The 57671-nt window shown below is 57.1% G+C and carries 54 protein-coding genes (2 of these 54 running past the window's edge); 17 read left to right on the top strand and 37 right to left on the bottom strand.

Annotation, left to right across the window (positions count from 1 at the left end; translation table 11 throughout):
* Positions 1-2208, top strand: partial view of a bifunctional serine/threonine-protein kinase/formylglycine-generating enzyme family protein gene (locus ACQCLF_RS11235; protein WP_426987278.1) — the 3' portion only. Its footprint begins 243 nt before the window's first position; only the last 2208 of its 2451 coding nucleotides appear in the window; the start codon falls outside the window, past its left edge; its stop codon occupies positions 2206-2208.
* Here the strand turns inward: ACQCLF_RS11235 and murB are convergent.
* From murB to ACQCLF_RS11200, 7 genes are all read right to left on the bottom strand, one after another.
* A complete protein-coding gene (gene murB / locus ACQCLF_RS11230; protein ID WP_426987276.1) occupies positions 2202-3236 on the bottom strand; it encodes a UDP-N-acetylmuramate dehydrogenase in 1035 nt (344 codons plus the stop codon). The two genes, ACQCLF_RS11235 and murB, sit on opposite strands and share 7 nt — an antisense overlap.
* A gap of 1 nt (position 3237) precedes the next feature.
* On the bottom strand, positions 3238-3711 hold the full coding sequence (locus tag ACQCLF_RS11225) for a low molecular weight protein-tyrosine-phosphatase (protein ID WP_426987274.1): 474 nt from the start codon (positions 3709-3711) through the stop codon (positions 3238-3240).
* 249 nt (positions 3712-3960) lie between these two features.
* On the bottom strand, positions 3961-4716 hold the full coding sequence (gene kdsB / locus ACQCLF_RS11220; protein WP_426987272.1) for a 3-deoxy-manno-octulosonate cytidylyltransferase: 756 nt from the start codon (positions 4714-4716) through the stop codon (positions 3961-3963).
* Positions 4713-5741, bottom strand: coding sequence for a tetraacyldisaccharide 4'-kinase (gene lpxK, locus ACQCLF_RS11215; protein WP_426987270.1), 1029 nt, complete (start codon positions 5739-5741; stop codon positions 4713-4715). Before lpxK ends, kdsB begins: the two co-directional genes overlap by 4 nt.
* 7 nt (positions 5742-5748) lie before the next feature.
* Positions 5749-6171, bottom strand: a complete 423-nt coding sequence (locus ACQCLF_RS11210) for an ExbD/TolR family protein (RefSeq protein WP_426987268.1) — start codon at positions 6169-6171, stop codon at positions 5749-5751.
* Positions 6172-6189: 18 nt separating this feature from the next.
* Positions 6190-6813: a MotA/TolQ/ExbB proton channel family protein gene (locus tag ACQCLF_RS11205; protein WP_426987266.1), complete on the bottom strand. Its 624-nt coding sequence runs from the start codon at positions 6811-6813 to the stop codon at positions 6190-6192.
* A gap of 140 nt (positions 6814-6953) precedes the next feature.
* Positions 6954-9326 carry a DNA internalization-related competence protein ComEC/Rec2 gene (locus ACQCLF_RS11200; RefSeq protein ID WP_426987264.1) on the bottom strand — a complete coding sequence of 791 codons (2373 nt, stop codon included), beginning with the start codon at positions 9324-9326 and terminating at the stop codon, positions 6954-6956.
* A 282-nt stretch (positions 9327-9608) separates the two neighbouring features.
* On the opposite strand from ACQCLF_RS11200, the gene ACQCLF_RS11195 reads away from it, so the two are divergent.
* Positions 9609-10166 (top strand): DUF2062 domain-containing protein, encoded by a 558-nt coding sequence (locus ACQCLF_RS11195; protein WP_426987263.1) that lies wholly within the window; start codon positions 9609-9611, stop codon positions 10164-10166.
* A 12-nt stretch (positions 10167-10178) separates the two neighbouring features.
* Here ACQCLF_RS11195 and ACQCLF_RS11190 read toward each other — a convergent pair whose 3' ends face one another.
* From ACQCLF_RS11190 to ACQCLF_RS11180, 3 genes are read right to left on the bottom strand one after another with little or no spacing between them, the layout of a single operon-like run.
* Complete coding sequence (locus ACQCLF_RS11190) at positions 10179-11414, bottom strand: lipoprotein-releasing ABC transporter permease subunit (RefSeq protein ID WP_426987261.1); 1236 nt, start codon at positions 11412-11414, stop codon at positions 10179-10181.
* On the bottom strand, positions 11401-12090 hold the full coding sequence (gene lolD / locus ACQCLF_RS11185; protein WP_426987259.1) for a lipoprotein-releasing ABC transporter ATP-binding protein LolD: 690 nt from the start codon (positions 12088-12090) through the stop codon (positions 11401-11403). Before lolD ends, ACQCLF_RS11190 begins: the two co-directional genes overlap by 14 nt.
* A complete protein-coding gene (locus ACQCLF_RS11180) occupies positions 12083-13327 on the bottom strand; it encodes a lipoprotein-releasing ABC transporter permease subunit (protein WP_426987629.1) in 1245 nt (414 codons plus the stop codon). Before ACQCLF_RS11180 ends, lolD begins: the two co-directional genes overlap by 8 nt.
* A gap of 116 nt (positions 13328-13443) precedes the next feature.
* Here ACQCLF_RS11180 and ACQCLF_RS11175 point away from each other — a divergent pair, with 116 nt between their 5' ends.
* Both ACQCLF_RS11175 and ACQCLF_RS11170 read left to right on the top strand, forming a co-directional pair.
* A complete protein-coding gene (locus ACQCLF_RS11175; protein ID WP_426987257.1) occupies positions 13444-14058 on the top strand; it encodes a PilZ domain-containing protein in 615 nt (204 codons plus the stop codon).
* Positions 14059-14391 (top strand): hypothetical protein, encoded by a 333-nt coding sequence (locus ACQCLF_RS11170; protein WP_426987255.1) that lies wholly within the window; start codon positions 14059-14061, stop codon positions 14389-14391.
* Here ACQCLF_RS11170 and sthA read toward each other — a convergent pair.
* From sthA to ACQCLF_RS11125, 9 genes are all read right to left on the bottom strand, one after another.
* A complete protein-coding gene (gene sthA / locus ACQCLF_RS11165) occupies positions 14378-15775 on the bottom strand; it encodes a Si-specific NAD(P)(+) transhydrogenase (RefSeq protein ID WP_426987253.1) in 1398 nt (465 codons plus the stop codon). The two genes, ACQCLF_RS11170 and sthA, sit on opposite strands and share 14 nt — an antisense overlap.
* Positions 15775-16056 (bottom strand): (Na+)-NQR maturation NqrM, encoded by a 282-nt coding sequence (gene nqrM, locus ACQCLF_RS11160; protein WP_426987252.1) that lies wholly within the window; start codon positions 16054-16056, stop codon positions 15775-15777. Before nqrM ends, sthA begins: the two co-directional genes overlap by 1 nt.
* A gap of 9 nt (positions 16057-16065) precedes the next feature.
* Positions 16066-16992 (bottom strand): FAD:protein FMN transferase, encoded by a 927-nt coding sequence (locus tag ACQCLF_RS11155; protein ID WP_426987250.1) that lies wholly within the window; start codon positions 16990-16992, stop codon positions 16066-16068.
* A 145-nt stretch (positions 16993-17137) separates the two neighbouring features.
* Positions 17138-18361, bottom strand: a complete 1224-nt coding sequence (gene nqrF / locus ACQCLF_RS11150; protein ID WP_426987249.1) for an NADH:ubiquinone reductase (Na(+)-transporting) subunit F — start codon at positions 18359-18361, stop codon at positions 17138-17140.
* A gap of 18 nt (positions 18362-18379) precedes the next feature.
* Complete coding sequence (nqrE, locus tag ACQCLF_RS11145; RefSeq protein WP_426987248.1) at positions 18380-18988, bottom strand: NADH:ubiquinone reductase (Na(+)-transporting) subunit E; 609 nt, start codon at positions 18986-18988, stop codon at positions 18380-18382.
* Between the two features lie 2 nt (positions 18989-18990).
* Complete coding sequence (locus ACQCLF_RS11140; protein ID WP_426987246.1) at positions 18991-19650, bottom strand: NADH:ubiquinone reductase (Na(+)-transporting) subunit D; 660 nt, start codon at positions 19648-19650, stop codon at positions 18991-18993.
* A 3-nt stretch (positions 19651-19653) separates the two neighbouring features.
* A complete protein-coding gene (locus ACQCLF_RS11135; protein WP_426987244.1) occupies positions 19654-20433 on the bottom strand; it encodes a Na(+)-translocating NADH-quinone reductase subunit C in 780 nt (259 codons plus the stop codon).
* On the bottom strand, positions 20426-21628 hold the full coding sequence (locus ACQCLF_RS11130; RefSeq protein ID WP_426987242.1) for an NADH:ubiquinone reductase (Na(+)-transporting) subunit B: 1203 nt from the start codon (positions 21626-21628) through the stop codon (positions 20426-20428). Before ACQCLF_RS11130 ends, ACQCLF_RS11135 begins: the two co-directional genes overlap by 8 nt.
* 6 nt (positions 21629-21634) lie before the next feature.
* Positions 21635-22978, bottom strand: a complete 1344-nt coding sequence (locus tag ACQCLF_RS11125) for a Na(+)-translocating NADH-quinone reductase subunit A (protein WP_426987240.1) — start codon at positions 22976-22978, stop codon at positions 21635-21637.
* A gap of 467 nt (positions 22979-23445) precedes the next feature.
* Between ACQCLF_RS11125 and mfd the strand changes: the two genes are divergently transcribed.
* Both mfd and ACQCLF_RS11115 read left to right on the top strand, forming a co-directional pair.
* Complete coding sequence (gene mfd, locus ACQCLF_RS11120; RefSeq protein WP_426987238.1) at positions 23446-26907, top strand: transcription-repair coupling factor; 3462 nt, start codon at positions 23446-23448, stop codon at positions 26905-26907.
* Positions 26904-27818, top strand: a complete 915-nt coding sequence (locus ACQCLF_RS11115; RefSeq protein ID WP_426987236.1) for a CsiV family protein — start codon at positions 26904-26906, stop codon at positions 27816-27818. The genes mfd and ACQCLF_RS11115 overlap by 4 nt, the downstream gene beginning before the upstream one ends.
* Before the next feature lie 100 nt (positions 27819-27918).
* Here ACQCLF_RS11115 and ACQCLF_RS11110 read toward each other — a convergent pair whose 3' ends face one another.
* From ACQCLF_RS11110 to ACQCLF_RS11100, 3 genes are all read right to left on the bottom strand, one after another.
* Complete coding sequence (locus ACQCLF_RS11110) at positions 27919-28134, bottom strand: cold-shock protein (RefSeq protein ID WP_426987234.1); 216 nt, start codon at positions 28132-28134, stop codon at positions 27919-27921.
* A 193-nt stretch (positions 28135-28327) separates the two neighbouring features.
* Complete coding sequence (locus ACQCLF_RS11105; protein WP_426987233.1) at positions 28328-28873, bottom strand: hypoxanthine-guanine phosphoribosyltransferase; 546 nt, start codon at positions 28871-28873, stop codon at positions 28328-28330.
* A complete protein-coding gene (locus ACQCLF_RS11100) occupies positions 28860-30110 on the bottom strand; it encodes a mechanosensitive ion channel family protein (protein WP_426987627.1) in 1251 nt (416 codons plus the stop codon). The genes ACQCLF_RS11105 and ACQCLF_RS11100 overlap by 14 nt, the downstream gene beginning before the upstream one ends.
* A 324-nt stretch (positions 30111-30434) precedes the next feature.
* Here ACQCLF_RS11100 and ACQCLF_RS11095 point away from each other — a divergent pair, with 324 nt between their 5' ends.
* The 3 genes from ACQCLF_RS11095 to ACQCLF_RS11085 all read left to right on the top strand — a co-directional run bounded on the left by ACQCLF_RS11095 (position 30435) and on the right by ACQCLF_RS11085 (position 32004).
* The gene (locus ACQCLF_RS11095) at positions 30435-30749 is read left to right on the top strand and encodes a DUF6763 family protein (protein ID WP_426987232.1); all 315 of its coding nucleotides are present in this window, start codon (positions 30435-30437) and stop codon (positions 30747-30749) included.
* A gap of 237 nt (positions 30750-30986) precedes the next feature.
* Positions 30987-31607, top strand: coding sequence for a transcriptional repressor LexA (gene lexA / locus ACQCLF_RS11090; RefSeq protein WP_426987231.1), 621 nt, complete (start codon positions 30987-30989; stop codon positions 31605-31607).
* Positions 31600-32004 carry a cell division inhibitor SulA gene (locus ACQCLF_RS11085; RefSeq protein ID WP_426987229.1) on the top strand — a complete coding sequence of 135 codons (405 nt, stop codon included), beginning with the start codon at positions 31600-31602 and terminating at the stop codon, positions 32002-32004. The genes lexA and ACQCLF_RS11085 overlap by 8 nt, the downstream gene beginning before the upstream one ends.
* A gap of 60 nt (positions 32005-32064) precedes the next feature.
* On the opposite strand, the gene ACQCLF_RS11080 is transcribed toward ACQCLF_RS11085, so the two are convergent.
* The 3 genes from ACQCLF_RS11080 to topA all read right to left on the bottom strand — a co-directional run bounded on the left by ACQCLF_RS11080 (position 32065) and on the right by topA (position 35566).
* On the bottom strand, positions 32065-32328 hold the full coding sequence (locus tag ACQCLF_RS11080) for a hypothetical protein (protein WP_426987227.1): 264 nt from the start codon (positions 32326-32328) through the stop codon (positions 32065-32067).
* 107 nt (positions 32329-32435) lie between these two features.
* Positions 32436-32963: a DUF6586 family protein gene (locus tag ACQCLF_RS11075; protein ID WP_426987225.1), complete on the bottom strand. Its 528-nt coding sequence runs from the start codon at positions 32961-32963 to the stop codon at positions 32436-32438.
* Complete coding sequence (topA, locus tag ACQCLF_RS11070) at positions 32945-35566, bottom strand: type I DNA topoisomerase (protein ID WP_426987223.1); 2622 nt, start codon at positions 35564-35566, stop codon at positions 32945-32947. Before topA ends, ACQCLF_RS11075 begins: the two co-directional genes overlap by 19 nt.
* A gap of 366 nt (positions 35567-35932) precedes the next feature.
* Here topA and ACQCLF_RS11065 point away from each other — a divergent pair, with 366 nt between their 5' ends.
* Entirely contained in the window at positions 35933-36646 is a 714-nt protein-coding gene (locus tag ACQCLF_RS11065) for a hypothetical protein (RefSeq protein WP_426987221.1), read from the top strand.
* Here the strand turns inward: ACQCLF_RS11065 and ACQCLF_RS11060 are convergent.
* Entirely contained in the window at positions 36600-37112 is a 513-nt protein-coding gene (locus tag ACQCLF_RS11060) for a hypothetical protein (RefSeq protein ID WP_426987220.1), read from the bottom strand. The genes ACQCLF_RS11065 and ACQCLF_RS11060 overlap by 47 nt on opposite strands.
* Positions 37113-37269: 157 nt before the next feature.
* On the opposite strand from ACQCLF_RS11060, the gene ACQCLF_RS11055 reads away from it, so the two are divergent.
* Entirely contained in the window at positions 37270-37722 is a 453-nt protein-coding gene (locus ACQCLF_RS11055; RefSeq protein WP_426987218.1) for a universal stress protein, read from the top strand.
* A 29-nt stretch (positions 37723-37751) separates the two neighbouring features.
* On the opposite strand, the gene ACQCLF_RS11050 is transcribed toward ACQCLF_RS11055, so the two are convergent.
* Positions 37752-39659 (bottom strand): ATP-binding cassette domain-containing protein, encoded by a 1908-nt coding sequence (locus tag ACQCLF_RS11050; RefSeq protein WP_426987216.1) that lies wholly within the window; start codon positions 39657-39659, stop codon positions 37752-37754.
* A 314-nt stretch (positions 39660-39973) separates the two neighbouring features.
* Here ACQCLF_RS11050 and ACQCLF_RS11045 point away from each other — a divergent pair, with 314 nt between their 5' ends.
* Complete coding sequence (locus tag ACQCLF_RS11045; protein ID WP_426987214.1) at positions 39974-41908, top strand: transglycosylase SLT domain-containing protein; 1935 nt, start codon at positions 39974-39976, stop codon at positions 41906-41908.
* Positions 41909-41951: 43 nt separating this feature from the next.
* Here ACQCLF_RS11045 and ACQCLF_RS11040 read toward each other — a convergent pair whose 3' ends face one another.
* Positions 41952-42890 (bottom strand): chemotaxis protein, encoded by a 939-nt coding sequence (locus tag ACQCLF_RS11040; RefSeq protein WP_426987212.1) that lies wholly within the window; start codon positions 42888-42890, stop codon positions 41952-41954.
* Positions 42891-43092: 202 nt separating this feature from the next.
* Between ACQCLF_RS11040 and ACQCLF_RS11035 the strand changes: the two genes are divergently transcribed.
* Complete coding sequence (locus ACQCLF_RS11035) at positions 43093-44355, top strand: EAL and HDOD domain-containing protein (protein WP_426987210.1); 1263 nt, start codon at positions 43093-43095, stop codon at positions 44353-44355.
* A 22-nt stretch (positions 44356-44377) separates the two neighbouring features.
* Here ACQCLF_RS11035 and ACQCLF_RS11030 read toward each other — a convergent pair whose 3' ends face one another.
* The 6 genes from ACQCLF_RS11030 to ACQCLF_RS11005 form a co-directional block, all read right to left on the bottom strand.
* Positions 44378-44617, bottom strand: a complete 240-nt coding sequence (locus ACQCLF_RS11030; protein ID WP_426987208.1) for a glutaredoxin family protein — start codon at positions 44615-44617, stop codon at positions 44378-44380.
* Positions 44618-44668: 51 nt separating this feature from the next.
* Complete coding sequence (locus tag ACQCLF_RS11025) at positions 44669-45898, bottom strand: DUF5610 domain-containing protein (protein WP_426987206.1); 1230 nt, start codon at positions 45896-45898, stop codon at positions 44669-44671.
* A gap of 102 nt (positions 45899-46000) precedes the next feature.
* The gene (locus ACQCLF_RS11020; RefSeq protein WP_426987204.1) at positions 46001-46843 is read right to left on the bottom strand and encodes an FHA domain-containing protein; all 843 of its coding nucleotides are present in this window, start codon (positions 46841-46843) and stop codon (positions 46001-46003) included.
* A 25-nt stretch (positions 46844-46868) separates the two neighbouring features.
* On the bottom strand, positions 46869-47576 hold the full coding sequence (locus tag ACQCLF_RS11015) for a sensor histidine kinase (RefSeq protein ID WP_426987202.1): 708 nt from the start codon (positions 47574-47576) through the stop codon (positions 46869-46871).
* A gap of 53 nt (positions 47577-47629) precedes the next feature.
* Positions 47630-49273, bottom strand: coding sequence for a tetratricopeptide repeat protein (locus tag ACQCLF_RS11010; protein ID WP_426987200.1), 1644 nt, complete (start codon positions 49271-49273; stop codon positions 47630-47632).
* A gap of 185 nt (positions 49274-49458) precedes the next feature.
* Positions 49459-51240, bottom strand: a complete 1782-nt coding sequence (locus tag ACQCLF_RS11005) for a bifunctional diguanylate cyclase/phosphodiesterase (RefSeq protein WP_426987198.1) — start codon at positions 51238-51240, stop codon at positions 49459-49461.
* Between the two features lie 117 nt (positions 51241-51357).
* Here ACQCLF_RS11005 and cmoA point away from each other — a divergent pair, with 117 nt between their 5' ends.
* Together cmoA and cmoB are read left to right on the top strand one after the other, a co-directional pair.
* The gene (cmoA, locus tag ACQCLF_RS11000; protein WP_426987196.1) at positions 51358-52092 is read left to right on the top strand and encodes a carboxy-S-adenosyl-L-methionine synthase CmoA; all 735 of its coding nucleotides are present in this window, start codon (positions 51358-51360) and stop codon (positions 52090-52092) included.
* Complete coding sequence (cmoB, locus tag ACQCLF_RS10995) at positions 52092-53069, top strand: tRNA 5-methoxyuridine(34)/uridine 5-oxyacetic acid(34) synthase CmoB (protein ID WP_426987194.1); 978 nt, start codon at positions 52092-52094, stop codon at positions 53067-53069. Before cmoA ends, cmoB begins: the two co-directional genes overlap by 1 nt.
* Positions 53070-53100: 31 nt before the next feature.
* On the opposite strand, the gene ACQCLF_RS10990 is transcribed toward cmoB, so the two are convergent.
* Positions 53101-53643, bottom strand: a complete 543-nt coding sequence (locus tag ACQCLF_RS10990; protein WP_426987625.1) for a flavodoxin — start codon at positions 53641-53643, stop codon at positions 53101-53103.
* Positions 53644-53903: 260 nt separating this feature from the next.
* On the opposite strand from ACQCLF_RS10990, the gene ACQCLF_RS10985 reads away from it, so the two are divergent.
* Positions 53904-54623, top strand: coding sequence for a response regulator (locus ACQCLF_RS10985; protein WP_426987192.1), 720 nt, complete (start codon positions 53904-53906; stop codon positions 54621-54623).
* A complete protein-coding gene (locus tag ACQCLF_RS10980; protein WP_426987190.1) occupies positions 54620-56032 on the top strand; it encodes an ATP-binding protein in 1413 nt (470 codons plus the stop codon). Before ACQCLF_RS10985 ends, ACQCLF_RS10980 begins: the two co-directional genes overlap by 4 nt.
* Positions 56033-56079: 47 nt before the next feature.
* Here ACQCLF_RS10980 and rluB read toward each other — a convergent pair whose 3' ends face one another.
* On the bottom strand, positions 56080-57051 hold the full coding sequence (gene rluB, locus ACQCLF_RS10975; RefSeq protein WP_426987188.1) for a 23S rRNA pseudouridine(2605) synthase RluB: 972 nt from the start codon (positions 57049-57051) through the stop codon (positions 56080-56082).
* A protein-coding gene (scpB, locus tag ACQCLF_RS10970; RefSeq protein WP_426987186.1) for an SMC-Scp complex subunit ScpB crosses the window boundary here: on the bottom strand, positions 57048-57671 show its 3' portion. Its footprint extends 111 nt past the window's final position; 624 of the gene's 735 nt are visible here — the last part of the coding sequence; the start codon falls outside the window, past its right edge; it ends in the stop codon at positions 57048-57050. Before scpB ends, rluB begins: the two co-directional genes overlap by 4 nt.

Raw genomic sequence — 57671 nt, 5'->3', positions numbered from 1 at the left:
GTGGGCCAGCTTTCCCACCCCAATATCGTCTCGATTTACGACATCGGTCGTCATAAAAACCTCAACTACATCGCCATGGACTACCTGCCCGGTGGCTCCGTCCAGGAACGTATGGCAAGCGGGCTCAGCACCACCGCCGTGCTGCGCATCATGCACGAAGTCGCCGGTGCGCTGGATCACGCCCACGACAAAGGGTATATCCACCGGGATATCAAACCGGAAAACATTCTGTTCCGGGAAGACGGCTCCGCCGTGTTGTCCGATTTCGGCGTGGCTAAAATGGTCAGCAACGTGTCGCGCATGACGAATGCGGGCACCGTGGTGGGCACGCCGCATTACATGAGTCCGGAACAAACCCGGGGCAAGCCCGTGGACGGCCGAGCCGATATCTACAGCCTGGGTGTCGTTTTTTACGAAATGCTCACCGGCCAGGTGCCCTATCAGGCCGATGAAGCCGTGGCTATCGCCATCAAGCACCTTACGGCACCCATCCCTCACCTGCCGACGCATTATCAGCACTATCAGCCCCTACTGGATCGACTGCTGGCCAAAGATCCCGACAAACGCTTTCAGCGCGGCCGGGACCTGAGGGCAGCGCTGGATGAGCTGGAGGGACCCGAAGCCCTGTCGCAAGCCTATCTTTCCAGTGCGGGAGGATCGACTCGTGTACAGTTGCTTTCACTGTTCCGCGCCTTGCTCGCCACCGCTGTGCACGCTCTGCGGGAACAGGGCCGACACTTCTGGCGCTCAACGGTTTCCCTGCGCTGGACACCGCGCCGCGGCCTGTACCGACACCCTCCCACGCAGGTGACGCACATCGAAGGGCCGATCCCGCCGCGCACTGACCAGTACACCACCGTGGTTTCCACCAACGTTCAGGTTGCCACCCACTATTACCCTGTGGCCCGCCGCTGGCGGCGAAGCTTGTCGCTCATTATTGTCCTGCTGGGTATCTGGAGTCTGTTCAGTGTCGCCATGGAACGTCAGTGGCTGCCTGGTCAAGACCGCTTGCCCGCGAGTATTGCTGGCGCTACCCGAGAAACCACCCGCTGGCTCGGAGCCAGCCCGCCGGACGAAGAAGCCACCGGCGCTTCGGACCCTGTCGCTATCCAACCCTCCAGCCAACCGCTGGTGCTGCGACCGGAAAGCACATCGGCACCCGGGACTGATCGCAACGCCTTGCCCATTCTCTGGCCGGAGTTGGCCACGGATGTGGCCGAGACCGAGAACGCTTCTGATCCGTCTGTGCCACCGCGTTTTGAGCTTCGCGTGCAACCCGAGCCGGAAAACGCGCAGGTGCGTATTATGAATATCGCTGAGCCTTACTACCCGGGCATTCCATTATTGCCAGGGCGCTACCGCATAGAGACCCGGCACGCCGGTTACGATACCGACAGCCGTTGGGTGGAAATTATCGACGAGCCCACGACGCTGTCAGTCAGCCTCAAGAAAACCCCAGTGGCAGGCGCCACCTTCCACAATGCGCTGGAGGACGGTGGTCGAGGCCCGGACATGGTCATCGTGCCAGCAGGCCGCTTCACCATGGGCAGCAAAAAAGACAGCCGCAGCATGCCCGAGCGCCGTGTGCGTATCCCACGCGCCTTTGCGATCAGCCGTTACGAAATCACCTTTGCGGACTACAGCAAATTCGCACAGGCTACCGACCGCCCGCTCCCCAACGATCACCGGTGGGGGCGGGACAGCCGCCCGGTGATGAATGTCAGTTGGAATGACGCAAACGCTTACGTGCAATGGCTCAGTGAACAAACCGGAAAACCCTACCGGTTGCCGAGCGAAGCCGAGTGGGAGTACGCGGCCCGTGCAGGTGCCGAAAGCCTGTACTGGTGGGGAAATGACGAAGACAGCGCGACCGGCATGGCCAATTGCCGCCGCGGATGTGATAGCGATTTCACCGGCCTGTTTTCGGCAAAAAGCGCCCCCGTGGGCACCTACCCGGCCAATGAGTTCGGCCTGCACGACACGGCGGGCAATGTCTCTGAATGGACCGAGGACTGTTACCGAAATCATTTGCTGGAAATGCCCGAAACGGGCGCGCCATTAATCGCAGAGGATTGCCCTGAGCGCACCGTTCGTGGCGGTTCGTTCGCCGACTCAGCTACCAATATTGCTGCCCACATACGCTCCGGGCAAGCCCCCGGTTATCAGGACAGCACGATCGGTTTCCGAGTGGTGGTAGAGCTTTATTGAATCTCCTCGCCCTGGCCATAAACCCGGGGCTCTATTTCCAGTTCCACCCCGTACTCATCGGCAACGGATCGATGAATCTCCTTCGCCAGCGCCAGAACCTCCTGCCCCGACGCATGCCCTGCATTGGTTAATACCAAAGCCTGCTGGTGATGCACGGCCACCGGGCCGCGCCGCACGCCCTTCCAGCCAGCACGCTCAATCAGCCAACCGGCCGCCAGCTTGACACTTCTCGCATCGGCGGGGAACGACACCATCCCCGGGTGCTGAACCTGCAGGCTGAGAAACTGGTCCAGTGCCACCAGGGGATTCTTGAAGAAGCTTCCCACGTTCGGCACTTCGGCCGGGTCGGGCAGCTTGCTACGCCGTACCCGGCACACCGCGTCACTGACCAGGCGCGGGGTTAACTGATCCACCGGCACCGTTGCCAGCGCTTCTCGCAGCGCTGGGTAGGTTACTTTTACGTGAGGCTGGCGCGCCAGCCGTAACGTCACGGACAGAATCAAATAACGATCCCGTCCCTCGCGCTTGAAAAAACTGTCCCGATAGCCGAAACGACAGGCGCCGTGATCAAACACCCGGCACTCACCCGTCCTGACATCCACGGCTTCCAGTTCGGCAAACACATCTTTAAGTTCTACACCGTAGGCGCCAATATTCTGAATCGGCGCGGCCCCTACGGAACCCGGGATCAGCGACAGGTTTTCCAGCCCCCAGTAACGAGCGTCAAGGCAATATTGCACCAGTTCATGCCAGTTTTCCCCCGCCGCCACTTGCAACCAGTAATGAGAGCGGTCTTCACGCACCAGCGTTTTACCTTGCAACTGCATATGCAATACGAGGCCGGGAAAATCGTTGGCCAACACCACGTTGCTGCCCCCGCCCAAAGGTAACAGCGGCAGGTTATTTTCCCGCGCAAACGCCAGCAGCAAGGGCAATTGCTCCCGATCCGTCACGGCGGCGTAAAAGCGGGCTTTCGCCGGCACGGCCAGGGTGTTGAATGGCTGTAAATTAACGTCGTTTTGAATCATGTCAGAGCCGTTGACGAACATCGTTCAATAAACCTTCACAGGCGTCTTCGACCAGGTCCAGAACGTGCTCGAAGCCCTGATTACCGCCATAATACGGATCGGGCACTTCGCGTTCATTAAACGTTCTGGCGAATTCCAGAAACAGGCCGAGGTGACCGCGATAGTTTGCGGGGGACAAGGCACGAAGATCCATTAAGTTACTCTCGTCCATGGCCAGGATATAGTCGTAGTGTTCAAAGTCGGCTTCATCGGACTGTCGTGCACGCAAGTGACTCAGGTCGTAGCCTCGCTGAAGCGCGGCGGCTGCCGAACGCGCATCCGGCGATTTTCCAATATGCCAGGCTGCCGTTCCAGCGGAGTCAATCTCTACTTGTTCACTCAATCCGGCTTCACGAATTTTGTGTTCAAAAATACCGTGCGCCGTGGGAGATCGGCAGATGTTTCCCAGGCACACAAATAACACGCTGATAGTCATTCAATTTACCTCTGTTTTTCACGTTCTATTCGCTGCTCGTGATGGAGGTTCCTATTAGGCTCCGCGCCGGGATCCACATTTAACTCTTCGATTTGGCACTGAGGTGTAAGAAGGGCTAGGCCTGTGTAGACACGCCGTGAACCCATCCATGGGGGCTTCATGTCGGCATCCTGCCTCCAAGAGTCTACACAGGCCTAGCCCTTCTTACACCGGAGCCTGCCGATAAACTTCCCCCAAACGTAGAGAGACTTATTGCTTCAACAAAAGAGATCGCACCCGCTCCAGATCACCCGGCGTGTCCACCCCGCCGGGCACCGGCTCACAAGCCTCCGCCACGTGGATCGACTCACCCCGCCACAGCACCCGCAATTGTTCCAACGATTCAAACTGCTCCAGAGGCGCTCGCTCCCAAGTGATAAAACGGTGTAAAAGCCCCACGCGGTACGCATAGATACCAATATGACGACGCGCCGGCAACGAGGTCGGCCACTCTCCGGCCGAGAACGCATCGCGCGGATAGGGAATCGGCGCTCGACTGAAATACAGTGCCATGCCGGAATGATTCATGACCACTTTTACAATATTCGGGTTGCGGAAATCGGCCTCTGATTCAATCGGCTCGCACAACGTCGCCACACTGGCGCTCGGGTGCTTTGCCAGGTTGTCCGCGACCTGATTGATCACCGCCTCTGGAATCAAAGGCTCGTCACCCTGTACGTTCACAACGATGGCGTCATCCGGCAGTGCCAGCGCAGTCACGACTTCCTGCAAGCGATCCGTACCGGATTCGTGCTGATCGGATGTCATGCACACCTGGGCACCGAACGACTGGCCTGCCCGCTCAACCCGGGCATCGTCTGTCGCAATAACCACTTGTTGCGCCCGGCTTTCCTGCGCACGCTGGTACACATGCTGAATCATTGGCTGGCCGTTAATCGTCGCCAACGGTTTGCCTGGCAGGCGCGTGGACGCGTAACGGGCGGGAATCACCACGTAAAAACTCATTGCGAAACGGTCCTGTCGGAAGATTTTTTCAGTCGGCGTACCCGCTCCAGAAAATCAGACCAAAAGCGGGCGTCCAGTTCGGCTTCAACGTTTAACGACCACCAATGCGGCTCCGCAAAGACGGCGCACTTTACAGCGTCTTTGTCGGTCATCACTACCGGCTCGTCGTCACCAAACGACAGCTCCTCTGGCCGGTAATCATGATGATCGGGAAAGGGGTGCGCTTCCGCTCTCAAATGCAACGCTTCAAGTGTTTTGAAAAAGCGCTCCGGGTGGCCAATGCCAGCCACCGCGTGGACCCGGCTCTGGGGCTCGAAATGATTCAGTGCTCGGTGTGAGCCATCGGCAACCGACTGCCAGCGCACAGGAATAACGCGCATGCTGGAGAGCTTCACATCATCGCCCAAACGCTCCGCTACACGTTCCGGAGCGCCGTTCACCATCACCCAGTCCACCTCAGCAAGCCGAGACACCGGTTCTCGCAACGGACCGGCCGGCAGGCATTGTTCGTTGCCAAAAACGCGCTCGCCATCCACCACGGCAATTTCCAGTTGCCGGGCCAGACGGTAGTGCTGCAATCCATCATCACTGAGAATCAGATCGCATCCTTCTTCGCACAGCCGCTGCGCTGCGGCGACTCTGTCCGGGCTGACACACACCGCACAACCGGTCGCCCGGGCTATGGTCAATGGCTCATCACCACTGTGCAAGACCGGTGTTTCCGGTGTCACCCGCAAGGGGTACGCGGGGGCATTACCACCGTAGCCACGACTGACCACACCGGGGCGATACCCTTCTCGCTGGAGGCGGCGAACCAGTGCAATAATCAGAGGCGTTTTACCGGTGCCTCCCACGGATATATTGCCCACCACGATCACGGGTGATGACACCTGCACCGAAGACCGTTGCAAACGCTGGCGACGACGGCGGGCAACGGCAGAAAACACAGCACTGACTGGCCGCAACGGCCATTGCCACTGACCGCCCCGATACCAGACATTTTCCCAAAAGCGTGACTCGCTCATGCGCGATTCAATCCGCTGACTCAGGCCGTCGAGTGGTAATACTCAAATGCACAAAACCTAACTGCCCCGCCGCATCCATCGCTCGCACGACACTCTCGTGCGGCGCCCGGGCATCGGCGGTAATAATGAGTGGTCTTTGATTATCACCGTCTGAGGCTTTTTCAAGCGCTGATTTGAGAGTGACTATTTGCCGGTTGACCAGGCTTCGCCCATTCACTGAGTACTCGCCTTCCGCGGTAATCAGAATATCCAACGGTGCATCGACCTCTACCGCTGGTTCCCCTTCGGCTTCGGGCAAATCAATACTGAGGTGCGTCTCTTTGGTAAAGGTGGTGGACACCATAAAGAAAATCAGCAACAGGAACACCACATCAATCAGTGGTGTCAGGTTAATGCTGTCGTTTTCCCGGGGCTGACGTCGAAAATGCACGGCTCGTTCTCCGTTCGCTCAGTTCTTGACGTCGACACGGCGGTCGCTGTGCAGCGCATCCACCAGTTTTACGGCATCCTCTTCCATCGTCACCACGATGTCATCGACTCGACGCTGGAAAAAACGATGCAGAATCATTGCCGGGATAGCCACGGTTAAGCCCGCCGCAGTCGTAATCAGCGCCTCGGAAATGCCGCCTGCCAGTACACTGGCATTCCCTGTTCCTTGCAGCATGATAGCGGTGAACACTTTGATCATGCCAATGACGGTGCCTAACAGGCCGAGCAGGGGGGCGATATTGGCAACGGTGCTCAACACGGAGAGATAGCGTTCCAGTTCATGTACCACCTGATTGGCCGCTTCCTGAATACTGTCTTTCATCACATCGCGCCCCTGGTGCGAATTACTCAATCCGGCGGCAAGCACTCGCCCCAGCGGGGAGGACTGTTTGAGTTCACGCAATTTTCCGGCATCGAGCTGATTGTTTTTAATCCAGCTCCATACCTGTGCCAGCAAATGGCGTGGAGCAATTTTCTTGGGATTCAGCGTCCAATAACGCTCGCCGCCAATGGCGATCACCAGGACGGAGCAAATGATGATTGGCAACATCAGCCAACCACCCGCAGTTATTATGTCAAACACAACAGCGTTCCTCTTGCAAACTGTGCGGTGCCACGATTAAGGGGCGCAAGGATAAGCGCGCAAGATAGCACAGACAAAAACCTTCGGGGAAACACCCCGTCACATTTTTCCTCGGTTCATACTCCCTCAGTTCACACGACTCAATACCACCAGCGATGAGAGTCGATGCGATGGCGCGTTATCGTTAAGCGTCCGCGTTCATCCCATTCAAATTGCACGGCGCCATCAAATGCCGTGTTGTGCACTCTGGCGCGAACGCGCCGGTACCGTTTCAGAACCTCGGCTTTCGGGTGGCCATGCCGCCCTTTATAAGCAGCGCTGACCAGCGCATGTTCTGGTCGAAGGCGCGTGACAAATGCATCGCTGGAAGAGGTATTGGCACCGTGGTGCGGCACCTGCAGAACGGTAATCCGCTCCGGCAGCAACCCATCTCCCAGCAATCGCCACTCCACCTCCCGCTCGATATCACCCGTCAACAGCAGCGTCTGGCCCGAATAGTCGATCAGCAGGACACAGGAGCGGTTGTTGCGATTGGGGCTGGCGGGAAAACCGTTGTGCAAAAAACGGAAGCGCACTTGATTCCACTGCCAGGGGGCGGTGTGATGGCAATCAGACATCCCAGTTTCCGAGTCGCCTCGCACGAGGCTTCGTGCCGGTATTTCATCCAGCAACCCATGCAGACCGCCCGCGTGGTCGTCGTGAGCATGGCTGATGACCACCCGGTCCAGTTCGCTGACACCCACCTGTCGCCAGTAGGGAGCCAGAATCGCCCCGCCCGCCTCCAGACTCTCGCTGTAGCGCGGCCCCGTATCATACACCAGCGTGTGATCGGGCGTCTGCACGGCCACGGCTAAGCCCTGCCCGACTTCCAGGAATACGACCCGTAACGGCGGTACTGCCGGCGGAGGCAGGCTCAGCGCCACCGGCACACACAGATAGCCCAGATACCGGCCCGGCAGCCCGCGAGGCAATAAGACCAGCAGCGTCCCTGCCAGGGCCATAAGTGTGGCCGTCGGCGTCAGGTAAGGACGCAACATGACGAGGTCCCGCCAGCGATCCAGCCAAAGCAGCCAGGTATCCAGCCAGCCGAGCGCCCAAATGGCCACGGCCAGCGTCGCGTCACTGAGTACCGGAGCCACACCGGCCAGTGAAGCCGCCAGCAACAGCCAGGGGACAACGAGAAAGGTGACCCATGGGACGGCAAGAAGGTTCGCCACCGGTGACAGCAGGGTCGCGCTACCCACCAGCAGCCATAAGGGAATCAATAACCCCAGAAACACCACCCACTGCGAGCGCCACAACACCCACCCCGGCCATCTTCCCGTAGGCTCGACTCCCGTGGACACCCGCCCCGACAACGTGAAAAGCAGAACGGCGACCGCCAGAAAGCTGAGCCAAAAACCGCTATCCAGCACCGCTAACGGGTCCAGCATCAATACCAGCACCAATGCAACCCACCAGGCGTTCCAGGGGAAGAGCGTGCGCCGTCGATACCAGGCCCATTGGACCACAAGCACCATGATCAACGCCCGTTGAGTGGGGATACTGAAGCCCGCCAGGGCGCTGTATCCCAGCGCGAAGACAAGCGCCAGAGGATGAGCCAGGCAGGAGGCGGGCCAACGGACTCCCAGTAGAAGAGCCAAACGCCCGATCCCGGTCCCCCACAAAAAGCCGACCCAGGCCACAAAGCCGATATGGAGACCCGAAATGGCCATCAGGTGATGGGTGCCAGTACTTTGTAATAGCGACCAGTCTTCCGCCGCCAGCGCCGAGCGATCGCCGATTAACAGGGCCTGCATCCAGCCCAGTAAATCGGGTGGTGCCCGCTCTCGCAACCAGTGCCGTGCCCGCTCTCGCCAATGACTGATCGACCCATATGACGGCTCGGAAAGGCGGCGATTTTCCGGCCCTTCACGCACGTAACCCGTCGCGTCCACCTTCTGTCGCATCAGCCACAGGGCGTAGTCGAATCCGGCCGGGTTTACGAAACCGCGGGGTGCTTTAACGCGCACTTTTAGGCGCCACTCTTCCCCGGCGTGCCACCCGGAACCACCATACCAACTCAGCCGTACACGCCTCAGGGGCAATGCCAACGGCTGTCCGGATGTGTCCGTCACAGCGCTGACTGCCAGCAGACTGCGTATCCGACGTTCGTTTTGGTCGGGCAACCCAATCAGCCGCCCCTCAATCACGATATCGTGCCCACTGAGGTCTTCCGGCAGACGATGCAACAGATGCTCATGCGACGCCAGTAGCGCCCACCCAAACCCCAGTGAAAACGCAAGCAGCATTCTGCGGAGAAACGCGTGGCGAGCCAGGAGTGCGGCAATAAAGAGCAGTGGAAGGAAAGACCAGGCCGGCGGGAGTGACGGCAAAAACGCCACCGAAGCCATCCCCGTGGCCATAGCCATTGCGGTGGTTCTAAGCCTGATATTGGCGCCGGACGCCGCGTTGCGTTCGAACCATCGATAACGTGGCAGCAGCCTTGCTTTTTCAATGCCTTTTGCTTTCATTCCGTGCTTTTACATTCCTTGTTTTACATTCCTTTGCACACCACCGTGGAAACCGGCAGAGGTCAAGCGTTGTTAAGGGGGGCTATTATGGAGCGTCGAAAGGACTCGACCAAGCTTGTGAGCCGCCCTGCGAGCGGTAATCACCGGAATTGTGATGCAGCACACCTCAACAACCGGTTACCCGCGTTGCGTCTTGGGCGAACATCGCCCGGCTTGATCATCGTTTTTTCACAATAAGACAGGCATAATGGCCCTTTTACCCAGCCGTTATTGTGATCGAGTATGGCACGTAAGTTGCTCCGGCGCTTTATTCCCAGTCATTCCGCCATCAAGAAGCTGCCCGCCCTGCATTTTCTCGGCGACATGCTTCATGATCCCAATTTGTTTCATTTAAACCGGCATTCGGTCTCTGCTGCGTTCTTTGTGGGCATTTTTGTCGCGTTTATCCCGTTACCAGGACAAATGCCCATTGCGGCGGTCTTTGCGTTATTGCTGCGCTGCAACCTTCCAATTTCCGTCGCCCTGGTATGGATCAGCAATCCATTGACCATGCCCGTGCTGTTTTTCGCCACCTATCAGTTGGGACGCTGGTTACTCAATGTCCCGCCCGTAAGCGTGTCACTGGAGCTCAGTTGGCATTGGTTGATGCATGAGTTCAGTCTTATTTGGAAGCCGTTGCTGGTCGGCTCATTGTTATCCGGCCTGGTATTTGGCCTCCTCGGCTACGTCGTCATGCAGCTGTTCTGGCGTTGGACAGTGATCAAGAGTTGGCGGCGGCGCAAACAGCGCCGCCAGGCGAGAAAAGCGGAGCGAAATAGAGAGCAGGACGCCCCGCGCTGAGTCGGCGGCGGCCTATTCGAAGCGCAGTGCCTCGGCGGGTTGAACCCGTGTGGCTCGCCAGGCGGGATACAGACTGGCCACCAGACTCAGACTTAGAGCCACGGCGGCCACCAGGAAGACGTCCGGCCAGTGCAAATCCGAAGGGAGGTAGCTGAGCGGGTACACATCGGAGTGCAAAAACTGAATACCCAGCACCCCCTCCAGCCACTGCACCCAGTCCGTCACCCAGAACGAAAGCCCAACGCCCAGCACTGAGCCAATCAGGGTTCCCACCACACCGATAATGCCGCCCTGGATCAGGAAAATACCCAGTATTTCCATGCTGGAGGCACCGAGCGTGCGCAAAATAGCAATATCACCCTGTTTGTCTACCACCACCATAATCAGGGTCGAAACGAGGTTGAACGCGGCAATCCCAATAATCAGGAACAACAACAGCCCCACCAGTTGCTTGGACATATGGATGGCCTGATACAGGTTGCCGTGGGTACGGGTCCAATCCGATGAATAGAACCCATTGGGGAGTTCATACACGATGGAGCGAGCCAGTGTCGGTGCCTGAAACAAGTCCGAGACTTGGAAGCGCACGCCGCTGGCCCGGTTTGGATACGCCGTCAATGCCGCGGCGGTTGCCATGGTGGTCAGGGCAAGCTGGTTATCGAGTTCAGTGCCCGTATCGAATACCGCCAATACGGTCAGCGCCTGAATATTCGGTGCGCCCTCCCCCGAACTGGAAGGCACGACAAGGGTGAGTTTGTCGTCGGCAGAGACCGAAAGTTTTTGAGCCAGCCCACCACCCAGCAAAACCCCATGGGGGGTGTCCTGAAGCCTGTCCCAAATATCCTGCGGTAAATACTTCGACAGCTCTCTTTGCGACGCCCATGCTTCATCCGGCAAACCGTACAACCCGACCGGGGCCACCTCGCGTTTGTGGGAGAGTAGCGCCTCCAACTGCACGAACGGCGTTACCGCGGTCACTTCAGGACGAGCGCGAATGTCATCCGCCACACCCTGGTAATTCTCGATTCCACCGTCGCGATAAATCGCCCCGTGCGGCATGATACCGAGAATGCGGTCGCGCAGCTCGCGATCAAAACCATTCATTATCGCCAGTACGGTAATCAGCAACGCGACACCGATAACCAGTCCCAGGATCGACACCGAGGAAATAAAAGACACCAGTTGGCTGTGGCGACGAGAGATCGCATAACGGCGACCCATCAGCCAAGTGTAGTTAGTCCACGGCATGCAGCGCCCCGCTTTCCAGCGTCAACACCCGATCCATGCGCCGGGCCAGAGCCAAATCGTGGGTAACCACCACGAACGCCGTACCACTGCTTTGATTCAGTTCAGCCATTAAGGCCTGTATCGACTCCGCTGTCTGCGTATCAAGATTACCGGTGGGTTCATCCATCAGGACACAGGCTGGGCGCGTCACCAGTGCGCGCGCGATGGCGACCCGCTGCCGTTCACCTCCGGACAATTCCGAGGGCTTGTGCGTAAGCCGTTCACCCAGCCCGACACGCTCAAGCAGTGCACTGGCGCGCTCGCGCGCTTCCCGTCGCTCCATACGGCCAATCAACAGCGGCATGGCAACATTTTCCAGCGCACTGAACTCCGGCAGTAAATGGTGAAACTGATACACAAAGCCCAGTTGTTTATTGCGCAGCCGCCCCCGCTGATCAGCGCTCAGCGCCGGGAGTGATTGACCGGACACTTCCACATCCCCGGAGCATGGCACATCGAGCCCACCGAGAATATTGAGCAGCGTGGATTTCCCTGAGCCCGAGGCGCCGACAATTGCCAATCGCTCACCGGCGGATACCGTCAAGTTCACCCCGTGCAAGACCTGCACGGTCTGAGGCCCCTGACGGTAGGTTTTTCCGACCTCCCGGCAGCGCAGAACGGCCGTCGAATCACTCATAACGCAACGCCTCGGCTGGTTCGATTTTTGCGGCCCGGTAGGCCGGATATAAAGTGGCTAGAAAGCTGAGCAGCAACGCCACACCGCACGTAAGTGCCACATCCTGCCACATCAGTTCGGACGGCAGGTGGCTGATAAAGTAAACAGAGGGATCGAACACCTGCATATTCAGCAGCGACTCCATAAACGCGACAATCGGGCCGACAAACCAGGCGAGCACACAACCCACCACCGCACCAATCAGCGTTCCGGCCACCCCGACTGCCGACCCCTGCACCACAAATACCGCCATGATTTGCCGGGCGCTCAACCCCAACGTACGCAGCACAGCAATATCACTGCGTTTGTCCGCCACCATCAATACCAGGCTGGACACAATGTTGAATGCCGCCACGGCAATAATGATGCCCAACAGCACGGCGATCACGACTTTTTCCATTTTGACGGCCTGGAAGAGACTGCCCTGCGTCTGGCTCCAGTCCCGCACGCGATAGCGCTCCGGCAGCTGTGTCGCCAATTCGTTCAGGACCGGTGCCGCTCGATAGATATCCTCTACTTGCAGTTGAATCCCTTGCACGCTGTCGTCCCGGTAACGAAACAGTCGGCGGGCATCGTCCAGATGAATCAGTGCCAGACGCTGGTCAAGCTGGGCGCGCACTTCAAACACACCCACCAGTGTAAAGCGTCGAACGCGGGGGTACACGCCTGCGGGTGTGATGCGAATATCCGGCAAGGTAATCGTGACAGAATCGCCCAGCGCCAGACCAAGCTGACGAGCCAGAATTCGACCCAGTACAATCCCGAACTTTCCCGGCTGCAAATAGTCCGTCGTGCCCAAAAACATGTGGGCCTCCACCTGTGCGACGGATTCCTGAGCTTCCGGCAATATGCCTTGAATCTGGATACCCTGAATGCCTGACCCGTAGTTGAGCAGACCAAACCCCTCGATATAAGGCGCTGCTCCGAGTACTTCGGGGTGTTGCATGACCTGATCCGCCAGTGGACGCCAATCATCCAGGGCAGGATCTGCATCGATAAACCCGTGAGGAATCACCGAAAGAATGCGCTCTTTCATTTCGCGGTCAAAGCCATTCATCACCGACAAAACCACGATCAACGCCATCACCCCAAGCGCCATGCCCACCAGGGAAAATGCACTGACAAAAGAAATAAACTGATTGCGGCGTTTTGCGCGGGTGTAGCGCAGGCCGATATGTAGAGGCACATTGACTGGCATGAAGCGCATTTAACCCTATTGACCGATGAGCCACAAGCCCGCAAGACGCTTTTTACCCGGCACGCAACGCGGTATGCTATAACTCATTATTAAACGTTCCACGCACTGGACCCATTATGTCTGAACGTCGCCTCTATTTTCGCATCGACGACTATGTGGATATTGAATACCTGGCCGTCGACGAGCAAACCCGACAGCGAGCGCCGGCGGAACACCTTTTTCCCGGAAGCGGCGCCCTGAAAACCTATGCAGAACTGAAAAGAATCGACAGCGAAGCCACGCAGTTGTTCTACCAGATCAAAGATAAAGATCGTCAAATCGCCGACTACCTGTACTTGCTCAACCGCAAGATCGACCTGCTCGGGCAGGAGCTGATCAGCGAACCGCGTCGTCATCGCTCGGCCAGCAGCCAAAATGACCAGCGCGTCAGTATCAGCGAGGGCGGCGTGGCCTTCACCCATACTCGTCCGATAGAAACCGGCCAGTTGCTGGCGTTAAATCTGACCTTCCTGCCCACTTATGTCGGTCTTGCCCTGTACGCGCACGTCACGCGGTGCGAACCGGTTCACACCGGCCTTTATGAAATTGCGGCAGAATTCGAGTCATTGAGCGAAACCCAACAACAGCTGCTCAGCCAACAGATCATGCGTGTCCAACTCGCGGAAAAGCGTCGCCATCAGGACCTGGAGTCCGGGGGAAACAGCGACACGTACCACCAAGGAGCTTCCTAGATGCCTAATTCCCGTTTTCTTATCGCCCTGTTCGGGTCGATCACTACCGCCGCCACCCTTTCGCTGCCGACGCTTGCCCAGGCCGATCAGGTTACTGTCCCGGTCGGGCAGCAGGCCAGTCGGGGGGCGATGTCGCTGCCGACACACGGCATGACGCAAATGCAGGTTGAAGAGCGTTTTGGTGCTCCCGAGCAGCGCCGGGCCGCCGTCGGCGACCCGCCCATTTCACGCTGGGAATACGCCGATTACGTCGTGTATTTCGAGCGCGACCGGGTGCTTCGGGCCGTGGTGAAATCAGACCCGGGCACCACACGTGCGGCTAGCGGCGGTTGATGCGATTCAACCCGTCCAGCGCCGCCAGCCGATAAGCTTCTGCCATGGTGGGGTAGTTAAAGGTGGTATCGACAAAAAACTGTATCGTATTGCCCGCCCCACCCTGACTCATGATCGCCTGGCCAATGTGGACAATCTCGGAGGCCTCTGCACCGAAACAGTGAACGCCGAGAATCTCCAGACTGTCGACGTGAAATAAAATCTTCAGCATGCCGACGTCTTCACCACTAATCTGGCCCCGAGCTGTATTCTTGAACAACGCCCGCCCGACCTCATAGGGCACTTTTGCCGCTGTCAGTTCGGTTTCTGTCTTACCGATGGAACTGATCTCCGGGATGGTATAAATCCCGGTGGGAACGTTGGTCACCGGCTTGCAGGGCTGACCGGTGATAACCGCCGCCACAGCCCGCCCCTGGTCAAAAGAAGCGCTGGCCAGGCTAGGCCAGCCGATCACGTCTCCCACGGCAAAGATATTGTCCACCGCGGTGCGATAATCCTGCGACACCTTGAGGTTACCGCGGTGATCCGCTTCCAGGCCCGCCGCTTCCAGATTGAGCTTGTCGGTATTACCGCTGCGCCCGTTACACCACAGAATCGCGTCCGCTTTCAGGCGCTTACCGGACTTGAGGTGCAAGGTCACGCTGCACTCACTGGCCTCGATGGACTCATACTCCTCGCTGTGACGCACGGTCACGCCATTGCCGCGTAGCTGGTAGCTGAGTGCGTCGGAAATTTCATCGTCCAGAAACGACAACAGCCGATCCCGGTTGTTGATCAAATCAACATTAACCCCCAGTCCGCAAAAAATGGAAGCGTATTCACAACCAATAACGCCAGCACCGTAGATAATCATATTACGGGGCGTGTGCTGCATTTCCAGAATCGTATCGCTGTCGTACACCCGAGGGTGATTAAAGTCTACATCCGCTGGACGATAGGGGCGCGAACCGGTAGCGATGATAATCGAGTGCGCGCTGATGGTTTCATGCGCACCGTCACCCTGGTCGACGCTGACTGTATTGGCATCCACAAAAGACGCCATGCCAGTATGCAGCATCACCCGGTTACGAATATAGAACTCCGTATGCAGCTCAACCTGCTTGGGAATGACGGTTGAAGCGGCTTCCAGCACGCGCGGGTACGACAACCAGCGGGTATCGCCCATTTCACGAAACAGACTGACGCTGTTATAACGAATCAATTGCTTAACGGCATGGCGCAACGCCTTGGAGGGAATTGTGCCTTTGTGAGCGCAGTTGCCACCCACATGCGAGCGCCCTTCTACCACCGCCACTTTAAGACCGGATTTCGCCGCTGACATTGCGGCACTTTCACCCGCTGGTCCGGAACCAATTACCAGCACATCATAGGTGTGATCAGCCACTAGCTGCGCTCTCCTGTCTTGGTTGTCGAAGTTGTCGATGACGGCCGACTGGCATCGTACGCCAAATCATCCACAGGTAATCCCGCCTCCTGGCGCTCGTTGATCTCCTTGCATTTGTTCTCGTCGTTGCCGCACAGGTCACAGACGTAATCCCGTTCACCCAGAGCGGCCCCAACACCACCGCAGGAACCTTTCAGAGGCTGTCGACCAAACAGAACCCCAATTGACATGCCGGCCACTACCAGCAGCATGACAAGAAGAGAGACCAATACCATACCCATACTTTCACCTCATTTCCGGGCCGGAAGCCAGGGCTCAAATGCCGCAGAGTACCGATCACTAAAACCCTCATCGGTTTTGACAATCATATACACGGCAAGTTTTTCCCGCTCAGCTACCGCCATTCCGGCTTCAGGACCCAGCACATTCAGGGTCGTTGCCCAGGCGTCTGCCTCCGCGCTGGTTTTAGCGAGCACGGTAACCGACGCCAGGTTGTGTTGAATCGGTTTTCCGGTGCGCGAGTCAATGGTGTGCGAATAGCGCTGATCATCGCGCTCGTAATAGTTGCGGTAATCACCCGAGGTGGCCATCGCGATATCACTTAACGCAAGCGCCAAACGACCTGAGTGTCGCAGCATGGCGGGTTGTTCCACGCCGATGCGCCACGCATCGCCGCGAGGGCTTTGACCGGCCAGACGCACCTCACCACCAATTTCCACCAAGTAGTGTTTCACGCCTTGCGACTCCAGCCAGTTAGCCACATAGTCCACACCATAGCCTTTAGCCACCGCTGACAGGTCAAGCTCAATATCGGTCAACCGGCGAGCCCTGTTCCCATTCAACTCCAGGTGGTGATAACCCACCTGAGACTGCAGCGTAGCAATTTCCGCTTCGGTAGGCACCTGTTCCGGTTGTGCTTCGGGGCCAAAGCCCCAGAGATTTACCAGGGGTCCCACCGTAATATCGAAAGCGCCATCGCTGCGCTCACTGATCCGCTGGCTGATGCTCAACACCTCTGCCAATGGCTCGGGCAGCGTTTGCCACTCTTGCAGAGGCGACCGGTTGAAGCGCATCAGATCCGAGTCATCAATGTAAGTGGACATCTGCTGATTGATCAAGACCAGGGCTTTTTCTACACCCGTTTCAATCCCAGCCGTATCCACTGTCAATGACTCGCCAGCGTCGGCCACCAGCGTAATGTGATAGGTGGTACCCATGGTGTCGCCGGAGAACTGATAGTGTTCCCGCTCCGTCCTGGACTCACACGCTGAAAGCAAACAACCTATAAATAAAAACGAGGCCAGCAGTACCGGCCTCGTTTTTATTGTTGTGAGAGCGTTGTTCAATCTGTGTCCTCTCAAATCAACCGCCGAAATCATCCAACATAATGTTGTCGTCTTCCACACCCAGATCCTTGAGCAACTTAATGACCGCGGCGTTCATCATTGGCGGTCCACACATGTAGAACTCGCAATCTTCCGGAGCCGGATGGTCTTTGAGGTACATATCGTACAGCACATTATGGATAAAACCGGTGGGGCCTTCCCAGTTATCCTCGGGCTGTGGATCAGACAGCGCTACGTGCCACTCGAAGTTTTCGTTCTCTTCCTGCAGTTGGTCATACTCTTCGTGGTAGAACATTTCACGCAAAGAACGGGCACCGTACCAGAAGGTGATCTTGCGGTCAGTCTTGATACGACGCAGCTGGTCGAAAATGTGCGAGCGCATCGGCGCCATACCGGCACCACCACCAATGAAGACCATTTCCGCATTGGTATCTTTAGCGAAGAACTCACCGAAGGGCCCATAAACAGTAATCGTGTCACCCTGCTTCAAGCTGAATACATAGGAGGACATGATACCGGGCGGGATGTCCTTTGAGCCCGGGGGCGGCGTGGCGATCCGGATATTGAATTTCACAATACCCTTTTCTTCCGGATAGTTCGCCATAGAGTAAGCGCGCATCACCGGCTCAGTCACTTTGGATTCCAGATCAAAGAAGCCAAAACGCTCCCAGTCTCCGCGGAATTTCTCTTCAATATCAAAGTCCTTGAACTTCACATGGTGGGGTGGGCATTCAAGCTGCACATAGCCACCCGCACGGAAATCCACGTTTTCGCCTTCCGGCAATTTCAGTGTGAGCTCTTTAATGAAAGTGGCGACGTTCGGATTTTTCTCGACTGTGCACTCCCACTGTTTTACACCGAACACATCTTCGGGAACTTCAATGACCATGTTTTCTTTAACCGGAGTCTGGCAGGACAACCGCCAGCCCTCACGGGCTTCACGCTTAGTGAAATGGCCTTCTTCTGTCGGCAGCATGGCACCACCGCCCTCTTCCACCAGGCACTTACATTGCGCACAGGTACCGCCACCGCCACAGGCCGACGGCAGGAAAAGACCCGCATTAGCCAGGCTTTGTAGCAACTTGCCACCGGCCGGTACGGTAATGGTTTTTTCACCATTGATTTCGATATTCACGTCGCCACTGCTTACCAGCTTCGCGCGAGCACTCAAGATGATTGCCACCAGCGCCGCAACGATGACGGTGAACATCACTACGCCCAGGATAATTTCCAAATTCATTTAGCCTACCTCGCTGGTTTACAGATCGATGCCGCCGAAGGACATGAAGCCCAGGGACATGAGACCAACAGTAATGAAGGTAATGCCCAGACCCCGCAGGCCCGCCGGCACGTCGCTGTACTTCATTTTCTCGCGAATACCCGCCAGTGCAGTAATAGCAAGAGCCCAACCCACACCAGAGCCGGCGCCAAAAGCGACACTCTCTGAGAAGTTGTAGTTCCGCTCCACCATAAACAGTGAGGAACCGAGAATGGCACAGTTCACTGTAATCAGCGGCAGAAATACGCCCAGGGCGTTGTACAGCGCAGGCACAAACTTATCCAGCACCATTTCCAGAATCTGCACCAGAGCCGCGATAACACCAATATAGGTGATCAAACCGAGGAAGCTCAGGTTGACGTTCGGTAAACCCGCCCAGGCCAACGCACCGTCTGCCAACACATAGGTGTAGAGCAGGTTGTTGACCGGAACGGTAATCACCTGCACCACAATAACCGCAATGCCCAGACCAAAAGCCGCGCTGATTTTCTTGGAGATGGCCAAAAAGGTACACATCCCCAGGAAGAAGGCCAGCGCCATGTTTTCAATGAAAACAGTCCTTACAAAAATACTCAGTAACTCTTCCACGATCAGGCCTCCTGAGGCTGGGTATTAGGCGCCATTTTGTACTCATCTTCCTCTACCTGCTCCGGTTTCCAGGCGCGAATAGCCCAGATGAAGAAGCCGATCAGGAAAAAGGCACTCGGCGGTAACAACATCATGCCATTAGGCACGTACCAGCCACCTTCATTGACAGGTGTCAGTAAGCTCACGCCAAACAGGCTGCCAGAACCAAACAGTTCGCGAATGAAGGCCAGGCCCAGCAAAATGACACTGTAGCCCAGACCATTACCCACACCGTCCAAAAAGCTCGGAACCGGCGGGTTTTTCATGGCGAACGCTTCGGCACGACCCATCACAATACAGTTTGTGATGATCAGGCCGACAAACACCGACAGTTGCTTACTGATATCGTAAGCCACCGCCTTGAGCACCTGGTCCACCAAAATTACCAGAGAGGCAATAATCGTCATCTGCACAATGATTCGAATACTGCCCGGAATGTGGTTGCGCACCATGGAAACGAACAGGTTGGAGAATGCAGTGACCACGGTCAGAGCGATACACATCACCAAAGTAACGCTCAGGCTGTTGGTAACCGCCAGTGCAGAACAGATCCCCAGAATCTGAAGCGCAATCGGGTTGTTGTCAAAAATGGGTTCAATCAGAAGCTTTTTCATCATCTTCATGGCTTAGGCCTCCCCTTCACGCAGATTCTTCAGAAATGGTTTGAAGCCCATATCACCCAGCCAGAAATGAACCAGGCCATCCACGCCTTTACTGGTCAGAGTAGCGCCGGACAGACCATCGACCTTGTGCTCGGCGTCGGGATCGGAAGAGCTTACGGAACCTTTAATGACGGACAACTGAACGTCACCATTATCGCCGTAGATTTTCTTGCCTTCCCATTGAGCTTTCCAGCTGGGATTATCTACTTCCCCGCCCAGACCCGGTGTTTCTGCATGCTCATAGAAAGTCAGACCGGCAACGGTATTGCCATCGGCCTCCACCGCCATAAAGCCATACAGTGTCGACCACAAGCCGTAACCCCTGACCGGCAGAACCACCGTTTCCAGATCGCCGTTCTCGTCCTCGACCAGGAAAACTTCGGCATAACGCTCCCGACGGGAAATGCTGGCGATGTCTTCACCGGAAGACAGTGCCATGGAGCGGCTCGGATCGCGAGCCGCCTTCCACTGGTCATAGTTCGCCGGATCCACATCCTCAGAGAAGGTACCGGTTTCCAGGTCAACAATGCGGTTTTGAACTCGACTTTCAAAGATCTCATCAACGGAGTGTTCACCATCGAGTAAGCCCGCTGCGGCCAGGATATTGCTTTTGAAGTCCAGCTCCTGGTTCATTTGCTGCATGGGGCGCAACAGCACGGCTGCTGTAGACACCACCACGGAGCAGACGATACACAGCAGCAAGGTAACTGTGATCGTCTTCTTGATCGTATCGTTATTAGCCACGCGCCAACCTCCGCTTGATATTCGCTTCTACCACAAAATGGTCGATCAGGGGTGCAAACAGGTTGGCGAACAGAATGGCCAACATCATCCCCTCCGGGAAAGCCGGGTTGACGACACGAATCAACACTACCATCAAGCCGATCAATACGCCGAACCAGAACTTGCCGGTATTGGTCATGGCGGCGGACACCGGGTCGGTCGCCATGAACATCATGCCGAACGCAAAACCGCCGACGACCATGTGCCAGTACCAGGGCATGGCAAACATCGGGTTGGCATCGGAGCCAATGACATTGAACAGCAGCGACAGCGCCACCATCCCGGCCATGACACCGGCAACAATCCGCCAGGAAGCGATGCCCATGATCAGCAGGATGCCACCACCGATGAAGATGGCAAGCGTAGAGACTTCACCAATCGAGCCATGAATGCGGCCAATGAAAGCGTCCATCCAGCTCATGGTTTGCATCAAACCGTCCATACCCTGCTGGTAAGCAACGGACAAGGCCGTCGCACCAGTGTAGCCATCCACCGCCGTCCACACGGCGTCGCCAGACATTTCTGCCGGGTAGGCGAAGAACATGAACGCACGGCCGGTGAGTGCAGGGTTGAGGAAATTCTTGCCGGTACCACCGAACACTTCCTTACCCACGACCACGCCGAAACTGATACCCAGCGCGGCCTGCCAAAGCGGTACATCCGGCGGGCAAATCAGCGCAAACAATACGGAAGTCACAAAGAAACCTTCGTTCACTTCGTGGCCACGCACCGTGGCAAACAACACTTCCCAGAAGCCCCCTACCACAAACACAACCAGGTAAATTGGCAGGAAGTAGGCAGCGCCATGCCAGAAGGAATCCCAGATGCTGCTGGCATCGTAACCGCCCATCATCTCGATAAAGGCGCCGCGCCAGCCTTCTACCGCGGAAATACCCATATCAGCCATGATGGTGTTCGCCTGGAAACCCAGGTTGTACATGCCATAAAACATGGCGGGGAAAGTACACAGCCACACTGTGATCATAATACGCTTCAGGTCAATGCCGTCACGTACATGAGCCGTGGTCTTGGTAACACTCCCGGGACGATAGAAAATCGTGTCTACCGCTTCGTACAGGGAATACCATTTTTCCAGTTTCCCACCCTTGTGGAAGTTCGGCTCGATCTTGTCGAGGTAATTTCGCAGAGCTTTCATAGTGCCTTAGCCCTCCTTCTCAATACGGGTGAGGTTATCGCGCAAAATCGGCCCGTACTCGTACTTGCCGGGGCACACGAAAGTACAAAGCGCCAGATCTTCCTCGTCCAGCTCCAGACAACCGAGTTTTTGGGCGGTGTCTGTATCGCCAACGATCAACGCACGTAGCAATTGGGTGGGGAGAATATCGAGCGGCATTACGCGCTCGTAACTGCCTACGGGCACCATTGCACGCTCACTGCCACTGGTCGTGGTGGTAAACGAATATTGTTTGCCTCGGAACAGCTTAGAGACGTAGATGCCCATTACGGAGAATGCATTGAAACCGGCGCGCAAGTAATGAAGCATCGGTCGATCATTGCCTTCAAGCAACACGGAGACCTGCTGATGGTAACGGCCGAGATAAGCCAATGGCCCGCGGGCCACACGACCGCCGAACACAGAGCCTGATACCAGCCGATTCTCACCGGGCTTTAGCTCCTCTGCGGTCAACTCTTCCAGGCTGGCACCAACACGGGTGCGCACCAAACGCGGTTTTTCCACTTGCGGGCCGCTCAGTGCCACGACGCGCGAGGTATCCAGCTTGCCGGTGGTGAAGAGGTGACCAATGGCGGCTACCTCTTGATAATTGACAGCCCAAACGCTTTTGCGCTCGTTAACCGGGTCCAGGTGATGAATATGGGTGCCGGCATTGCCTGCCGGATGCACGCCGCCGAACTCTTCGACGGCAATACGGTCGCTGGAGGTGACCGGGATATCAGCCCCCGCCGCCTTGCAGACATAGACCTTGCCTGCGGTCAATTGGCTGAGCACCGTCAGACCTGCCTTAAAATCCTCCGCCTTTTCAGCCACAATCACCGCCGGGTCAGCGGCCAGAGGATTGGTATCCATGGCAGTGACGAAGATGGAGTTGGGCTTGCTGTCGAGGGCGGGAACTTTGCTGTAAGGGCGGGTGCGCAACGCGGTCCAGAGACCAGACTCAACGAGCAATGCCCGGGCCTCTTCGTCGGAGACCTGCGCTGGATCGGTACCTTTATAGGCCTCGAAGGCCTCATGTTCATCGCCCTCTACATCGATCACAACGGATTGCAGCGCCCGGCGCTCACCGCGGTTAATCGCCGCGACGGTGCCAGACGCAGGCGATGTATAGCGCACGCCTTCCGTCTTTTTATCGGTAAACAGTAACTGACCGAGCTTGACCTTGTCCCCCACCTGAACTGCCATGGTCGGTTTCATACCGTGGTAATCAAAACCGATGACAGCCACAGAGCGGATAGCGGGACCCTCGCTGATGGCCTGCTCGGGCGCACCGGATATAGGTAAATCCAATCCCCGACGGATCTTTATCATACGTCTCTGCCTAATCACTCGTTGGATAAACTGACCGCTCGGGAACTGGCCCCGAATGGCCGGTGTCTTATACCGGGCTACCCGAACAACGCTCCACGCACTCCACCCCGACTGCCCGGCTTATGACGGGGTGCGATTCACTTGTGCGGATAGTCATTATTAGAATTAGAAGCGTGTGTAACGGGATGCTCCACCTGGGCGGTGCACTCTCCGTGGAAAAGCGCATGTGCTGAGAGATTCCTCCGCCCCAACACCCATCGCGGAGTGGGTACAGCGGCTGTTGCCGCTCATACCCCCAAGAAAACCGCGGCAATTATAAAGACCACAGCGCCGAATGACCAGTGTAAAGGCTCTATTTTTCCCAGAAATCCGTTGTATTTGACGCCGCAAAGGGTGCTCAGCAAAGACCGAAAACACAAACCGCCCCGGTCGGGTACAATAGCGCCTTTTTCCCTCAGACCCGATTTATGAGCGAACAGAACCCCCTGAACCCACCGGTACCGGCGCCGCCTGGCCAGCGCCAGCAGTGGGGCCAACTACACGGTGCCGCGCAGGCCCTGACACTGGTCAATGCAGCGCAGCGCAACGACAGCCTCAGCCTGGTGATTACCGCTGATACGGCGGGCGCCCAGCGCCTGGAAAGCGAGTTGCGCTACTTCGCCGGTGACACCCTGCCCGTGCTGCACCTGGCCGACTGGGAAACCCTGCCCTACGACAGCATTTCTCCCCATCAGGATATTGTCTCGGAGCGACTGAGAACCCTGTATCGCCTGCCGTCCACCCGGCAGGGGCTGCTGGTGGTGCCAGTGACCAGCCTGCTGCAACGCCTGATGCCACAACATTACCTCTTGGCCAACAGCCTGATATTGGAGCCCGGCGAAACGCTCGACCTCGAAGCGCTGCGGCAGCGCCTGGAAAAAGCCGGCTACCACTGTGTTGACACCGTCTATGAGCACGGTGAGTTCGCGGTGCGCGGCGCCCTGATCGATCTGTTTCCGATGGGGAGTAATCAACCGTTCCGAATCGATTTGTTCGACGACGAAGTGGAGACGTTACGCAGCTTCGATCCCGAAACCCAGATGACCGTGGAACAAGTGGAACGCATCCAGCTGCTGCCCGCTCGCGAGTTTCCACTCGACAAAACCGGTATCGCCCGCTTTCGAGACCACTGGCACGCCCGCTTTGATGTCGACCACCGCGCCTGCCCCGTTTATCAGGACGTGTGCAGCGGCATTGCCCCGCCCGGCATAGAATACTACCTCCCCCTGTTTTTCGAGCAAAGCAGCCACCTGTTCGACTACCTCCCGGGCGCCACCCATATCTACGTGATCGGCGAACTGGAGCAGGCGGCCACCCGCTTCTGGAGCGAACTGGAAAACCGTTACGAAAGCCGCAAAGTGGACCCGCAACGCCCCATTTTGCCACCCCGGGATATCTACCTGGGTGTGGACGAGCTGTTTGGGCTGCTCAAACCACTCAGCCGAACCTTTATCCAAAGCGCCCCGGCGAGCGATGGTGCCGGCCACTATAATTTCGCCAGCCAACCGCCACCCCGGCTACCGGTGAATCATCAAGCCGAGAACCCGCTCACGGCGGTTGAAGCCTTTCTCATGGAGTTCGACGGACGCGTACTGTTCTGCGCAGACTCCGCAGGTCGACGCGAAACGCTGCTGGAGCTGCTGGGCCGCATTCGGGTCAATCCAACGGTATTGGACTCCTGGTCTGAAGCCACAACGTCATCCGCCCCTCTCGCGCTGACGGTAGCGCCTCTGGACCAGGGCTTATTGCTCACGGACCCCTCTCTGGCCGTTATCGCCGAGTCCCAGCTGTTTGGCGACCGGGTGCAACAGCAGCGGAGACGTCGCCAGGTTCAAGACAACAGCGACCTGGTCATCAAAAACCTGACCGAATTGAAACCCGGCGCTCCGGTCGTGCATATCGATCACGGCGTGGGGCGCTATCGCGGACTGGAGACGCTGGAAGTCGATAGCCAGGCCACGGAATTCCTGACCCTGGAGTACGCCGACGGCGCCAAACTCTATGTGCCGGTTACCAACCTTCATTTGATCAGCCGCTTCAGCGGAGCCGATGAAGAAATGGCGCCTCTGCATAAGCTGGGCAGCGATCAATGGCAGAAGGCGAAGCGTAAAGCCGCCGAACAGGTTCGCGACGCGGCCGCGGAGTTACTGGATATTTACGCACGCCGGGCCGCGCGCAAAGGTTTTGCGTTCGACGATCCGCAAACCGCCTACCAAAGCTTCGCCGCCGCGTTTCCATTTGAAGAAACGCCGGACCAACAACGGGCCATCGAATCGGTGGTCGCGGACATGCTGTCTCCTCAGCCCATGGACCGCCTGGTGTGTGGCGATGTCGGCTTCGGAAAAACCGAAGTGGCCATGCGCGCGGCGTTTATCGCCAGCTACAGCGGAAAGCAGGTGGCCCTGCTGGCTCCCACCACCCTGCTCGCCCAACAGCACTTTGAATCTCTTAAGGACCGCTTTGCCGACTGGCCCATTACCATTGAAGTCCTGTCACGCTTCCGCACCACCAAGGAGGTGAACGAGGTCCTCAAACGTGTGGAATCCGGCAAGGTGGACATCGTCGTGGGCACCCATAAATTGTTACAGGGCGATATTCAGTACAAAGACCTGGGGCTGCTGATTATTGATGAAGAGCACCGCTTCGGGGTGCGCCAGAAAGAAAAGCTCAAAGCACTGCGCTCTGAAATCGACATCCTGACCCTGACTGCAACCCCCATCCCGCGCACCCTGAATCTCTCCATGTCCGGGATTCGGGACCTGTCGATCATCGCTACACCACCGGCGCGCCGCCTGTCTGTTAAAACCTTTGTTCGCCCCCACGACGAGGCCACCATTAACGAAGCCATCCTGCGGGAAATCCTGCGGGGCGGCCAGGTCTATTACCTGTTTAATGAAGTCAAGAATATTGAGCGAGTGGCACGCGAACTCGGCGCAATGATCCCGGAAGCACGCATCGGCATCGGTCACGGGCAAATGCGCGAACGCGAACTGGAACGGGTGATGTCCGACTTCTATCACAAACGTTTCAATGTGATGGTATGCACCACCATTATCGAAACCGGTATCGACGTACCCAGCGCCAACACCATCATTATTCACCGCGCCGACAAGTTTGGGCTGGCTCAGCTACACCAGCTGCGCGGACGGGTGGGACGCTCCCACCACCAGGCATACGCTTACCTGCTGACGCCCGAGCGCCGGGCGATGACCGGCGATGCGCTCAAGCGGTTGGACGCCATTGCGGCGGCCCATGATCTGGGGGCAGGCTTCACCCTGGCCACCCACGATATGGAAATTCGCGGCGCTGGCGAATTGCTCGGTGAAGACCAGAGCGGACAGATACAAACCGTCGGCTTTTCACTGTATATGGACATGCTTGACCGCGCCATCAAAGCCATCCGCTCAGGCAAAACCCCCGATATTGAGCAGCCTCTGGACAGCGGCATTGATGTTAACCTGCGCATACCCGCCCTGATACCGGCCGACTATTTGCCCGACGTACACAGCCGCTTGGTGCTCTATAAACGCCTGGCCAACGCCGAGTCGGATGACGCTCTGCGGGAGCTGCAAGTGGAAATGATTGACCGGTTCGGATTGCTGCCCGAGCCCACCAAAAACCTCTTTCGAGTAACCGCCCTGAAGTTGCGCGCTGATGCGCTGGGTATTGCCAAGCTCGAGGCGGGCGAGCGCAGCGGACGGGTGGAATTTTCCGAACAGACCGAGGTCGATCCGTTAACGATTGTGCAATTGGTGCAAAGCGATCCACAAAGCTATCAACTCGCGGGCGCCAATCATTTAAAATTCATTCAAAATATGGAAAATGGCGAAACGCGCCTGAATGCGGTTTCGGAACTGCTGGACAAATTGACGCCCGGGAAACGCTCATGACCTACGCTTCACGCCTGACCCAATGCCTGGTCGGCCTCACCACCGCCCTGTTGATATCACTGCCGAGCACGGTGGTGGCCGCCGACGATGATCAGGACAACTGGTATCAGGTGGAAGTGATCATTTTTGCGCGCGAGGGCAGCGATAATGGCATTGAACAGTGGCCACGCAATATCGCTTTGCGTTACCCCCTGAACTGGGTAGCCCTGCAAGATACAGAAGCTCAGAGCACCGAGGTTGAAGAAGACCTGCCCTCCTGGGAGCGCGGGCTGGCCGCCCGCCGCCAAACCGAAGCGCCAAGCCATGCGCACGGCGCCTTTTCACCTCTACCATCGGCGGAACGTAATATGAACCGTTACGCCGGCGCGATGGAGCGTTCCGGGGAATACCGGGTGCTGTTCCACGAAGCCTGGCGCCAGCCGGTAAAGCCTCTGGAGTCGGCGCCGGCGCTTTTGATTGAGGGCGGCAATACGTTTGGCAACCACACCGAACTTGAGGGCAGCATCACCTTGAGCTTATCGCGCTATCTCCACCTGCACACCCGGCTGTGGCTAACCGACTTTGAGCCTAACTACGGCCAGCCCCCGGGCGCCTGGCCAGAGCTGCCGCGTCGCCCGGACCAGCGCACAAGCATGAACCCCTCCCGCGCGTCCAGAGACTCAGCGGACGACTGGACGGTGCCCTCCACGTCCTGGGAGGACGACTGGCGCAGCGGCGAGAATACCGCCTGGGATAGAAGTCTAAACACCACCTCCAGCCTGCCGGATTTTATGGAGGAGGACTACCTGCCGCGCCGAATTGCCACCCTGACACAACAGCGCCGTATGCGCAGCGACGAGCTGCATTACATCGATCACCCGCTATTCGGGCTGTTGATAAAAGTCACCAGCTACGAACCGTCCATAGACTAGAGAAGGAAGGGATTTGCGAAACGCAGAAAGGACATCTCTGAAAAGCCGACTGGAAACCACCCGCCCATAACCAGCGGCGGGTGACCGCTGAAAAGCGAAGTCAGGCGTAAGCGACCACGTCGTCCGCCTGCAAACCCTTCTCACCTTCGAGCAGCTGGAACTCGACACTCTGCCCCTCGGACAGAGAGCGGTAACCTTCTCCTCGGATATTGCGGTAGTGAACGAACACGTCGTCACTGTTTTCACCTCGGGTGATAAAACCATACCCCCGGGCATTATTGAACCATTTGACGGTTCCTGATGCGCGCTCAGACATACTGATACCCCATTATTCTTATCAAAGTCCTGAATTACGTCTTACTAAACAAACATCACAAAACTTTGCAAAGATGGGCTTGCAAAACTTGCGACAACTCCTGTTGAAACAGGAGGCCACTGTTTTAAGCCAAATACGCCCAATTGTCCAGAGGTCGATGGTAATTTTGCGACTCTTTTAGCCGTTTTTCCGGTTAATCCGGCACTGCGAAAATTCCCGGCGCGTTTCGCCAGAGACCTTTCCAATCCATTCCAAAACCGAACACAAAACGATCCGGCACGGTCAGCCCCACAAAATCCGCCTCAATGGCCGGAGGCTCGGGCAGGCGTTTTTGTACCATCGCCACCGTGTGAACGGAGCGAGCCCCTTGTGCCAGAGCATCCTCGACCAACGCTTTTAACGTCAGCCCCTGATCGAGGATATCGTCAATAATCAGCAGGTGGCGATCATGGAGCAAGGTTTCCGGCCGATGCAGCCAGCGCAAACGCGTCTGGCCCTCCATCGCTTTCCCGTACCGGGTAGCATGCACATAATCCGTTTCCACGGCGCCCTGCAAGCGAGGCAACAAGTGCCCCGCCGTGATCAAGCCGCCATTCATTACCGGCAAGGCCAGCAAGACATCATCAGAAGGCATAATTTGATTAATGTCGTTTGCAAGGCGATCCAGCGCTACGTTTAGATCCGATAAATCGTATAAACACTCAGTGCCACTGGGTAACCACGCATCAATCGCCGTCACTGCCCTCTCCTTCATCAGATTGCTGATCTCTGATTTCCCCTTTTCGGGAGTCTTTCGTCTGCTGACGGCTCACTTTCTCTGGGCGACGCGTTTTGTCGGAAGACGACTCGTCGTCATTTTGCTCGTCACGCGTAGCGGATTTCTCGTTCAAACGCAGACCTTCAGGCACATGCACGGTCGAAGTGGGGAAGGCAATTTCCGCCCCGTGGCCAATAATAATTTCCGCGACTTTTAACAGGATGCTCTGTTTAATAGAGTGGAATTCCACCCAGTTAACCGTTTTCGTGAACGTATAAATAAAGAAGTCGAGAGAGCTCGGCCCAAAGGAGTTAAAATTCACGATTAAAGTCTGATTGTCGGTTTCCATCCGGTCATCATCAATCAGCATTTGCCGCACATCCGCAATAATATCGTCCATTTTTTCAACGTCATCGTAACGAATGCCAATGGTCTCGTTGATTCGACGGTGCTCCATCCGGGATGGGTTCTCTACGGAAATCTGTGTAAAGGTCGCATTAGGCACATACAGCGGGCGCCGATCAAAGGTGCGAATACGGGTCTGCCGCCAACCGATATTCTCCACGGTGCCCTCAATTTCCTGATCCGGCGACCGAACCCAGTCACCGACCGCAAACGGCCGATCAAGATAAATGGTCAATCCGCCAAAAAAGTTGGCCAACATATCCTTAGCGGCAAAGCCTACAGCGATACCACCTACCCCGCCAAAAGCCAACACACCGGAAATGCTGTACCCCAGCGTTTGCAAAAGCACCAGGCCGGCCGTCACCACAACGGCGATTTTTAACAGCTTGCTGATCGCTGTTACAGTCGTCGGATCACCTGGATCCCCTTTATGGGGCTGCAAAAACTCCAGTTCACCATAACGAATGAAACGGATCATAAACCAGGTTATCAGCAGTACCACACCCACATCGCGGACCGTCTGCACGACGCTCATCAACTCCAGATCGGCCCCTCGGTGAGTCAGATAACTGGCCCAACTGATGCCCAGCAACCATATGATGGCCTTGACTGGCGCGCGCATTGCCCGGAATAAAAGTGCCAGCCAAATGGCAGAGGACTTCTCGGCCTTGCGCTCCAGGCGACCAATAATAAAACTCACCACCATCGCCAACACCAGCGTGGCCAACACCACGCCAAAGGCGTGCAGAATCCAAAGCTGATCGCGGTCAGCCAGCTCCATTAGCCAGGTTTTTGCCGTTTCGTACATTTCCAACAAGGTGTGAGCCTCCCACTGTGTTCATTACGCCACCACGGCGGACATTCGTCGAGTTCGCTGCGCTTGTATCGCGGTGTCACTGCATCTGGACCAGAAACTAGACGATTTTTTTATGTAAACCGTACTTCATAGACGCATTTCGACTGAGCAAGTATACCGACGGTGACCCTAAAACCAAAACTGCAAGCCAAATTAGTGGGTTAGGCGATGCGGCACAGAATAGCACCGCTGCCGGTTGGCAACCCTCCCGAAAACGGGAGGTGAGTCGACGACAAAGGCATGCTAAGGTAACTCAGCCAACCCCTTTCAGGAGGCGTAAACATGAGCGTTCAGTTTCCGGTTGTCGGAGCCTGGTACTTTGATCGCGAACAACAGCAACTGTTTGAGGTGGTCGCGCTGGACGACGCTCAGGGCACCGTCGAAGTTCAATACCTGGATGGCGCCATCGGTGAGTTTGACCTGGAAGCCTGGCCCCAATTGCCGGTAGCAATCGCGGCAGCGCCGGAGAATTCCGACGCCGGCTATGAGCTCAGTCAGGAAGACCGGTGCCCCGAAGACGACATCATCATGCCAGAACCCTGGAACAACCCCCTGCTGACCATCGAACCGGACCTCTTTCAAGGGTATGAGGACTAATCACTACGCCCCTCACCGGCCCCTACCAAAACTGCCCCCCCAAATAACGGCAAAGCAGCACCCGGTCTTCTCATGCCAGCCCCAGGCAGTGCCGGTTTTCAGAAGTTTTAAAACCTGTTCTTGCATACAGTAGATAACTGTATATAATCACAATAGCTGTATAAAAAATCATGGCACCAACATGGCACCAAAAGAGTTCCCGACCTGCCCCCAGGCAGAATGACAACGGAGTACGTTATGTACAACCTGACCCCGAGACAAGACCTGACCCCGCGACAAGAAAAGGTCCTGCAACTTATCAGGTCCTACACAGAGGAGACGGGCTATCCTCCCACCCGGGCGGAAATCGCACGAATCCTGGGCTATAAGTCAGCCAACGCAGCAGAGGAACACATCAAAGCGCTGGCGCGCAAAGGTGCCATTGAGGTCATCCCCGGTGCCTCCCGCGGCATACGCCTGGTGGAACCCCAGCAAGGGTTACCCTTGATAGGCCGGGTGGCCGCCGGCAGCCCTATTCTCGCTCAGGAGCATATCGAGGATCACTGCCAGCTGCCTCACAACTTCTTCACTCCCCACGCCGACTATCTACTGCGCGTCCACGGTATGAGCATGAAAGATGCCGGCATTCTGGATGGGGATTTGCTCGCCGTACACCGCACACAACAAGTGCGCAACGGGCAAATCGTCGTCGCGCGAATTGGCGAGGAAGTGACCGTCAAGCGGTTTAAGCGCATTGGCAACCGAGCCCAGGTGGAGCTGTGGCCCGAGAATCCCGAGTTCAATGTCATTGAGGTGGACCTGCGTGATCAGGAATTCACCATTGAAGGTCTCAGTGTAGGAGTGATTCGCCGTGATTGATTACGCGATACAGGACTCCGGCCAGGCTTCAACGACTAGCGGTGGCATCACCGAACTGGTACTGACCCACAATGCCCCCGAACAAACCCAACTGCTGCTGCCAATGATCGCCCATTTGAGCCGCACTCAAAACAACCGCTGGGTGACCTGGATAAGCCCTGGCCCCGTTGACCGGCAATTGCTGGAACGATACGGTGTGGACAGCAGGGCCATCCGGTTAATTCACGCTCCTGAAAGCGCGGACAGCCGGTGGATTCTTTGGGAAGCACTGGCCAAGGGAAACAGCCACACCGTCATTGCGAGCCCTGGCGCACTAAACGAGCGGGAAATGAAACAGCTGGAAGCGGCAGCGATGCAGGGGCAGTGCCAGGCACTGTTGTTGCGTATACGCCGTTGATAGTAGGAGTCTGCCACCACAAGATGGCCACATACCAAAGGATGGTCACATAAGATTTGGTCAGTGATACACGGGCTCTTCGTCCCCAACGCCGAACTCACCCAGAAAGTCTTCCACACCCTCGTCCGCAATCTCACTGGCGGCTTCCATACCGGCTTCAATCATTGCGCGAGCCACGTCCAGTTTGCCCTCACGCATGTAGGAGAGTGAATCGGCGGAAAAACGAATACTGACCAGCGGTTCCGGCTCCGCTTCGTCATCGGCGCGCTGCAAGACCACATCGCCATTGGCCAGCTCGACAATTTCGTACAGGGATGATGACATAAAGACTCCTCAATGCCCGCCGATACGGTCATTTATCATGGCTTTCCTGCACAGTTTAACACAGAGCACTTTCCAGTGCGTCGATCCGGAACACCGCAACGCCGGGCTCAGTATTCTGCACCGATCTCCCGCTGATGGTCTATCAGAGACTCCATGGATTGCAGCCATGACCCAAGCGATTCTCGTGTAACGCGCCGTTTACCACCTTGAGGAGAGTCCAGATCCACCACCTGGATACGCCGCTGTATGGAGGGCTTGGGCGCGGGTTGCCAGCAGACGTCGTACGCCGCCTGTAACGAGGACAGCCAGGAGCCCGTCTCGTGCCGCAGCCTTTCAAGCTCACGAGCCTCGACCGGTTCCTTGTCGAGGTTCTGCAAACGCTTCAGCAAATCCTGCTCGGTGACAATAGTCTCACTGCTGGGGACGCCGTAATGCTCGGCCAGTTCCTGCAAATAATGCCGGTAGGCGCACATGAGATGAAATGCCCCGGCATCCAGTAAAGCTTGCTGCTCAAGCCGCTGATTGGCGTTGGCAGGCACCGCTGACTCTCCAGCGGTCAGGCGCAATATGGCACGGCAGTACGCCAGTTTTTGGTTCACTCGTGCCAGGCTGGGGTTCACTTGTTGGGGACCCATTTGCCTTTTTCGTAGAACGCTTTCCAGCCCGTGGCTTTGCCGTCCACTTCAGACTGCACATATTGCTCCTTGGTTTTGCGGCTGTAGCGAATGACGGTCGCATTCCCATCGGAATCCTCTGTCGGCGCCGAAAACAGGAATTTATACTTGGGGTCGATTTCCGACTTGTGCGGCAATAACTCTGCAACCAAAGGCGCCCGAGTCTCCCGGTTTTTGGGGAATTGACTCGCCGCGAGAAACAGCCCGGAAGCACCATCTCGCAGTACGTACGTGTCATCCACCTTTTCACAAGCCAACTCCGGCATGGGCACTGGGTCCATTTTCGGTGGAGCCGGCTCGCCGCTCTTCAAGAGCTTACGGGTATTTTTACACTCGCTGTTGGTACACCCGAAATATTTGCCAAAACGCCCGGTTTTGAGCTGCATTTCGCTGCCACATTTATCACATTCCAGTGTTGGACCTTCGTACCCCTTGATCTTGAAACTGCCCTCTTCCACTTCATAGCCGGGGCAGTCCGGGTTATTACCGCAAATATGCAGCTTGCGCTTGCTGTCCAGCAAATAGCTGTCCATGGCAGTGTTGCACAGTTTACAGCGACGTTTGGTGCGCAACAGCCGGGATTCGGCCTCTTCGTCGGCATCAACATCCAGAGCCTCTTCCCCCGGAAGAAGGTTCATGGTGTTCTTGCAGCGCTCCTTGGGCGGCAGGCTGTAACCCGAGCACCCCAAAAATACACCCGTGCTGCCGGTACGAATCTGCATGGGTCGCCCGCACTGATCGCACTTGATGTCGGTATCCGTGGGCGCATTGGTGCGCATACCCTCTTCTGCACGTTGTGCTCGTTCGAGCTTGCGGGTGAACTCTGCGTAGAATTCATCGAGCAACTGCTGCCAGTTTTTATCGCCCTGAGCGACATCGTCGAGAGAGTCTTCCATGCTCGCGGTAAACCCGTAATCCATCAGGTCGTCAAAGCTTTCCACAAGGCGTTCGGTAACGATATCCCCCATTTTTTCCGCATAGAAACGACGATTCTCCAACCGAACGTAACCGCGATCCTGAATGGTGGAAATAATGGATGCGTAGGTCGAGGGTCGACCGATGGCGCGCTTCTCCAACTCCTTCACCAGACTGGCTTCTGTAAAGCGGGCCGGAGGTTTGGTGAAGTGCTGGGAAGGTTCCAGTTTAATCAGTGGCAGCACCTGTCCTACCTTGATATCCGGCAGCACGACATCTTCGTCTTTCTTGGCCACGGGCGGCAGCACTTTCATAAAGCCATCAAAACGAATAACACGCCCACGGGTGCGCAACTCAAACTCGTCGGCTTTTACTACCACAGACGTGCTGGTAAATTCGGCCGGGCTCATCTGGCACGCTACGAATTGCTGCCAAATCAAGGTATAAAGGCGCTCCGCATCCCGCTCCATCCCGCTCAACTGATTGGGCTTGACACTCACGCTGGAGGGGCGAATCGCCTCGTGCGCCTCTTGAGCACCTGCCTTGCTACTGTAGACGGCGGGGCTTTCGGGCAAATAGCGCTTGCCATATTGCTCGCCAATATACTCGCGACAGTTGGTCACGGCTTCCTGACTCAAATTGGTAGAGTCAGTTCGCATATAGGTGATGTAGCCCGCTTCATAAAGGCGCTGGGCCATCATCATGGTTTTCTTTACCCCGAAGCCCAGGCGTGTGCTGGCCGCCTGCTGCAACGTCGAAGTAATAAAGGGGGCCGGCGGCTTGGACTTGGTGGGCTTGTCTTCACGGTCCACCACTTCGTAGCGGGCCGACTCCAATACTTGCACCGCGGCCATCGTCTGGCTTTCATTCAGAGGCTTGAACGCGGTCTCGCCCTGTTTTTTGACTTCAAAGCGCACCGCGTCGCCACTGCTGGCCTTGAGTTGCGCGCCCAACGTCCAGTATTCCTCTGGCACGAAAGCGCGAATTTCGCGCTCGCGCTCCACCACCAGGCGCACGGCAACAGACTGCACCCTTCCCGCGGACAAACCGCGCGCAATTTTCTCCCACAGCAACGGGGACAGCATGTAACCGACGACGCGGTCCAGGAAGCGGCGGGCCTGCTGGGCGTTCACCCGATCGCGATCGAGGCGACCCGGCTGCTTGAAGGCGTTCTGGATGGCACTTTTGGTGATCTCGTTGAAAACCACTCGCCGATACTGGTCGGGGTTGCCACCAATGGACTCCTGGAGGTGCCAGGCAATCGCCTCCCCCTCGCGGTCAAGGTCCGTTGCGAGATAAATGGTATCGGCCTTGGCCGCCAATTTGCGCAGCTCGTCGACCACCTTCTCTTTGCCAGGCAGAATCTCGTAGTGCGCTTGCCAGCCGTGCTCAGGATCGATACCCATGCGCTTGATCAACTGATCTTTCTGCTTTTTGGCTTTGTATTTCTCTTTCTCCTTGGGAGAGAGCTTGCGAGTCTTCGCCGCCTGGCGGGCTCGCTCTTTGGGGTCCACGGGCTTACTGTTGCCACTGGTTGGCAAGTCGCGAATATGACCCACGCTGGATTTCACGATGTAATCGTTACCCAGATACTTGTTGATGGTCTTGGCTTTGGCCGGGGATTCCACAATAACTAAAGATTTACCCATGCGACTCTTCTTTGTCAGCCCGTATCAGTTGCAAGAATCAGCGGGTAGCCCCAAAAAGGCCAGAGCGCCGCGAAATGCCGGTTGAGGTGCGCATATATAAGTCCTGAATCGGCGCGGGTCAAGTCGCCATTGCGGGGCAGTGATCGTTTTCCCCGCTTCAAAGCCGTCTTTTAACCCCCCAGGCAATGCTATCTCAGTGGAGGCTATCTGCTTGATTTGCAAGGGTTTGGCACAAATCAGGCATAAAGCTTTTCGCTGCCTGGCCGACATCACCAAAGAGAGAGGAGAAAATGCCAATGACACTTTCCCTCCTCGCCCGCCAAGGGCTGAACGGCTTTCTCTTCCGACACATTCAGATTCTAGGCTATGGCGCAACTGCTGTTATTAATCATCGTGTTGTTATCGGCACTCTTCGCGGTCCATCTGATCAATCAGCGCGAGGAAAAGGTACGGCAACAGCGTCTGCACCAGCGAAGCTACCGCTGGCGTGCCGACCAGCTCGAAGAGGTGCTGGTGGGTCTGGAGGCCGTTATGAGTGACCGGTCGGTCGCCCTTTGCGTCAACCGAGAAATCTTGCACCTGCTTGAGCAAATGCTGGCGTTGGAGCAGGGAGACAAAACACCCCTGGAAACCCGCCTGCGCTATGTTCGGGAACGGGAAGAGGGCTTGCGCGAACACCCCGACCAACCCAGAGCCAGCCGACTTCGCGAGAGCGACGCGGAGATGGCCAGGGCGAAGGGCCATATGGAACACGCGGCCAAAGTGCTTCGTCGCCAGCACCAGGAAGGCCGACTGGATGAAACCTTGTCGTTAAGTGACCTACTTCAATCTTTAAGCTGGCAGGCCCTGATGGTGGAGGTAATCACCTATATCGTTGAGGGGCACAAGGCGCTGCGGCGCGGGGACATTACCACCTCGCAAGCGTATTACAAGAAAGCCCAGGGGCTGCTGATCAGCTCGGACCACCCGGACCCGCGCCGTATGGCGATGATTCGCGAGCTCGGTGAGGTCATTCTGGGCAAACGCGCCGCCCTCAGTGAAGAGCTGATGCCGGAGGACGCTTACAATCCCGGAGTTTGACCAGGCCGTCCAGCACGGTTTGCAGTGCATCGTCGCCACCGAGTTCCATCCAGTAAATCGACCACCCGGCCGCATCGCCGGCCACTGCTCGAACGGATTTGGGCAGCCCCGGTAACAGGGCGGTCAGGCAATCCTGTTCCTCAGCGCTCGCCCGCTCGCGCCCCTGCCACACCCAGTCGCCCAAAAAGTGGGCTTCGTGCTGATAAACCCCACGAACGAGCATCCAGGATCGACTCGGACCGCCCCCCTTCGCGGCCGGAAGACGATAAACGGGTACAAGATCCGGATCGCCGAGATCGGTAGCCTGAGACGGCAGCGTCTGCATCGTAACCTTAACACCGCGCTCCTGCGCACCTCCACGCAGTTCGTTTAAGCGGCGATCTCTAGTGCTGGGCTGTAACAGCATTACTGGCCCCAGCACCATCACCAAAACCCCCAGGAGCGTTAACCATACGCCAATCGTCACACGCTTTACCTCTGCTCTGCTGCGCAATCCCGGCCGCTTCCACAGGCACCGAAACTGCTGCTATTATGAATGGGCAGGCAGCGGTTAGCCGCTGCCTACAGGATTGAAACACATCAGCGAATCATCGTTAGAGAACCATCATTTGCGAGGGAGCCCTATGGCCGCTTACCATCACATTATCGCCGGTCTGGACCTGTCCGAGGAATCTCCCCAAGTGCTCGAGCGAGCCACTGAGCTGGCCCGTGCCTGTAACGCCACCCTGAGCGTTGCCCACGTCATCGAGCCACTCACGTTCGCCTATGGCGGCGATATGCCGGTGGACCTCTCTGAAGTGCAGGAACAGTTACAGCTGAAAGCGGAGCAGGAATTACATCGTCTGACCCGGCAAACCGACCTTACCATCCAACAGGAACACGTCCTGGTGGGTCAGCCTGCCACGGAGCTGCATTATCTGGCCAACCAGGAAGGTGCCGACTTGATTGTCGTCGGCAGCCACGGCCGCAAAGGTTTTGCACTTCTTCTTGGCTCCACCTCCAACAGCGTGATGCACGGTGCCAGTTGCGACGTGCTCGCCGTGCGGGTGTCGCACCCTGACTCCAGCGAAACCTAATCCTCTCTCACTCCGGGCGCCTTATCCCCTCAGGCGCCCTGCATCTCCTCCAGTTCCATCCAGCGTTCAAAACACGTTTCCAGCGTTTGTTCCACTTCGGCCAGCGCTTTCAGGTGCGCGTCCACCACGTCCTGGGGCTCCTTATAAAAAGCCGGGTCGGCGGCTCGCTGTTGAAGGTCGGCCAATTCCGATTCCAATGCCTCTATGCGCTTTGGCAACTCATCAAACTCGCGCTGCAACTTGTAACTGAGTTTCTTGGGACGAGCCGCTGTGGCCGACTTTTGCACGCCCGGAGATTCCGTCGTCTTCGTCGTCGCACTCCCCTCGACTGGCGTCGCTTCCTCACTGGTCCAGCGCCCGCCCTGACGCACCCAGTCTTCGTAACCACCGACGTATTCCCGGACCTGCCCACGCCCCTCAAAAGCAATCACGCTGGTCACAATGTTATCCAGAAACGCTCGGTCGTGACTGACCAGTAATACCGTGCCATCGTATTCGGCCAGAAGGTCTTCCAGCAGTTCCAGCGTTTCCACATCCAGATCATTGGTCGGCTCGTCCATGACCAACAGGTTGGCAGGTTTGCTGAACAGCTTGGCCAACAGGACACGGTTTCGCTCGCCGCCGGAGAGCGCACGCAATGGTGTGCGGGCACGCTCACCCGTAAACAGAAAGTCACTCAAGTACGAAATAATGTGGCGGGATTTGCCGTTGAGTTCAATGAACTCGCGCCCTTCAGCGATATTGTCCACCGCGTTCTGATCCAGATTTAACTGCTCGCGCAGCTGATCAAAGTAAGCCACCTGTAACTGCGTACCCAGCCGAACCCGGCCAGCCTGAGGTTCCAGTTCACCGAGAATCAACCTCAATAATGTGCTTTTCCCGGCGCCGTTGGCACCAATCAGACCAATACGGTCACGGCGCATAATCGTGCTGGAGAATTCATTCACGATCGGTTTGCTCTGATAGCGGTAGGACACTTTCTCCAGCTCTGCCACCAGTTTCCCCGAGCGTTCCCCGCTGCTGACCGAGAAGCTGGCCTTTCCCTGGACCTCTCGACGCTCGCCGCGCGTCTCCCGCATGGCCTTCAAGGCACGCACACGGCCTTCGTTGCGGGTACGTCGGGCCTTGATGCCCTGGCGAATCCAGCTTTCCTCCTGGGCGAGTTTCTTATCGAACAAGGCGTTGTGGCGGGCTTCTTCGGCCAGAGCCTGCTCGCGGTACTCAAGGTAACGGTCGTACGTACCAGACCAAGTGCGCAAGTGCCCCCGGTCCAGTTCAGCAATTGCCGTGGCCAACTTGCGTAACAAAGATCGGTCATGCGTAATGAACACCAGGGCACCATTAAATTGCAAAAGCTGCTGCTCCAACCATTCAATGGCGGCAATATCCAGATGGTTGGTGGGTTCATCCAGCAGCAGCACATCGGGCTCGCAAACCAGCGCCTGGGCCAGGGCGACTCGCCGCCGCCAGCCGCCCGAAAGACTGCCCATCATCCACTGTCCCTCCAGGCCCAGACGGGTTAAGGTGGTTTCTACTTTTTGCTGGAACTGCCAGCCGTCCATCGCTTCGATTTCCTGCTGCAAACGCGCCAGTTCGGTCATGTCCACATCCGCCCCGGCCTGCGACAGCCGCTGAAAGGCAGCAAGCCGCTCTCCCAGTCCATCCAGACCCGCCGCGACCACCTCAAAAACACTCTGCTCATCAGCGTCCGGAAGATCCTGGGCCAACCGGGCCACACGGGTCTGTGGCGATACGGTAATGGCACCACCGTCCAGTTCCACTTCCCCGGCGAGAATTTTCATCAAACTGGATTTGCCGGCGCCATTACGGCCAATCAGGCACAGGCGTTGCCCCCGTTCGATAGAGAGGTCCACTCCATCGAGCAAAACCTGTAAACCATAGCTGAGATGCGCATTTTCGAGTCGAATCAATGACATGAGATCACTTTTTGCTAAACTGCCTTAACAAGGAATAAAAAACCGGTTTTTATCACAACACGCTGGTAGCGTCGCACTGGCGGGCTTGATATGCTGAATACAGGGCTTGCTGACAGGCCCCGACACGCTTCGGCGGAGCCGCATCATACCGCCTTACCGCGTGGTGAAGAAGAATAATCCGGTCCCGACCCCGAACGAACAGTGAGGTAGCGGCAGTTATGAGGCATTGTGTAGAACATCGACAGCCCCGGTGGTCATTTTCCCGGCTGGCGCTTTGCCTTGGTTTTACCGCCACTTGTGTGTTAGGTGCTCCGATGGCGTTGTCGAACCCATCGGATAAAGCGACCCTCGACACCGTTACCCCGGACAGTGTGACTCCCGAGGCGGTTCAACGTGAGGCCCAGCGACAACGCTTTCTCGATGCCAGAGACGCACTCTCTCGCCGTCAAATGAGCCGTTACCGCGAGTTGCGCGCCACTCTGGACGACTACCCCCTGACGCCCTATCTCGATTACCGCGAACTGACGCGAAATCTGGCCAAAAAAACCGCCTCCGATGAAATCGCCGCTTTTCTTCAGCGTGAACAGGGCTCTTATCTCGCCCGACAACTACGCCGCCAGTGGCTGGATCGACTGGCTCGACAAGAACGCTGGGACGACTACCTTCAATTCTACGATGAGAGCGTTCGGCGAACCGAACTGCACTGTTATGCCCTGAAGGCCCGTTTGCAAAACGGTGACGACAGCGTGCTGGACGAAGTGGCATCGCTCTGGAATGTTCCCACCTCTCAGCCGAACGCCTGTGACGACGTTTTCGACGCCTGGATGGCCGCAGGACGGTTGACGTCTGACATTGCCTGGGAGCGCTACACCAAAGCACTGCGCGCGCGGCACTACCACCTTGCCGACTACATCGCCCGGCAAATGCCGGAACCCTGGCAAAAAAGGGCAAAGCTGTTGCGGGAGGTAGACCGCCACCCGGAAACTCTGACGCAGACACGGCGCTTCGCCGAACAGTCCGAGGCCATGCAAACCATTATTACGCATGGCCTGCAACGACTGGCCCGAACCGATGCGCCCCAGGCCCTCAGCCTTTGGCGCGGCTACGACGCCCAGCAGCTGTTTTCCAACCATGCGCGCCTCGCCACCCAGGAAACCATTGCCCGACGATTGATTTATCAGGACCACCGGGAGCTGGCCGATAATCTGCTGGCGACTGTCCCTGCGCTGAACAGCAGCGATTTGATTGAATCCCTTATCCGGGACGCGCTGCGCCACCTGGACTGGGAACGGGCCTATACCTGGCTGAATCAACTCCCGGCCGACGCACGCGACACGGAGCGCTGGCGCTACTGGCGGGCGCGAATGATCGAGGAACTGGATCTCGACAATACCGGCCCGGAACCACGGGATCTTTATACCGCGGTAGCCGCTACCCGCAGTTTCTACGGTTTTCTGTCCGCCGATAAGCTGGGCATTGATTATCGTCTGCTGGACCAGCCCGCACCGGTGTCCGAAACGACACTGGCTGCCGTGGAGCAACACCCCGCCTTGCAACGCGCCCGCGAGTTGCTGCTGATTGACGATGTTAACAACGCCAGCCGCGAGTGGTTTTTCACCGTTCCCACCCTCCCACATGAGCAGATACTCGCCGCCGGCAAGCTCGCTCAACAATGGGGCTGGCACCGTAAAGGCATTCAGGCCATGATCAATGCACGCTTCTGGGACGACCTTCAGGTTCGGTTCCCTCTGGCCTACGCGGAGTACGTGCAATCGGCCGCCCAGGAGACCTCAGTCCACCCTCACCTGCTGTTTGCCATTGCCCGCCAGGAAAGCGCCTTTATGCCACACGCTCGTTCGCCAGCCGGTGCCATGGGGCTTATGCAATTGATGCCGGCCACCGCCCGACAGACTGCCCAGCGCGCGGGTGTGTCCTATCGGCAGGCCGACTTACTCAGCCCGGAAAAAAATATCGCCCTCGGCAGTCGCTACCTGAACGAACTGCTGGATGAATTTGATGGCAATCGTATCCTGGCCGCGGCCGCCTATAACGCCGGCCCCTACCGGGTGAAACAATGGCTGAAAGACACGGGAGAGCGCATCCCCTACGATGTGTGGATAGAGACGATCCCCTTCAGCGAAACCCGGGGTTATGTGCAGAATGTGCTCTCATACTCGGTAATTTACGGATACCGGATGGGCGAGAAAAACCGCTTTATTACCCCGGAGGAAGCCAGACGTCCTTTGTGACAGTGCAGGAGTGGCAGTGAAGGCGTAACCGTAGGAAGAACGCCTAACCTGTCAGAAACTGCCGCAGACGCCGCTGGACCACACCAGCCAGTTCATCGGGTGAGAATTTGGACAGAAAGGCATCGCAACCAACCTTGTCAACCAGGGCGCGATTGAAGTTGCCACTCAATGAGGTATGCATTACCACGTACATATCACGGAGACTGGGGTGGTTACGAATTTCCGTCGTCAACCGGTAACCGTCCATCTCGGGCATTTCTGCATCGGTGATCATCATCAGAACCTGTTCACTCACCGGCTTGCCCTCGGCTACCCAGCGTTCCAGCAACTGCAACGCTTTGAGGCCATCCTGGACGGCGATCAAACCCAGCCCGAGCTCCGACAGGGTTTCCCTGACTTGGCCGACCGCCGTCGCCGAGTCCTCAGCCAATAATACCTTCAGGCCACGCTCACGAGCCTGTTCCACCAGGGCGGTTTCAACGGTCGCCTCAGAAACCGCGATATTGAGAGGCATGGTTTCCGCCAGTACGCGCTCCACATCCAGAATCTCCACCAGGCGGTCATCCACACGAGTGATGGCGGTCAGAAAGTGTCTACGACCGGCGCCTTTCGGCGGAGGCAGCACCGACTCCCAGTTAAGATTGACAATGCGCTCCACCGGGCCGGTCATAAAGGCCTGCACCGACCGGTTGTACTCCGTCACGATCAGATTGCGCTCTGCGTTGGGGTCAATCGGTTTCGCGCCAATGGCTGAGGCCAAATCGATCACCGGGATGGTTTGGCCACGCCACTGAGTGACACCGACCACCTGGCCATGACTGTGCGGCACCGGACGCAAACGCGTCATCTTGATCACTTCCTGAACCTTGAACACATTAATGGCAAATAACTGGAACCCTCCCAGCCGAAACAGCAATAGTTCCAGTCGGTTCTCGCCCACCAACCGGGTGCGCTGATCCACGTTGGTCAGAAAATGTGACATAGAGAAACCACCCTAAATGGCAATCGTCAACAGGCGTTGGAAACGCCCGCCATGCACCGTTAACCATGCACCTTAACCACAGCTGCATCCATGTCACCAGTGTAGCACCACTGGCACAATTTTCATCATAAAAGTGGCAAGGCCTCGGAATCAAACGCGAAAGGTTTACATTGTGCTGCACGATGGGGAGGGATACACTGCTATGACCGATGTTCAGAAGCCTGGTCACTTCTACATGTCTGAGCTGCTTCCTCTGCTGGCGCGGCAACCCATCTTTGACCGCTCAATGAGCGTCGTCGCCTATGAATTGCTCTGCCGTACCAGCGACCTGAACCATATTGAAGTCAGCGACGGTGATTCCGCCAGCTCCCAGGTACTCCTTCATGCCTTCACCGACCTTTCACTCGACAGCGTGGTCGGCAAACATAAAGCGTATATCAACTTCACTCGAAATCTGCTGATCACCCCTCCACCCTTTGACCGAAGGCAACTGGTCGTGGAAGTACTGGAAGGACAGCGAGTGGACAGCTCCCTGCTCAACGGGCTGGCTCAACTTAAAGCCGAGGGGTACACCATTGCCCTGGACGATTTCATTCTTTCAGACGATACCCGTCCCCTGCTCGACTATGCCGATATTGTTAAGCTCGACGTTCTGCAACTCAGTGAGATCGAGCTGACGACACATATTGATCGGCTCCGCCCGGGTGGCTATACCTTATTGGCCGAAAAAGTCGAAACCCCCGACATGCTGGAACACTGTCTGGCGCTGGGCTTTGAGCTGTTCCAGGGGTATTTCCTCGAGCGCCCCAAAATATTGAAAGGGCGCAAAATCAGCGAGAGCAAACAGGCGGTCCTGCAATTACTGGCCGCATTGCACGACCCGGACGTCTCTATCGACCACGTGGAGCAGTTGTTATCGCAGGACCCCGTGCTGAGTTACAAACTGTTGCGTCTGGTCAATTCGGCCGCGTTCGCCCTGCCCCGCACCATCGACTCCTTACGTCAGGCCATTACCCTGCTCGGGCTCGATATCATCCGCAACTGGGTCAACCTGCTGGCAATGGCGAACCTGGGCGACAAACCAAGCGAACTGGGCGTGGCCGCGTTAACCCGGGCGCGAATGTGTGAAGACCTCGCCCACAGCATGCAACAGGGGCAGCGCCGGGAGTCGTTTTTCACGGTCGGATTGCTGTCCACGCTGGATGCTTTCATGGATATACCCCTGGAGCAATTGCTGACCAATCTGTCACTCAGCCCGCCTCTGGTGCGCGCGCTACTGCACCACGAGGGTGATGAGGGACGCGTGCTGAAGATTGTGGAGTGTTATGAGCGGGGGCGTTGGGACGCTATCGACTGGGCCTATCTGGACACTTTCGGAATTGCCCCGTCGCAATTATCGGAAATTTACCTCGCAGCGCTCGGCTGGGTGACACAAACCATGGAACAGGTGGGCTGGAGTCGTTGAACCGGGGTGGAGTTATGTGGAGTTACGACGCATTCAACCAGCGTCGGATATCGTCCGCGCTAAAGGGCCAGTCCAGCTCTGACCCTCCGTCGTCATCGCCGAGGACTGGAATTCGGGTACCGTAACGCGCCATCAACGCATCCGACTCCGCAATGTCCACTTCCCGCAACCGCCCTCCCATTTCGGACAACACGGCCCACACGGGTTCTTTGGCGTTATCACACAAATGGCACCCCAGGGTGCCATACAGTGTCAGTGTCAAATCAGACAATCCTACCTCTCATACACCCGTCTTAATGTCATACACCAGTCTTCATGAAGTGGAAGGCCCGGTGGTCAGTTGATCAAGCATACGCGCCATAAAGTCTTGCAGCGTTTCTGCTTTAGTCGGGTAAGCCGCCTCGTCACCAGCCGCCATGTGAGCGCCGAGCTGGGTCAGCAGCGCTTCGGGCCGGGCACTGACCTCCCGGGCCTTCTCGAGCGCATTTTCCATACCTTTAAGGAACTGCCCCAGAGGCTCAAGCTGCGTCAGCAAATCCGGGCCCGCTGTACTTTCAGGGGCTCTCCCAAGAGCCCTCCCAGGGGCCATCTGGCCATAGACTTCAGTGGCCCGGCGGATTTCCGAACGGCTCAGGTTCAGCGAGAACCCGGCGACCTGCTCATCGTCGTACCCCAGTGCCCGAGCCGATGCCATGGCTCCCTCAAGGTTACCGGAGAAAAACTGCTGTGCAAGCTTGTCGACGTCGCCCAACAACGACTCAATCGCCGCACGTTCATCTTTATTGAGATCGCCAGACACGCTCCAACGCAGAGACTCACTGACAGCGGCAGAGAGCGATTCACTCCGTCCTGTACCACTGACCGAGGCTGCCGAACTGCGATTGGCTTCAATACGCACCACGTCGCCCTCGGCGGTGGTCAGCTCAAAATCGAAACGACTGGCTCGAGCCTGCTCGTAGACATACACCAGTGGCGCGGCCTCCCCGGTCGGTTTACCGCGCTCATCAACCGGGGCACTCAGCTGCCCGTCGATTATCTGTTGACGCAGATCCTCAACGCCTGACAACACGAGATCCCGGGTCTCGGCGATGTCGGCACGAATCTCTGGAGTAAACGCCGCCAGCGCCTCAAGTTGTTTCTGGGCCTCGGCGAAGCCCTTGCGAAATCCCCGCAGCCCCTCCTCCAGACGCGCTTCAAGCTGCTCAGCGGTAGCGCCCTCAGCGGCGTCCATCTGTAAGCGACGCTCGATAAAGCCGAGAATGGTTCCCGCCACCTTTTCAGACGTCAATGGCTCGGCCTGAGCAAAGGCCCCCGCACCCGGGCGCTGTTCGGCCAGCTTGCGGTACCCCATAGCCAGCGTGTCTTCAACGGTTTGGAGGGCCTTTTGGCGGCGCTCAGCGACGCTTGATTCGCCCGCCTGAGGGGCTGTGCCGACGCCCTGCTGGACACGGCCAGAAGAACGCGCCTCGGACTGCGAGTCGGCGCGATTACCCGTCTGCTGACCGGGTATCTGTCCAGAGCTATGAATGGTCGTAATGGGCATAGCGGCCTCCGGCGATCAGAAATAAAGAATTCACACGGGCTATCGGCCGCTTTTGAATAAACTTTAACCGTTTTCTGCCTCAATCCCTAACGCTGGAAATCCTTAGGCCATTAGCCACCAGCCAAGCACCGCAAGGACGATCAGTGCACCGGCCACACCGAGTCCGGTGCTCCAGTGGCGCGAGCGCGGGACCAGGGCCTCCGTCACAGGCGTTACGGGCTCAGCGACGGGTGGCACACGCCGCGACACGCCTTCGCGATGCGGCGCGGCTTTTGTCGGAGGGCTTGCCTCGGCCAGCGGCATCACTCGAACGGTCGTTTTATTGAGATCATCGACGGGACCCAATACCCCGAACGCGAGCGTATCGAAGCGCAACTCGTCTCCACGACGCACGCGCGCTTCGCTCACCCGTCGGCCGTTGAGGTAAGTTCCGTTGGAGGAATCCAGATCTTTAACGTACAAAAGGCCATTCAACACCTGCAACTGCGCATGCCGACGGGACAGATGCGCCTCCGCCAGCTGGATGTCACACTCTGCTGAGCGTCCCACTACCGTAGTTTGCCCTAACGGGAAGACTCGGTCCCCGAGCGCAGAGGTGTTAGCTTTCAGCTGCCATTGCGTCACGGTCGAGGGCGACGGCGATGACGTGCCACGCTCTTTTTTGGGGTCAATGACTTCCATCTCAATGGTTCCCACCGCAATGACATCGCCCTCGCTCAACAGGCAACGATCGACGATGGACTTGCCATTAACGGTCACCACATGCTCTGCAGAGCGCCGTTTCAGCAACAGCCGCTCGTCGCGAACAGCGATCACACAGTGAAGGTCAGCGATGTCCGGGTGGTCGAGAATCAAATCATTGGCCACACGACGCCCTATTTTAACGCCTGGCTCCACCAGCCAGACCGCCTGGTGAGGATTGGCGCGCACTCGAAGTTTTAACATAGACGATTATGGGTTGTTTTCATTATTACGGCAGTATTAACGTCAGGACACCCCCGCCGAGCGGGCCCCCGTTAGCCAAGTGGATACGTCCGCTTCGATTCTCGGCACGATGCAAAGCCGCCACTTTTCTGGCAAACAACAGTCCGAGATTAGTGCTCCCCCTGGAGAAAGACACGCCAGCATTTTTCTCAAGCGGTGCATTCAGCATTGATTGGGGATAGCCCTCGCCATCATCAGCGATCGCGATATGCAGTGTACCCTGTTCCACAGTGGCCCGCACCTGCAAGCGCTCCCGTGAATAACGGGCCCCGTTAACCAGGACGTTATTGATGACCCCGCCCACCAGCTCGTTGTCGTAAAACCAGTTCAGGCCCGGATCGCACAACACGTCGACCGCCAGTCCTCTGGCCTGAAACAGTACATCGTTGCGATCGATCTGGTCTTCCAGTGTATCCAGCACGAAATGCTCGTCCACTTGCACGCGCAGGCTTTTCTCCTGCATCCGGTAAAGTGACAATAATTGCACCAGCTCGCTGTTGATCCGCGAAGCCTCATACCCCAACACGGAAAAGGTTTTGCGCTGGGCGTCATTCTCCGGTGGATTCTCGACCAGCATGGTTTCCAACGTATGCAGCAGCATACCCAGGGAGTTTTTCATGTCGTGCACACTGGAGGCCAGGACAAAGCTAAAATCCAGTGCCTCGTCCGGCTCTTCCAACAGCGGTTTTTCCATTTCAGCCCTCCGGTTGACGGGTGCTTTGCTCAGTGGTTTTGAAATAACGGTTTTCAAACACCGGCTTTCAGACGGCGCTCGCAATGTTTCTGTAAGTCCTGTAATTGACGGAAGCGGCGGAACTGTTCGTGGTTAGGCAATATGATGTCTGCCACAAAGGTCAATGTTTCATCCAACAGTTGCGCCTCCGTTTCAGCCGGCCCTTCAGCCTCCATCTTATCAAGCAACGCCTGGGCGAGATTCAAGCGCATACCGATATGTCGGGGAAATTTTCTCAACGCCGTTTCAAAACACCGGATCGCGTCCTGATACTGCCGTTGTTCATAGTGCTGGATACCGCGCTGATTAATCTCAGAGACCCAGTGCCGATGACGTTGACTGACCGGCTCTTCCAGGAAACGATCCACCTTTTCCAGCTGGCTCTGTTCACTTCCGTAGCGCGTTACTACTTCACCGAGTAACTCTTTCGCTTCATCCAGTTGACCGAGCGCCCGGTAGGTTTTGGCCAGTTCCAGTGACGCTTCCAGGCCCAACACCACGCCTTCATCAGAAAGCACCGTCTGAGCTTCATTCAATAATTGCTGTGCCTTGCGTTGATCGCCCAGGCCCGCCGAGATCTGTGCCTCCACGAGCCGGGTTTCCACGCGCTGTTCCGCCGCCTTTCCGAAGCGTTGTTCGTAATCGCCCAGCGCCTTCATCGCGTCGCGCGCCAGCTGTTTGGCCAGTATCCGATCCTCCTGAAACAGACTCGCTGTCGTGCGCACGAAATTCAGATGGACCTCAGCCGCATCAAACACCGAGTTTTCACCGAGGCGCACCGCTTTACGATAAGCTTGCGCGGCCGTGGATAAGTCCTGATTCGCCAACGCGATGTGCGCTAATTGTTGCTGTCGCTGAATCGCCAGCGGAGAGACGTCAACGGCATTCTCCAAGACGCTTTGGAGGCGATCGCGCGCGCCCTGCTCACGACAGATTTCCGCCTGGAGATCATAGGCTTTCATGTACAGCGGGTGCTCCTGGCACGTTTCTTCCAGCCATTGTCGCGCGCCGGACAGATCCCCACGGGCACGCTTGACGCTGGCCATCCCGAGCATGGCCCAATCCAGCGAGCGCAGCTCCAGCACGCGTAAAAAAAGTGCTTCGGCCTCATCAAGGTTGCCATTATCGAGATACACCTGACCGAGAATTTTCTGGGCCAGTGGCGCAAAGCGGCCCTCCTCACGAATTTCCTTTTCACACAACGCTATCGCCACATCTATCTGGCCGCCGTTAATGGCCCGGTAGATCGGCGACAGTTTGTCACGACGAGCCATCAGCCGATCCAGTCGGCGCTGCAAGGATCTTGTTGTGACCGGTTTGGTCAGGTATTCATCCGGTTCATAGTCGTAAGCGGCCATTACGATGCTTCGACTCGACTCGGCGGATATGAGAATGAAGACCGACATCTGGTCGAGGATATTGTGGTAACGCAGGTCTTCCAGAACCTGCTGGCCGGTTTTTCCCTCTCCAAGATTGTGGTCACACAACACGAGGTCGTACGGCTTCGCGCGTGACAAACGGAGTGCTTCAGCACCGTTGCTGGCCGTATCGATGCTCGCCACACCCATGGATTGCAACATTTTACTGACAGTCATTCGAAAGCTGTCAAAGTCATCCACAATCAGGGCGCGCAACTTGTTATAGGCAGTGTAAGCCATACTGGGCGTCTCCTCTCTCCCAGCCAATCCGCTTGAACCGGTATGCTTTCAAAGTAGAATCAACGAGTTTCCAGGATGGAATCGATGAGTGGCGCTATATTCCCTGAAATATAGCAGAGTTTGAATGGCTCGGCGATAGCCAGTTAGCGATCTGAACAGACCGCACGGGGTTCTCATTCAGACTCTCATTCAGGCCTGCGCCGTCGAGACTCGAACAACGAGTTGCCCCCTTCGGCTTTGGCACTGTGTTTGGCATCCGCCAATAATTGCGCAACCTGGTGATGCGTTTTGCAGTGGGCCGGGTCTGGACTCACGCAGCCGATGGACAAGGTCAGCGGTCCAAATCGACGACGGCAACCATGGCGATCCTGTGTCCAGTAAGAGTCTCCGCTGGCGGGGAGCAAGGCACGAGCGGCTTCGGTAAAAGCCGCTAATAATTGCTCGCACCGCTGGCGCCAGTTCCCGCTGCGGAACACCACCACAAAGTCATCCCCCCCGACATGCCCGATAAAGTCCAGTTGCTCATCAATACAACGACTCAATAAAGAGCCCAGCAAGAGAATCACATCATCGCCGAGTCCATAACCAAACGCGTCATTAAATGGTTTGAACTGATTGATGTCACAGTAGGCCACCGTGAAGTCAGCGCCCTCTTGCAGCAGGTGATCGATCCACTCATACAACGGCACATTGCCCGGCAATTGAGTCAACGGGTTACTGTGGCGAGCCAGACGCAGCTTTTCTTCCGTAATGCAACGCAACAGTCGGCCAATACGCACGACGCCGACATAGCAGCCATCCCGGGAAACCAGCAAATCCACGCTGAGGTTCTGCTGTGGATCCTCGGTCACCATTTGCCCGGCTTCTTTCAGCTCGCAGCTCACATCCACCATGATGCTGCGTTTGCAAATGAACGTGCCGACCGGCTTGCTGGCGTGTAATTCATAGGAGTACCGGTGAGAGAAAATATTCAACAGTTCGTTTCGACTCACCATTCCCACGGGCTGGTCCCCATCCACCACGGGCAGGCAGGTCAACAAGGGGTTCGCCCGAAAACGCTCCACGACTTTCAGGGTGGCTTCCATCGGTTCAACGGTATCCGAGAACTGAGCAATTTCTCCCACCGTTTGATGAAAGCTGTCGTGGTACCGCGTTCGAAAATCTCCGGTCCACTGGGTAATTGTCAGCTGCCTCGGCGGCTGCGCGCTGGGGCGTGCCAGGAGAAAACCCTGGACATAATCCACCCCGAGGGACGCCAGAGTACGCAGCTCCGACTCCCGTTCGATACCCTCGGCAATAACCCGGTTACCAATGCGGTGAGCGATATCCAGCATCGCGCGCACAAACTCGCGTTTGACCGGGTCGCTGTCGATACCGCTGATAAAATGGCGGTCGATTTTCACATAATCCGGGCTGAGCTCACTCCACACTCTCAGGCCTGCATACCCCGCACCCAGATCATCCAACGCCACGCCGAAGCCCTGGTGACGAAAGTGATCCGACGCAGCACGCAGCGCACCAAACTCATCGAGTGGCTGCCGCTCGGTCAGTTCGAACACTACCCGCTCGGGCGCCAGGCCGACACTGGCCAGTATTTCCCGGGTCACGCCGTGACGGTACCCTCTGTCGGTGAAGCTCAACGGGCTGGTGTTCAGAAACAGCTTGCCCGGTAGCTCCAGGGCCATAAACTGGCGGCATGACACTTCGCGACAGGCGTATTCAAGAGCGGCCAGCTGCCGACCGCTGCGGGCGGCATCAAACAACGCGGCTGGGCTGTGCAGCCCGGAATGTTCGGGGCCGCGTATCAAGGCTTCATACCCGAGAATACGCCCGGAGTCCAAAGCAACGATGGGTTGAAACAAGGGGGTCAAGCGGCGCTCGTCAATTAAACGCTGCAACGCCTCCGAAGGAGAGATAATCGGCATGGCGGTAACCGAGCCAGAGGATACGGGTAGATTGGCGTTCATTCCAACATTGTGAGATCCTGTCGTGACAACGGTGTGACAGGCACCCTCTGCCAATTCTCTGGCTGTCCCGGTACAATTCGCGCCATCATTTGCCACTGTCCCAGATACCGGATCACCATGACTGAGCCCCGCCCTGACCGCCTTTACGCCAACCCTCTGGAGGAGGTCCGTCGTTTCGCCTTCGACCAGTCTGTGGTGGAGGTCTTTCCGGATATGATTAAGCGCTCTGTTCCGGGCTACACCACCATCATTAATATGATTGGTGATCTGGCCGAACGCTATGCCACACCAAACAGTCGGTGCTACGATCTGGGCTGTTCGCTGGGCGCCGCCACGTTAGCCATGCGTCACCGAATTCGTGCCGACAACTGCCACATTGTCGCTGTGGACAGCTCTCCGGCCATGATCGAACGTTGTCAGCAGATACTGGCGGTGGACACCGCAGAGCCAACCGTGGAACTGGTGTGCGATACCTTGCAAAAGGTGGTCGTGGGCAATGCGTCCATGGTGGTGCTCAATTTCACCCTGCAGTTTATTCCCGTGCAAGATCGCCGTCAGGTACTCACCCGGATCGCCGATGGCTTACAACCTGGCGGCATCCTGATCCTCTCCGAAAAGGTGGCCTTTGATGATCCCCTGCATAATGAGCTGATGATCGAGCTGCACCACAACTTCAAGCGCGCCAACGGTTACAGCGATCTCGAAATCGCTCAAAAGCGCTCATCTTTGGAGCAGGTGTTAATTCCCGAAACCCTGGGCGAACACCGCCAAAGGCTCCGCGACGCCGGCTTCAGCAGCGTTGACGTTTGGTTCCAGTGTTTTAATTTTGCTTCCATGATCGCCATTAAATAATGTTTGAATACCAAGAGCTTCTTACCGCACTGCGCGAGCACCCTTCCCTCTCGGACTGGGCCAACCCGTTGCCCGAGCAAATCGCCGCTGGCCTGGACAGCCGCCGCTATGGCGATCTACCAGAGTGGATGAAGGCTCTGGAGCGTCTCCCAAACCTTCCCCCAGGCCGAATTGAACTGGCCGACTCAGTGAGCGTGGGGGAGGCAAGCGATACCGATGCGGAAACCCACGCACAGCTGCGCGACGCCCTGGAGGCGATGATTCCCTGGCGTAAAGGCCCCTATTCCATCCACGGCATTCATCTCGACACCGAATGGCGATCCGACTGGAAATGGGATCGCGTGTTGCCGCACCTGGCACCTCTGCGCCATCGCTGGGTCCTGGATGTGGGGTGCGGCAACGGTTATCACGGCTGGAGGATGCTTGGAGCCGGAGCGGAACGAGTGATCGGTATCGACCCCTCCCCCCGCTTTGTGGTGCAGTTTCATATGATTAAGCAGTTACTCGGCGGTGCGCACCCGATCGATGTTCTGCCTCTGGGTATTGAGGCCCTTCCCCCCCGGCTCGGTGCGTTCGACACGGTTTTCTCCATGGGAGTGCTCTACCACCGTCGTTCGCCGATGGATCACTTGCGAGAACTTAAGGAAACTATGCGCCCGGGCGGGCAACTGGTGCTGGAAACGCTGGTCATCGATGGAGAATTGGGCGAGGTGCTGGTGCCGGAAGGCCGTTACGCAAAAATGAACAATGTCTGGTTTCTGCCGAGCGCCCCAACCCTGTTGAGTTGGCTGCGCAAAACCGGATTTTGCGAACCCCGCCTGGTCGATATGGCCCGCACCACCACGCAAGAGCAGCGCTCCACCCATTGGATGCGCTTTCATTCTCTCGCCGACTTTCTGGATCCGGAAAACAGTGAGCGTACCGCCGAGGGACACCCAGCGCCGGTGCGAGCCGTTTTTGTGGCCGAGTCCCCCTGAGAGCGGTCAAGAAGCCCCCAGGGGAAGCGCCTCACTCTGAGAGCGGATTGATGGACCCTTCCAGCTCCCATTCTTCAAGGATTTGCTGGCACCAGTGGTTAAGGCGCTCAGGCGTCTGCGCTTCCTGCTGGTCTTCGTCCAGCGCCAACCCCACAAAGCAGTTCTTTCCAGGCAGCTCCGCCTTTGACGCATCAAAATCGTAACCTTCGGTGGGCCAGTGCCCCACAATCCGGGCACCCGATGCGACGATCACATCGTGCAACATACCCATAGCGTCCAGGAAATAATCGCCGTAACCGAATTGATCCCCAAGCCCATAGAGCGCCACGGACTTGCCCTGGAAATCCACCTCGGAAACGTCACCCCAGAACTCTTCCCAGTCCGACTGGATCTGCCCGAAATCCCAGGTAGGAATGCCGAAAATCAGATAGTCGTAGCTCATCAGGTCGAGCTGGGTGGCATCCGCAATATCCATCACTGCCACACGGTCCTCTCCCAGACATTGCTGAATCTGATAAGCCACACGCTCGGTATTGCCTTCATCACTGCCAAAAAACAAGCCAATTGTTGCCACGTCTACCTCGGTCAGGGTCAGTATCGCCAAAGGAGATGAATTCTCCCAGTTCCTGTCCACGCAGACAAGTCGGGCTCGCACGCAACCCAATACGAGCTACCGGGCTGAAGGGCACGCCAGGAAAGCAAATCAGGGCAGTCAAACGGTGTTAAAAAAGGTTAAACTTTGATCCACGCCATGACAGAAGGCGGCGCCTGTAGCACACTAGACACTATTCATACTAACCGGTTAAATGAGACCGCGCGACGACTGCCGACCCCATGGTGAAACTGCTATTAATCGACGACGACAGGGAGCTGTGTCAATTACTGAACGAGTACCTGACCGCTGAAGGCTTCGATGTGGATATGGCTCACGATGGCGAGTATGCCTTGAACTGTATTCACGCTCGCCCCTACTCGGCGATTGTGCTGGACGTCATGCTGCCCAAGCGCAGTGGTTTTGATGTGCTCAAAGAGGTCCGACAGCACTACACCACGCCAGTACTGATGCTGACCGCCAAAGGCGACACGATTGATCGGGTCGTGGGGCTTGAGATCGGTGCGGACGACTACCTTCCCAAACCGTGCGACCCGCGGGAGCTGGTTGCCCGGCTGCGCGCCGTCCTGCGTCGGGCCACCCATAGCGCCCAGGTGCAGGGGACGACCGAAACCCTGCAAGTCGAGGATTTGCGTCTGCACCTGGGCAGCCGTGGGGCCCACTGGCACGACAACGACGTTCCCCTGACCGGCACCGAGTTCTCCGTACTGGAGCTGCTGGTACGTAAGGCCGGCCAGGTCATCAGTAAAGATGAACTGACCGAGCAGGCACTGAATCGCAAGTTGACGCCCTACGATCGCAGCATCGACGTACACGTCAGCAATATTCGCAAGAAACTGACGGCGGCCGGCGCCAACCGGGAAATGATCATCAACGTTCGCGGCGCCGGTTATATGCTGACGCTCAACGATGCGCCCGAGGACGGTGAAAACTCCGCATGACCCGGCTCTATCTCAAGGTTTTTTTTACCTTCTGGATTATTACCGCGCTGATTATCGTGGCCACCAATATGGTGGTGCACTGGTTTGACCTGACCCCCGAGCCCAAACTTCATAAGCACCGCTACGACCAGGACTACGCCCCCGCCCGCCGGCTGCTGTTCCAGATGGTGGGATCGGCGATAAACCGCAACACCGACGAATTAATCGGTGACATGAAAGCCATGCCCAGCTGGTCCACCCGGTATTTCTATATCGTGGATGAAAGCGGTGAAGACCTGTTGGGCAGACCACTGCCCAGTGGCGTACAAGAACTGCTGCCCAAACTGACCGGCATTAAACCCTATGACCGGCACATAGACGGTCATCAGAAAATTTACGGTCGTTACATGTCACTGAACGACGGCCGACGGGTAAAAGTAATTACGGTATCTTCCACGCAAGACGACCCGTCAGAAGCCGACATTATGTGGCAGTTGTTCATTGTCAACATCTGGCCTTTATTGCTGGTATCCATTTTGATTTGTGGCATCGCCTGCTACTTTCCGGCTCGGCATTTTTCACGCAACATTTCCACTCTACAAAAAGCCACCAAGCAAATTGCCAATGGCGACCTAAGCGTCCGGGTCAGTCCCCAGTTTTGCGGAAGCCGCGATGAAATCGCGGCGCTGGGCCGGGACTTCGACCACATGACCGAGCGCCTGGAAAAAGCCATGCTCGAACAAAAACGTCTGGTGAAAGACGTCTCCCACGAGCTTCGTTCTCCCCTTGCGCGACTGCAGGTCGCTCTAGGGATTGCGCAGCAACGCAGCGACGGCACCGTCGACAAGGAGCTGGATCGCATTAAGAAAGCCGCGGACTATCTGGGCGATGTCATTTCGGACATCCTGGCTTTACCCGTACACGATAACGGCGGCTGGGAGTTGACCGACACGCTGGATTTACGCGCGTTGCTTGAAACCCTGATGGATAATTACAGTGCGGAGTGCGAGCGTCGCGGCATCACCCTGACACTGGACACTGAGCTTGAAGAAGCGCTGGTTCCCACGCATGGGAACATGCTGGTGGGTGTGTTTGAAAACATCCTGCGTAATGCCCTGCATTACACGCGCGATGCCTCCAATGTCACCATGACTCTCGACTTTCTGGCGCCACACAAACATGAGAAACCGCAATACTGTGTCCGTTTGTGTGACCAGGGGCCCGGGGTACCGGAGGAAAGTCTGACCGATATCTTTCAGCCCTTCTACCGCACTGACGAAGACCGCAATCGCGAGAGCGGCGGATACGGTTTGGGATTGGCTATCGCACAGCGCAGTGTGGCCCTGCATCAGGGTGAAATATCAGCGGAAAACCTGAGCGAAGGCGGACTGTGCGTCAAGGTGTGCCTGCCCGCCGCCAACGACAAATAACACAACCGCCTTTAAGCAAGTGCGATTAACGTCACTTTCAAGCAAGATCATTTGCGAGGCGGCTTCTTCGGATGTGGGTTGCTGGCCCGACGGGTAGCCCCCGCTCGCAAGCGCTTCTCCTGCCGTTCCAGACGACGCTTTTCCTCGGGCTTTAAACGCTCCACCTTCGGACGCTCAAGCCCTGCCGTTAGCATCAGATCTCGAATTTCCTTATCGTTCAACTCAATCCACTGCCCCACTCGCACGTGGGACGGAATGAAAATATTGCCGTAACGCACTCGCTTCAACCGGCTGACTTTCACGCCCTGGGATTCCCACAGGCGACGCACCTCCCGGTTTCGGCCTTCCATGACCACACAGTAAAACCAGCGGTTCCGGCCTTCTCCGGCACCTTCCACAATATCGGTGAATCGAGCAACGCCGTCCTCCAGCAACACGCCTTCAACCAGTTGCCGTTTCATCTCCTCATCCACCGCACCCTGAATACGCACCAGGTACTCCCGATCAATCACGGAGGAGGGATGCATCAGCTTATTCGCCAGTTCACCATCGTTCGTAAACAGTAAAAGCCCGCTGGTGTTGTAGTCGAGGCGACCAACGGATATCCACCGCTCGCCTTTCAGGGCCGGCAGGTTTTCAAACACCGTGCGACGCCCTTCTGGATCCTGGCGGGAGCAAATTTCACCCTCCGGCTTGTTATACAGAATCACCCGTTGACGAGTCACTGCCGAACGAACCGTCACCGGCTCGCCGCGATACCAAATGGCATCATCTGGCGTCACTCGATCCCCCAGGTGGGCCACCCGGTCATTGACGCGGACGTCTCCGGCTTCGATCGCACGCTCCATTTCACGGCGCGATCCGAGGCCGGACCGGGCTAGTACTTTTTGCAGCTTTTCATCGGAGGCATTTTGCTCGACGCTTTTGGAGCGCTCCGGCTTCGCAGAGCCTGAGCGCGCTTGAGGACGGGCGGTACCTTTGGCTCCGACAGGCGGAGCGGGTCGTTTGGATTTACTCATAGAGCGGAAGGGTCTGTCTCTGAATTAGGGGCCGGGTCGCGCTCGTCGGACTCGGAAGAAGAGTGGCGCTCGGCATGCTGTTCGGACGGGGGGTCGATTTCCGTCTCAGCGCTGTCCACAGTCGTTGTGCCGTCGTCCTCGCTAGTAGCCGCCGAATCGTCCTCGGACGATTCGCCGTCGAGATCCAACGCTGCATTGAGTTCGTTCAAATCGCGGATCTCGCCCAGCGAGGGCAATTCGTCCAGGCTTTTCAGGTTAAAATAGTCGAGAAACTGCCGTGTCGTCGCGTATAACGCGGGCCTGCCCGGAACATCGCGATGCCCTACCACCTTGACCCACTCGCGCTCGGACAGTGTTTTGATAATGTGCGAACTCACCGCCACACCCCGGATTTCTTCGATATCACCCCGGGTAATGGGTTGTCGATAGGCCACCAGCGCCAGTGTTTCCAGCAAGGCCCGTGAATACTTCTGTGGCTTTTCTTCCCAAAGACGATTAATCCAGGGAGCCACGTCGGCGCGTACTTGCAGCCGCCAGCCAGAACCGACCTCTTTCAATTCGAAACCCCGCCCTTCACAACTCTCGGCAATGGCGTCCAGAGCGGCCTTGAAGGCGTCGGT

It is taken from the genome of Marinimicrobium sp. ARAG 43.8, from assembly GCF_050113635.1.
GTDB lineage: Bacteria > Pseudomonadota > Gammaproteobacteria > Pseudomonadales > Cellvibrionaceae > Marinimicrobium.
The sequence above is the reverse complement of the archived record's forward strand: the minus strand, read 5'-3'. Positions and strand labels throughout refer to the sequence as shown.

Coding starts and splice junctions, on each gene's coding strand:
- ACQCLF_RS11130 (WP_426987242.1), bottom strand. CDS start 21,628: ATGAAAGCTCTGCGAAATTACCTCGACAAGATCGAGCCGAACTTCCAC.
- lpxK (WP_426987270.1), bottom strand. CDS start 5,741: ATGAGCGAGTCACGCTTTTGGGAAAATGTCTGGTATCGGGGCGGTCAG.
- ACQCLF_RS11175 (WP_426987257.1), top strand. CDS start 13,444: ATGTCTGAACGTCGCCTCTATTTTCGCATCGACGACTATGTGGATATT.
- ACQCLF_RS11200 (WP_426987264.1), bottom strand. CDS start 9,326: ATGAAAGCAAAAGGCATTGAAAAAGCAAGGCTGCTGCCACGTTATCGA.
- ACQCLF_RS11080 (WP_426987227.1), bottom strand. CDS start 32,328: ATGTCATCATCCCTGTACGAAATTGTCGAGCTGGCCAATGGCGATGTG.
- ACQCLF_RS11065 (WP_426987221.1), top strand. CDS start 35,933: ATGGCGCAACTGCTGTTATTAATCATCGTGTTGTTATCGGCACTCTTC.
- ACQCLF_RS11195 (WP_426987263.1), top strand. CDS start 9,609: ATGGCACGTAAGTTGCTCCGGCGCTTTATTCCCAGTCATTCCGCCATC.
- ACQCLF_RS11005 (WP_426987198.1), bottom strand. CDS start 51,240: ATGAACGCCAATCTACCCGTATCCTCTGGCTCGGTTACCGCCATGCCG.
- nqrF (WP_426987249.1), bottom strand. CDS start 18,361: ATGAATTTGGAAATTATCCTGGGCGTAGTGATGTTCACCGTCATCGTT.
- ACQCLF_RS11035 (WP_426987210.1), top strand. CDS start 43,093: ATGACCGATGTTCAGAAGCCTGGTCACTTCTACATGTCTGAGCTGCTT.
- ACQCLF_RS10980 (WP_426987190.1), top strand. CDS start 54,620: ATGACCCGGCTCTATCTCAAGGTTTTTTTTACCTTCTGGATTATTACC.
- mfd (WP_426987238.1), top strand. CDS start 23,446: ATGAGCGAACAGAACCCCCTGAACCCACCGGTACCGGCGCCGCCTGGC.
- nqrM (WP_426987252.1), bottom strand. CDS start 16,056: ATGGGTATGGTATTGGTCTCTCTTCTTGTCATGCTGCTGGTAGTGGCC.
- cmoB (WP_426987194.1), top strand. CDS start 52,092: ATGTTTGAATACCAAGAGCTTCTTACCGCACTGCGCGAGCACCCTTCC.
- ACQCLF_RS11010 (WP_426987200.1), bottom strand. CDS start 49,273: ATGGCTTACACTGCCTATAACAAGTTGCGCGCCCTGATTGTGGATGAC.
- ACQCLF_RS11050 (WP_426987216.1), bottom strand. CDS start 39,659: ATGTCATTGATTCGACTCGAAAATGCGCATCTCAGCTATGGTTTACAG.
- ACQCLF_RS11225 (WP_426987274.1), bottom strand. CDS start 3,711: ATGACTATCAGCGTGTTATTTGTGTGCCTGGGAAACATCTGCCGATCT.
- topA (WP_426987223.1), bottom strand. CDS start 35,566: ATGGGTAAATCTTTAGTTATTGTGGAATCCCCGGCCAAAGCCAAGACC.
- lexA (WP_426987231.1), top strand. CDS start 30,987: ATGTACAACCTGACCCCGAGACAAGACCTGACCCCGCGACAAGAAAAG.
- ACQCLF_RS10985 (WP_426987192.1), top strand. CDS start 53,904: ATGGTGAAACTGCTATTAATCGACGACGACAGGGAGCTGTGTCAATTA.
- ACQCLF_RS11075 (WP_426987225.1), bottom strand. CDS start 32,963: ATGGGTCCCCAACAAGTGAACCCCAGCCTGGCACGAGTGAACCAAAAA.
- ACQCLF_RS11140 (WP_426987246.1), bottom strand. CDS start 19,650: ATGAAGATGATGAAAAAGCTTCTGATTGAACCCATTTTTGACAACAAC.
- ACQCLF_RS11025 (WP_426987206.1), bottom strand. CDS start 45,898: ATGCCCATTACGACCATTCATAGCTCTGGACAGATACCCGGTCAGCAG.
- ACQCLF_RS11045 (WP_426987214.1), top strand. CDS start 39,974: ATGGCGTTGTCGAACCCATCGGATAAAGCGACCCTCGACACCGTTACC.
- ACQCLF_RS11170 (WP_426987255.1), top strand. CDS start 14,059: ATGCCTAATTCCCGTTTTCTTATCGCCCTGTTCGGGTCGATCACTACC.
- ACQCLF_RS11055 (WP_426987218.1), top strand. CDS start 37,270: ATGGCCGCTTACCATCACATTATCGCCGGTCTGGACCTGTCCGAGGAA.
- ACQCLF_RS11110 (WP_426987234.1), bottom strand. CDS start 28,134: ATGTCTGAGCGCGCATCAGGAACCGTCAAATGGTTCAATAATGCCCGG.
- murB (WP_426987276.1), bottom strand. CDS start 3,236: ATGATTCAAAACGACGTTAATTTACAGCCATTCAACACCCTGGCCGTG.
- lolD (WP_426987259.1), bottom strand. CDS start 12,090: ATGAGTGATTCGACGGCCGTTCTGCGCTGCCGGGAGGTCGGAAAAACC.
- ACQCLF_RS11015 (WP_426987202.1), bottom strand. CDS start 47,576: ATGGAAAAACCGCTGTTGGAAGAGCCGGACGAGGCACTGGATTTTAGC.
- ACQCLF_RS11125 (WP_426987240.1), bottom strand. CDS start 22,978: ATGATAAAGATCCGTCGGGGATTGGATTTACCTATATCCGGTGCGCCC.
- rluB (WP_426987188.1), bottom strand. CDS start 57,051: ATGAGTAAATCCAAACGACCCGCTCCGCCTGTCGGAGCCAAAGGTACC.
- ACQCLF_RS11095 (WP_426987232.1), top strand. CDS start 30,435: ATGAGCGTTCAGTTTCCGGTTGTCGGAGCCTGGTACTTTGATCGCGAA.
- ACQCLF_RS11115 (WP_426987236.1), top strand. CDS start 26,904: ATGACCTACGCTTCACGCCTGACCCAATGCCTGGTCGGCCTCACCACC.
- ACQCLF_RS11190 (WP_426987261.1), bottom strand. CDS start 11,414: ATGCCGTGGACTAACTACACTTGGCTGATGGGTCGCCGTTATGCGATC.
- kdsB (WP_426987272.1), bottom strand. CDS start 4,716: ATGAGTTTTTACGTGGTGATTCCCGCCCGTTACGCGTCCACGCGCCTG.
- ACQCLF_RS11020 (WP_426987204.1), bottom strand. CDS start 46,843: ATGTTAAAACTTCGAGTGCGCGCCAATCCTCACCAGGCGGTCTGGCTG.
- cmoA (WP_426987196.1), top strand. CDS start 51,358: ATGACTGAGCCCCGCCCTGACCGCCTTTACGCCAACCCTCTGGAGGAG.
- ACQCLF_RS11040 (WP_426987212.1), bottom strand. CDS start 42,890: ATGTCACATTTTCTGACCAACGTGGATCAGCGCACCCGGTTGGTGGGC.
- ACQCLF_RS11155 (WP_426987250.1), bottom strand. CDS start 16,992: ATGGGTACCACCTATCACATTACGCTGGTGGCCGACGCTGGCGAGTCA.
- ACQCLF_RS11180 (WP_426987629.1), bottom strand. CDS start 13,327: ATGCCAGTCAATGTGCCTCTACATATCGGCCTGCGCTACACCCGCGCA.